Origin of the sequence: Paenarthrobacter sp. NEAU-H11, assembly GCF_050573415.1 — a bacterium.
Taxonomy (GTDB): Bacteria; Actinomycetota; Actinomycetes; order Actinomycetales; family Micrococcaceae; genus Arthrobacter.
In genome coordinates this window covers 57,672-113,400 of the sequence record NZ_JBNZGA010000005.1, presented here as the reverse complement: position 1 = coordinate 113,400, position 55,729 = coordinate 57,672, and the positions used below count along the sequence as shown (strand labels likewise).

At 66.0% G+C, this 55,729-nt stretch carries 53 protein-coding genes and 1 tRNA gene (2 of these 54 only partly in view); 25 read left to right on the top strand and 29 right to left on the bottom strand.

The window, feature by feature from the left end; genetic code table 11:
- Window positions 1–714, bottom strand: partial view of an acyl-CoA dehydrogenase family protein gene (locus ACQ3DC_RS08480; protein WP_430751994.1) — the 5' portion only. 447 nt of this gene lie to the left of the window's left edge; 714 of the gene's 1,161 nt are visible here — the first part of the coding sequence; the start codon lies at window positions 712–714; its stop codon lies beyond the left edge, outside the window.
- 11 nt (window positions 715–725) lie between these two features.
- Window positions 726–2,030, bottom strand: coding sequence for a M20/M25/M40 family metallo-hydrolase (locus tag ACQ3DC_RS08475; RefSeq protein ID WP_157242322.1), 1,305 nt, complete (start codon window positions 2,028–2,030; stop codon window positions 726–728).
- A gap of 168 nt (window positions 2,031–2,198) precedes the next feature.
- Here ACQ3DC_RS08475 and ACQ3DC_RS08470 point away from each other — a divergent pair.
- Both ACQ3DC_RS08470 and ACQ3DC_RS08465 read left to right on the top strand, forming a co-directional pair.
- A tRNA-Leu gene (locus tag ACQ3DC_RS08470) sits at window positions 2,199–2,281 on the top strand.
- A gap of 100 nt (window positions 2,282–2,381) precedes the next feature.
- Entirely contained in the window at window positions 2,382–2,702 is a 321-nt protein-coding gene (locus ACQ3DC_RS08465) for a hypothetical protein (protein ID WP_321213547.1), read from the top strand.
- A gap of 73 nt (window positions 2,703–2,775) precedes the next feature.
- Here ACQ3DC_RS08465 and ACQ3DC_RS08460 read toward each other — a convergent pair whose 3' ends face one another.
- Window positions 2,776–3,300 (bottom strand): HNH endonuclease family protein, encoded by a 525-nt coding sequence (locus tag ACQ3DC_RS08460; RefSeq protein WP_323057159.1) that lies wholly within the window; start codon window positions 3,298–3,300, stop codon window positions 2,776–2,778.
- A gap of 358 nt (window positions 3,301–3,658) precedes the next feature.
- Between ACQ3DC_RS08460 and ACQ3DC_RS08455 the strand changes: the two genes are divergently transcribed.
- A complete protein-coding gene (locus ACQ3DC_RS08455; RefSeq protein WP_430751993.1) occupies window positions 3,659–4,315 on the top strand; it encodes an SGNH/GDSL hydrolase family protein in 657 nt (218 codons plus the stop codon).
- A 338-nt stretch (window positions 4,316–4,653) separates the two neighbouring features.
- Here ACQ3DC_RS08455 and ACQ3DC_RS08450 read toward each other — a convergent pair whose 3' ends face one another.
- Entirely contained in the window at window positions 4,654–5,625 is a 972-nt protein-coding gene (locus tag ACQ3DC_RS08450) for a glycosyltransferase family 9 protein (RefSeq protein WP_430751992.1), read from the bottom strand.
- Window positions 5,622–6,767, bottom strand: coding sequence for a glycosyltransferase family 9 protein (locus ACQ3DC_RS08445; protein WP_430751991.1), 1,146 nt, complete (start codon window positions 6,765–6,767; stop codon window positions 5,622–5,624). Before ACQ3DC_RS08445 ends, ACQ3DC_RS08450 begins: the two co-directional genes overlap by 4 nt.
- Window positions 6,768–6,974: 207 nt before the next feature.
- On the opposite strand from ACQ3DC_RS08445, the gene ACQ3DC_RS08440 reads away from it, so the two are divergent.
- The 5 genes from ACQ3DC_RS08440 (at window position 6,975) to ACQ3DC_RS08420 (ending at window position 11,633) form a co-directional block, all read left to right on the top strand.
- Window positions 6,975–7,277 carry a DUF4193 domain-containing protein gene (locus ACQ3DC_RS08440; RefSeq protein ID WP_066275770.1) on the top strand — a complete coding sequence of 101 codons (303 nt, stop codon included), beginning with the start codon at window positions 6,975–6,977 and terminating at the stop codon, window positions 7,275–7,277.
- A gap of 159 nt (window positions 7,278–7,436) precedes the next feature.
- Window positions 7,437–8,189: a M50 family metallopeptidase gene (locus ACQ3DC_RS08435; protein WP_430751990.1), complete on the top strand. Its 753-nt coding sequence runs from the start codon at window positions 7,437–7,439 to the stop codon at window positions 8,187–8,189.
- Window positions 8,186–9,298: a glutathione S-transferase family protein gene (locus ACQ3DC_RS08430; protein WP_430751989.1), complete on the top strand. Its 1,113-nt coding sequence runs from the start codon at window positions 8,186–8,188 to the stop codon at window positions 9,296–9,298. The genes ACQ3DC_RS08435 and ACQ3DC_RS08430 overlap by 4 nt, the downstream gene beginning before the upstream one ends.
- Window positions 9,299–9,323: 25 nt before the next feature.
- A complete protein-coding gene (locus ACQ3DC_RS08425) occupies window positions 9,324–10,433 on the top strand; it encodes a serine hydrolase domain-containing protein (protein WP_421093076.1) in 1,110 nt (369 codons plus the stop codon).
- A gap of 147 nt (window positions 10,434–10,580) precedes the next feature.
- Window positions 10,581–11,633 carry an FUSC family protein gene (locus ACQ3DC_RS08420; protein ID WP_421093107.1) on the top strand — a complete coding sequence of 351 codons (1,053 nt, stop codon included), beginning with the start codon at window positions 10,581–10,583 and terminating at the stop codon, window positions 11,631–11,633.
- Here the strand turns inward: ACQ3DC_RS08420 and ACQ3DC_RS08415 are convergent.
- The 3 genes from ACQ3DC_RS08415 to ACQ3DC_RS08405 are packed head-to-tail and all read right to left on the bottom strand — an operon-like array spanning window position 11,630 to window position 15,249.
- Window positions 11,630–12,541: a MaoC/PaaZ C-terminal domain-containing protein gene (locus ACQ3DC_RS08415; RefSeq protein WP_157242329.1), complete on the bottom strand. Its 912-nt coding sequence runs from the start codon at window positions 12,539–12,541 to the stop codon at window positions 11,630–11,632. The genes ACQ3DC_RS08420 and ACQ3DC_RS08415 overlap by 4 nt on opposite strands.
- Window positions 12,538–13,878 carry a 3-oxoacyl-ACP reductase gene (locus tag ACQ3DC_RS08410; protein WP_430751988.1) on the bottom strand — a complete coding sequence of 447 codons (1,341 nt, stop codon included), beginning with the start codon at window positions 13,876–13,878 and terminating at the stop codon, window positions 12,538–12,540. Before ACQ3DC_RS08410 ends, ACQ3DC_RS08415 begins: the two co-directional genes overlap by 4 nt.
- 9 nt (window positions 13,879–13,887) lie before the next feature.
- On the bottom strand, window positions 13,888–15,249 hold the full coding sequence (locus ACQ3DC_RS08405) for an acetyl-CoA C-acetyltransferase (RefSeq protein ID WP_430751987.1): 1,362 nt from the start codon (window positions 15,247–15,249) through the stop codon (window positions 13,888–13,890).
- Between the two features lie 60 nt (window positions 15,250–15,309).
- On the opposite strand from ACQ3DC_RS08405, the gene ACQ3DC_RS08400 reads away from it, so the two are divergent.
- A complete protein-coding gene (locus ACQ3DC_RS08400) occupies window positions 15,310–15,996 on the top strand; it encodes a TetR/AcrR family transcriptional regulator (RefSeq protein WP_370460734.1) in 687 nt (228 codons plus the stop codon).
- 54 nt (window positions 15,997–16,050) lie between these two features.
- Complete coding sequence (locus tag ACQ3DC_RS08395; protein WP_430751986.1) at window positions 16,051–18,168, top strand: acyl-CoA dehydrogenase; 2,118 nt, start codon at window positions 16,051–16,053, stop codon at window positions 18,166–18,168.
- A 78-nt stretch (window positions 18,169–18,246) separates the two neighbouring features.
- Here ACQ3DC_RS08395 and glgA read toward each other — a convergent pair whose 3' ends face one another.
- Window positions 18,247–19,452 carry a glycogen synthase gene (gene glgA / locus ACQ3DC_RS08390; RefSeq protein WP_430751985.1) on the bottom strand — a complete coding sequence of 402 codons (1,206 nt, stop codon included), beginning with the start codon at window positions 19,450–19,452 and terminating at the stop codon, window positions 18,247–18,249.
- A 102-nt stretch (window positions 19,453–19,554) separates the two neighbouring features.
- Here glgA and glgC point away from each other — a divergent pair, with 102 nt between their 5' ends.
- The 3 genes from glgC to ACQ3DC_RS08375 all read left to right on the top strand — a co-directional run bounded on the left by glgC (window position 19,555) and on the right by ACQ3DC_RS08375 (window position 22,970).
- Window positions 19,555–20,964: a glucose-1-phosphate adenylyltransferase gene (gene glgC, locus ACQ3DC_RS08385; RefSeq protein WP_430751984.1), complete on the top strand. Its 1,410-nt coding sequence runs from the start codon at window positions 19,555–19,557 to the stop codon at window positions 20,962–20,964.
- 71 nt (window positions 20,965–21,035) lie between these two features.
- Complete coding sequence (locus ACQ3DC_RS08380; protein ID WP_321213533.1) at window positions 21,036–22,487, top strand: SDR family NAD(P)-dependent oxidoreductase; 1,452 nt, start codon at window positions 21,036–21,038, stop codon at window positions 22,485–22,487.
- A 15-nt stretch (window positions 22,488–22,502) separates the two neighbouring features.
- Entirely contained in the window at window positions 22,503–22,970 is a 468-nt protein-coding gene (locus ACQ3DC_RS08375; protein WP_157242334.1) for a pyridoxamine 5'-phosphate oxidase family protein, read from the top strand.
- Window positions 22,971–22,985: 15 nt separating this feature from the next.
- Here the strand turns inward: ACQ3DC_RS08375 and ACQ3DC_RS08370 are convergent, their stop codons facing one another.
- The 3 genes from ACQ3DC_RS08370 to ACQ3DC_RS08360 are packed head-to-tail and all read right to left on the bottom strand — an operon-like array spanning window position 22,986 to window position 26,377.
- Window positions 22,986–23,837, bottom strand: a complete 852-nt coding sequence (locus tag ACQ3DC_RS08370) for a transglutaminase family protein (protein ID WP_157242335.1) — start codon at window positions 23,835–23,837, stop codon at window positions 22,986–22,988.
- On the bottom strand, window positions 23,834–24,760 hold the full coding sequence (locus ACQ3DC_RS08365) for an alpha-E domain-containing protein (protein ID WP_013600945.1): 927 nt from the start codon (window positions 24,758–24,760) through the stop codon (window positions 23,834–23,836). Before ACQ3DC_RS08365 ends, ACQ3DC_RS08370 begins: the two co-directional genes overlap by 4 nt.
- 60 nt (window positions 24,761–24,820) lie before the next feature.
- On the bottom strand, window positions 24,821–26,377 hold the full coding sequence (locus ACQ3DC_RS08360) for a circularly permuted type 2 ATP-grasp protein (protein WP_157242336.1): 1,557 nt from the start codon (window positions 26,375–26,377) through the stop codon (window positions 24,821–24,823).
- A 113-nt stretch (window positions 26,378–26,490) separates the two neighbouring features.
- Here ACQ3DC_RS08360 and ACQ3DC_RS08355 point away from each other — a divergent pair, with 113 nt between their 5' ends.
- Together ACQ3DC_RS08355 and pepN are read left to right on the top strand one after the other, a co-directional pair.
- Window positions 26,491–27,546, top strand: a complete 1,056-nt coding sequence (locus ACQ3DC_RS08355; RefSeq protein WP_430751983.1) for a YeiH family protein — start codon at window positions 26,491–26,493, stop codon at window positions 27,544–27,546.
- 33 nt (window positions 27,547–27,579) lie between these two features.
- Window positions 27,580–30,219: an aminopeptidase N gene (gene pepN, locus ACQ3DC_RS08350; protein WP_430751982.1), complete on the top strand. Its 2,640-nt coding sequence runs from the start codon at window positions 27,580–27,582 to the stop codon at window positions 30,217–30,219.
- A 102-nt stretch (window positions 30,220–30,321) separates the two neighbouring features.
- Here the strand turns inward: pepN and ACQ3DC_RS08345 are convergent, their stop codons facing one another.
- From ACQ3DC_RS08345 to map, 6 genes are all read right to left on the bottom strand, one after another.
- A complete protein-coding gene (locus tag ACQ3DC_RS08345; protein WP_430751981.1) occupies window positions 30,322–31,413 on the bottom strand; it encodes a lipoate--protein ligase family protein in 1,092 nt (363 codons plus the stop codon).
- A gap of 110 nt (window positions 31,414–31,523) precedes the next feature.
- Entirely contained in the window at window positions 31,524–31,781 is a 258-nt protein-coding gene (locus tag ACQ3DC_RS08340) for a type B 50S ribosomal protein L31 (protein WP_066275740.1), read from the bottom strand.
- A gap of 99 nt (window positions 31,782–31,880) precedes the next feature.
- On the bottom strand, window positions 31,881–32,732 hold the full coding sequence (locus ACQ3DC_RS08335) for a TrmH family RNA methyltransferase (protein ID WP_430751980.1): 852 nt from the start codon (window positions 32,730–32,732) through the stop codon (window positions 31,881–31,883).
- Between the two features lie 7 nt (window positions 32,733–32,739).
- Complete coding sequence (locus ACQ3DC_RS08330) at window positions 32,740–33,525, bottom strand: sulfite exporter TauE/SafE family protein (RefSeq protein ID WP_157242338.1); 786 nt, start codon at window positions 33,523–33,525, stop codon at window positions 32,740–32,742.
- Window positions 33,526–33,542: 17 nt separating this feature from the next.
- Window positions 33,543–34,328 carry an ABC transporter ATP-binding protein gene (locus ACQ3DC_RS08325; RefSeq protein ID WP_157242339.1) on the bottom strand — a complete coding sequence of 262 codons (786 nt, stop codon included), beginning with the start codon at window positions 34,326–34,328 and terminating at the stop codon, window positions 33,543–33,545.
- A gap of 90 nt (window positions 34,329–34,418) precedes the next feature.
- Window positions 34,419–35,189 carry a type I methionyl aminopeptidase gene (gene map / locus ACQ3DC_RS08320; RefSeq protein ID WP_430751979.1) on the bottom strand — a complete coding sequence of 257 codons (771 nt, stop codon included), beginning with the start codon at window positions 35,187–35,189 and terminating at the stop codon, window positions 34,419–34,421.
- A 102-nt stretch (window positions 35,190–35,291) separates the two neighbouring features.
- On the opposite strand from map, the gene serB reads away from it, so the two are divergent.
- Complete coding sequence (serB, locus tag ACQ3DC_RS08315) at window positions 35,292–36,185, top strand: phosphoserine phosphatase SerB (protein ID WP_157242341.1); 894 nt, start codon at window positions 35,292–35,294, stop codon at window positions 36,183–36,185.
- Window positions 36,186–36,255: 70 nt separating this feature from the next.
- Here serB and ACQ3DC_RS08310 read toward each other — a convergent pair whose 3' ends face one another.
- Window positions 36,256–37,020 (bottom strand): SDR family oxidoreductase, encoded by a 765-nt coding sequence (locus ACQ3DC_RS08310; protein WP_157242342.1) that lies wholly within the window; start codon window positions 37,018–37,020, stop codon window positions 36,256–36,258.
- Window positions 37,021–37,146: 126 nt separating this feature from the next.
- Window positions 37,147–37,872 (bottom strand): beta-ketoacyl-ACP reductase, encoded by a 726-nt coding sequence (locus tag ACQ3DC_RS08305; RefSeq protein ID WP_157242343.1) that lies wholly within the window; start codon window positions 37,870–37,872, stop codon window positions 37,147–37,149.
- 153 nt (window positions 37,873–38,025) lie between these two features.
- Between ACQ3DC_RS08305 and ACQ3DC_RS08300 the strand changes: the two genes are divergently transcribed.
- From ACQ3DC_RS08300 to ACQ3DC_RS08285, 4 genes are read left to right on the top strand one after another with little or no spacing between them, the layout of a single operon-like run.
- Complete coding sequence (locus tag ACQ3DC_RS08300; RefSeq protein WP_321216201.1) at window positions 38,026–38,460, top strand: DUF3099 domain-containing protein; 435 nt, start codon at window positions 38,026–38,028, stop codon at window positions 38,458–38,460.
- Window positions 38,457–38,726, top strand: coding sequence for a hypothetical protein (locus tag ACQ3DC_RS08295; RefSeq protein ID WP_323057174.1), 270 nt, complete (start codon window positions 38,457–38,459; stop codon window positions 38,724–38,726). Before ACQ3DC_RS08300 ends, ACQ3DC_RS08295 begins: the two co-directional genes overlap by 4 nt.
- On the top strand, window positions 38,727–39,602 hold the full coding sequence (locus ACQ3DC_RS08290) for an SURF1 family cytochrome oxidase biogenesis protein (RefSeq protein ID WP_157242345.1): 876 nt from the start codon (window positions 38,727–38,729) through the stop codon (window positions 39,600–39,602). It abuts the gene before it with no gap.
- Between the two features lie 3 nt (window positions 39,603–39,605).
- On the top strand, window positions 39,606–40,082 hold the full coding sequence (locus ACQ3DC_RS08285) for a YbaK/EbsC family protein (protein WP_321216199.1): 477 nt from the start codon (window positions 39,606–39,608) through the stop codon (window positions 40,080–40,082).
- Between the two features lie 159 nt (window positions 40,083–40,241).
- On the opposite strand, the gene ACQ3DC_RS08280 is transcribed toward ACQ3DC_RS08285, so the two are convergent.
- Both ACQ3DC_RS08280 and ACQ3DC_RS08275 read right to left on the bottom strand, forming a co-directional pair.
- Window positions 40,242–41,840, bottom strand: a complete 1,599-nt coding sequence (locus ACQ3DC_RS08280) for an ABC-F family ATP-binding cassette domain-containing protein (protein ID WP_321216198.1) — start codon at window positions 41,838–41,840, stop codon at window positions 40,242–40,244.
- Window positions 41,841–42,077: 237 nt separating this feature from the next.
- Entirely contained in the window at window positions 42,078–43,247 is a 1,170-nt protein-coding gene (locus ACQ3DC_RS08275; protein WP_430752052.1) for a DUF7594 domain-containing protein, read from the bottom strand.
- 419 nt (window positions 43,248–43,666) lie between these two features.
- Here ACQ3DC_RS08275 and ACQ3DC_RS08270 point away from each other — a divergent pair, with 419 nt between their 5' ends.
- The 4 genes from ACQ3DC_RS08270 to ACQ3DC_RS08255 all read left to right on the top strand — a co-directional run bounded on the left by ACQ3DC_RS08270 (window position 43,667) and on the right by ACQ3DC_RS08255 (window position 48,659).
- Window positions 43,667–46,450 carry a phytase gene (locus tag ACQ3DC_RS08270; RefSeq protein ID WP_430751978.1) on the top strand — a complete coding sequence of 928 codons (2,784 nt, stop codon included), beginning with the start codon at window positions 43,667–43,669 and terminating at the stop codon, window positions 46,448–46,450.
- A gap of 201 nt (window positions 46,451–46,651) precedes the next feature.
- Window positions 46,652–47,296 carry a biotin transporter BioY gene (locus ACQ3DC_RS08265; RefSeq protein WP_321216195.1) on the top strand — a complete coding sequence of 215 codons (645 nt, stop codon included), beginning with the start codon at window positions 46,652–46,654 and terminating at the stop codon, window positions 47,294–47,296.
- 11 nt (window positions 47,297–47,307) lie between these two features.
- A complete protein-coding gene (locus tag ACQ3DC_RS08260; RefSeq protein WP_421093093.1) occupies window positions 47,308–48,039 on the top strand; it encodes an energy-coupling factor ABC transporter ATP-binding protein in 732 nt (243 codons plus the stop codon).
- Window positions 48,036–48,659 carry an energy-coupling factor transporter transmembrane component T family protein gene (locus ACQ3DC_RS08255; RefSeq protein WP_430751977.1) on the top strand — a complete coding sequence of 208 codons (624 nt, stop codon included), beginning with the start codon at window positions 48,036–48,038 and terminating at the stop codon, window positions 48,657–48,659. The genes ACQ3DC_RS08260 and ACQ3DC_RS08255 overlap by 4 nt, the downstream gene beginning before the upstream one ends.
- Before the next feature lie 14 nt (window positions 48,660–48,673).
- Here ACQ3DC_RS08255 and ACQ3DC_RS08250 read toward each other — a convergent pair whose 3' ends face one another.
- Together ACQ3DC_RS08250 and ACQ3DC_RS08245 are read right to left on the bottom strand one after the other, a co-directional pair.
- Complete coding sequence (locus ACQ3DC_RS08250) at window positions 48,674–49,852, bottom strand: thiolase family protein (protein WP_430751976.1); 1,179 nt, start codon at window positions 49,850–49,852, stop codon at window positions 48,674–48,676.
- Window positions 49,842–51,248, bottom strand: coding sequence for a class I adenylate-forming enzyme family protein (locus ACQ3DC_RS08245; protein ID WP_430751975.1), 1,407 nt, complete (start codon window positions 51,246–51,248; stop codon window positions 49,842–49,844). Before ACQ3DC_RS08245 ends, ACQ3DC_RS08250 begins: the two co-directional genes overlap by 11 nt.
- 59 nt (window positions 51,249–51,307) lie before the next feature.
- Here ACQ3DC_RS08245 and ypfJ point away from each other — a divergent pair, with 59 nt between their 5' ends.
- Complete coding sequence (gene ypfJ, locus ACQ3DC_RS08240; RefSeq protein WP_157242354.1) at window positions 51,308–52,186, top strand: KPN_02809 family neutral zinc metallopeptidase; 879 nt, start codon at window positions 51,308–51,310, stop codon at window positions 52,184–52,186.
- A 168-nt stretch (window positions 52,187–52,354) separates the two neighbouring features.
- Here ypfJ and ACQ3DC_RS08235 read toward each other — a convergent pair whose 3' ends face one another.
- From ACQ3DC_RS08235 to sufB, 5 genes are all read right to left on the bottom strand, one after another.
- Window positions 52,355–52,687, bottom strand: a complete 333-nt coding sequence (locus ACQ3DC_RS08235) for a metal-sulfur cluster assembly factor (protein ID WP_157242355.1) — start codon at window positions 52,685–52,687, stop codon at window positions 52,355–52,357.
- Between the two features lie 15 nt (window positions 52,688–52,702).
- Window positions 52,703–53,497: a Fe-S cluster assembly ATPase SufC gene (sufC, locus tag ACQ3DC_RS08230; protein ID WP_104997919.1), complete on the bottom strand. Its 795-nt coding sequence runs from the start codon at window positions 53,495–53,497 to the stop codon at window positions 52,703–52,705.
- Between the two features lie 79 nt (window positions 53,498–53,576).
- Window positions 53,577–53,936 carry a non-heme iron oxygenase ferredoxin subunit gene (locus tag ACQ3DC_RS08225; protein WP_321216190.1) on the bottom strand — a complete coding sequence of 120 codons (360 nt, stop codon included), beginning with the start codon at window positions 53,934–53,936 and terminating at the stop codon, window positions 53,577–53,579.
- 23 nt (window positions 53,937–53,959) lie between these two features.
- Window positions 53,960–55,243, bottom strand: a complete 1,284-nt coding sequence (sufD, locus tag ACQ3DC_RS08220; RefSeq protein ID WP_430751974.1) for a Fe-S cluster assembly protein SufD — start codon at window positions 55,241–55,243, stop codon at window positions 53,960–53,962.
- A 2-nt stretch (window positions 55,244–55,245) separates the two neighbouring features.
- Window positions 55,246–55,729, bottom strand: the 3' portion of a protein-coding gene (sufB, locus tag ACQ3DC_RS08215; RefSeq protein ID WP_104997916.1) for a Fe-S cluster assembly protein SufB. Its footprint extends 980 nt past the window's final position; the window shows 484 of its 1,464 coding nt (coding positions 981–1,464); its start codon lies beyond the right edge, outside the window; its stop codon occupies window positions 55,246–55,248.

Here is a 55,729-nt window from a genome sequence, read left to right as displayed (position 1 = left end):
GAAACAGGCAAAGATCGCGAAAACCAGGGGATCGCGGCTGGGGCCGACGGGGATCCTGCGGAAGATGCGCTCCGGCGGAACGCCGGCGCCGTCCAGGACGGTGGTGCAGGACTGGCTGGCCCGCATCCCAAGCGCGTCCCAGTCGTCGAGGATGCGGTAGCCGGGCGTTTGGCGCGTGATGAAGCCGTGGACCAGCTCCCCCTCGCCGTCCCGGCCGGAAGGGTCCTTCCCGAAGATTCCCAGCCTCGTCCACGCCGGTGAGAGGCTGGTGAAGATCTTGGTTCCCGTGAAGGAGTAGCCGCCGTCCGGCAGCGGCGCGGCCGTGGTCCGGGAGTCGAACAGGACCGAGTCGTTGCCGGCTTCCGAGTTGCCGAACGCGAAGATCTCGCCGTTGGCCGCTTCCTTGCGCACAAAGTCCAGGGATCCGTCGCCGCGGGCGCCGAGGACATGCGCGACGCCGGTCCACACCAGGTGCATGTTGACGGCCAGCGCGGTGGCCGGGGCGGCCGTTGCCAGCCTCCGCTGGCACTGCGCCGCCGCCTCAAGGCCAAGCCCTGCCCCGCCGTCGGACCCTGGAACGAACAGCTTCAGGTAGCCGGCCGCCGCGAGGTCCTTAAGGTCCTCATGGAAGAAGGCGTTGTCCCTGTCATACCCGGCGGCGCGGCCGCGGATCTGCTCCAGCAGCTCCTCCGGCAGGATCTCTTCCGGCGTCATGGCAGCCTGGCTCAGTAGTTGGTGAGGAGGGTGTTGAGCACCCTGGCGCCGAACTTGAGGGAGTCGGCAGGTACGCGCTCGTCCACGCCGTGGAACATGCCGGTGAAGTCCAAGTCATCCGGCAGCATCAGGGGCGCAAAGCCGTAGCCTGTGATGCCGAGCCGGCTCAGCGACTTGTTGTCCGTGCCGCCGGAGAGAGTGTAGGGCAGCACCTTGGCGCCCGGGTCTTCGGAGTGCAGGGCATCGATCATGGAATCCACCAGGTTCCCGGCGAAAGGGACCTCAAGGGAAACGTCCTTGTGCACGTAACTGACGTCAACGCCGGCGCCCGCGAGGTCGCGAACGATCTCCAGGACGTGGTCCTGCTGGCCCGGAAGTGTCCGGCAGTCGATCAGGGCCTCGGCGGATTCGGGGATGACGTTGTGCTTGTAGCCGCCCTTGAGCAGGGTGGGGTTTGTGGTGTTCTGCAAGGTGGCGCCCACAAAGCGGGCCACCGTGCCCAGCTGGCTCAGCAGGATGTCCGGATTGTCGGCATCGAACTCAACGCCGGTGAGTTCGGTCACACCGTCCAGGAACTGCCGGGTGGTGGGGGTGAGCTCGATGGGCCACTTGTACTCGCCGATGCGCGTTACGGCTGCGGCGAGCCGCGTTACGGCGTTGTCGGTGCTGATCTGTGAGCCGTGGCCCGCCCTGCCGTGGGCCACGAGGCGGAGCCAGGAGATGCCCTTCTCCGCTGTCTGCAGCAGGTACGTGCGCTGCCCGCCGATGGTGGCCGAGAAGCCGCCCACCTCGGAGATGGCTTCCGTGGCGCCCTCGAACAGTTCCGGGCGCTTGTCCACGGCGTAGCGGGCTCCGTAGGCGCCGCCGGCTTCCTCATCCGCGAAGAAGGCGAAAATGATGTCGCGTTTCGGCTTTGTGCCGGACCTGGCAAAGCTGCGCAGGACGGAGAGGATCATGGCGTCCATGTCCTTCATGTCGACGGCGCCGCGGCCCCAGATCAGCCCGTCCTTCAGTTCGGCTCCGAACGGGTCTACGGACCACTGGTCCCGCAGCGCAGGCACGACGTCCAGGTGGCCGTGCACCACCAAGGCGCTGGCGGAGGGATCCTCACCGGCCATGCGCGTCACCACATTGGCGCGGCCCGGTGCGGACTCGAAGATTTCCGCCGCAAGGCCCACTTCCTCAATCAGCCCCGCGGCGTATTCAGCCGCAGCCCGCTCGCCCGGCCCCGAACCGTCACCGTAGTTTGACGTGTCTATCCGGATGAGTTCCTGGCAGATCCGGACAACTTCATCCTCGGGCAGGACGTCAGGCATGGAAAGCTCCTCACTGGATTGGCGGGTTGGAACGGTGCTGAATCGTTGCCCTCAGCCTACCCACTGGGGCCGATTCCATGTTTCCCGAAAGTTCGTGTTAGAGTTTTTCTCGCTGCTTCGGAGAAACGCGAAACGCTGAAAGGCGGAAACGTTCACCGAATACCACCTGCGCGGGTGGCGGAATGGCAGACGCGCTAGCTTGAGGTGCTAGTCCTCGAAAGGGGGTGGGGGTTCAAGTCCCCCTCCGCGCACACAGGGAAAACCCCGGATTCCATCCCAGGAATCCGGGGTTTCTGTGTCTCCAGCCATGCCTTCACCACGAACCGCTTTTTGTCGTTCATGATTGGCGGCATGGGGAAGGGATTTTCCGGCCGGGCCACGTTCTTAGCCGCGCTCATCGGAGTGTCGGGAGTCGCTGGCGGGGTCTGGTTACTCTGGGCCAACTTTTGCCTGTGGACCTGCACCATATTCCAGAGCACCGCCTTCGACTGGGGCCTGGCCCTGACGGTGCTCGCCTTGTTGCTGCTGGTGGCTTCCCAGATTTTCGCGGTGGGTGCGATCCGCAGACGCGACGGGAAGCCGTGGGCGGTCGCGGCCCTCTGCCTGGCCGGCGCACCTGTGGCATGTGGGCTGGTGGGGGCTCCGCTGGCCTACTTCGCCCTTGGATTCTGATGGCCTATGCCGGTTGCCTTCAAGGAAGCGGCTCTGACGCTTTCTTCTGTCCGTCCCACCGCTTGGGCAGGACTCAGTGGCGGCAGCCGGCCAGGATCCCGGCGAGGGCGTCGTGCTCGGCCTGGGTGACCCACAGCTGGTACTTGGCCTTGACGGCGGTTTGACGCACTACGTACTCACAGCGGAAGGCCTTGTTTGGCGGCAGCCACGAGGCAGCATCCTTGTCTCCCTTCGCACCGTTGGTGCCGCCGTCCGACGCCATCAGGTTCAGGGGGTCGTTGGCGAACTGCTTCCGCTGTTCCGTTCCAAGCTGCCGGGCCCCCTTCTGCCAGGCGTCGCTTAGCGGAACGAGGTGGTCAATCTGGACGGCGGAGCTGGTCCCGTCGCCACGGACGAAGTTTATGGTGGTTCCGGTGTACTTATCGGCCAGAACGCCTGAGGCCACCACGCAGTCGTGCGTTCCGGGCTTGAACGTCTCAGCTTCAAGGTCGCGGGCGAGGATGTCGTTGCGGGTGTCGCAGCCGTTTCGGTCGACGTCGGCCCACGCCGGACCGAACTCTTCCCGGGTGTATCCCGTCCTCGGTGCGCGGCCCTTCACCGGAATCGTTTCCAGCTGCGAGAGCGCAGCAGCGGCCGCATCCCCCTCGTAAGCCGGATCGGCTCCAGGACCTCCGGGAGGTTCAACAGCGGCTTCCGGACTTCCTGCCAGGACTTCGGCAATTTCGCTTCCTGCCCGTGCTGCCGCTTCACAGCCGGCGAGCGCGCCTGCCAGCAGGAGGCCGGTCAGGACGGCAGATGTGGTGGCGGCGGACCTGTTGATGGTTGTTTCCTTCGAATAATTGGGGTTCCCTCCACGCTACCCGGACTGTCATCCGGCCCAGGGCAGGCTTGGGCATTGTGCCGGTCACACCGCCGTGCCCATGGCAGGGCAGGTGGGAACGGTGCAGTATGAGCTCATGGAGGAACGTCCGACGGCGGTCGCCGGCAATGGCCACATCGTCCTGCTGGGCGATTCCATCTTTGACAACGGCGCCTATGTCGGTGGCGGGCCTGCCGTCATCGCCCAGCTGAGGCAGGAACTTCAGGGATGGCAGTGCACGCTCCTGGCGGTCGACGGCGACGTGCTCCCCGGCGTTTCCCGGCAACTGGCTGCACTGCCGTCCGACGCAACCCATCTGGTGGTAAGTGCGGGCGGCAACGACGCCCTGGGCTATGCGCCACTGCTGCAGGAGCGTGCGCCCTCCGTCGGTGATGCGCTCGCGTTGCTTGGTAAAGCCCGGGAAGGATTTGCAGCGGACTATGAGGAAATGGTGAATCAGGTCGAAGCGGCCGGCCTGCCGTATGCGGTATGCACTATTTATGACACTCCCCCGTCAGCGCCCGGCAGGAATGTCATCGAGGCAGCACTGTGCCTCTTCAACGATGCCATCGCCAGGGCCGCCTTTTCCCGCGGTGCTGCCCTTATCGACCTTCGGCTCATCTGCAGCGAGGACGCGGACTACGCAAACGTGATCGAACCGTCATCACAAGGCGGACGGAAGATCGCCCGGGCCATCGCATCCTTCACGGCGGCAGCGAATCGGGAGGCAGCCTCAATCGTGATCGTGCGCTGAGAGCGGCGGCCGGCCTGCCCCGCGCCTGGGTGTCCGCTGTCAGTGCACCCGCAGCCTGCGGGGCCGGTGGCGCCTGGTCCGTTCCTCCGGCCGGGAGTCGTGCACAGCCGGGCGGTACCTGACCCACCGTTTCCCTGACCGCCTGGCTCTCCGCTCCTGACGCCGGGCCTTCCGTTCCGGGCGGTCTATCCGGGACAGGATCGCGAACGTTCCAATCATCCAGAGGAACGCCACTGCAAGAACCAACGCAATCTCAATGTCAGCGCCCATAACCCATCTTAGGACTTTGCCGCCCCGTGGAGGAGCCCCAAAAGGACCGGTTCACGTGCCCGCCAGCGCTACAGCAGACCCAGCCCGCCGACCGCGGCGAGGACATCCGGCACAGTGACTCCCAGCAGTGCAGGGTCGGGCTGGTCGGCAAAAGTGTCCCCCCGCCGCAGCTCCGCACGGGTCAGGACAACGTGCGGTCCTGGCGGGGGCCCCCAGATCTCGGGCGGGGCTGGTCCAAAAAGCACCACCGACGGCGTGCCATAAGCCGACGCGAGATGTGCAGCGCCGGTGTCAGCTGAGATCACCAGGCGCGCGGCAGCGATGGTTGCAGCGAACTCCCCCAGTCCAAGCCGCCCGGCCAGCACCGCTCCATCCGGGAGGCCCGCACGCCGGCAGACGTCAACCGCCCTGTCCCGTTCCCCGCTGCCCCCGGTGAAGACAACGTTGTGTCCTGCCGCATCCAGCGCTGCCGCAACAGCAGCGAAGCGATCAGCGGGCCAGAGCCGGCTGCCGTAGGCGGCGCCGACATGAAGGACCGTCGCATCGGGAACCGGGCTGGGTACATGCGGTGTGTTCAAGCCCACGTCCAAGGGGTCGGCGTCGATCCCGTGCCATTCCAGGAGCCTTACCCACCGTTCCCGCTCATGCAGTTCTGCACGCCAGGGCGGCCCGTCCCTGTGCCCGCTGCGGTGGCCGATGGTCTGCCGCGCCTTGAGGGCTTCGATGCGCCCTTGGCTTTCCGGGCCGCTGCCGTGCAGGTTCACTGCCACGTCAACGACGCCCGCTTCCAGGGCCAGCGGCTCGTCCAGGCCGTGGGTGGGCAGCAGCTCGTAGCCGCCGACCAGCCCCAGGGCCTGCGAGAGCCAGCCCTGGGCCGCGTACCGCAGCCGGTGTCCGGGGAACGTGCGGCGAAGGGCCTTCAGGGCAGGCACCGCAACCAGCAGGTCCCCGAGCTTCAAGGCCCGCAGGACAAGAAGCTCCGGCTTCCTGTCCACGCGGATGTCCGGGCCCGTCTCCGTGGGAACGTCCGTGCCGCTCATGCGTCCACTTTCGTCAACTCGGTGGCTGCCAGGCTGCGTACATCCTCGTGCACCTCCCGCACCGCAACACCGGCCACCGCCGAGTCATCGTGCGGGCACCGCGGCGCCGTCCAGCCAACCTGGGTGATGTCTATCCCGCAAGTGGGGCAGGCGGTCACCCAGGAGGCGTGGATGCGGTGGAGGCTCCTGCCCAGCGCTCCGGCATTTATGACGTTGCCCGCCCAGAAGATCCCCACCGTCGGAACCCCAAGCGCCTGGGCAAGGTGCCGCGGTCCGCTGTCATTCCCCACCACTACGGCGGCGCGGACCAACAGTGCCACGAGCCCGCCCATGTCAAGGTCCCCGGCGAATGAATGGACGTGGGCGGCGGCTGCCTGCTCCACAACCTGTTCGGCAAGGGCGCGTTCGCTCTCATCCCCGATGACCGCAACACGGAAGCCATCCGCGGCGCATGCTGCCGCAAGTTCAGCGAACCGGCCGGCGGGCCAGCGCCGTCGGGGATCAGTGGCGCCGGGATGCAGCACCACCCAAGGGCCGGCGCCGTCGTCGCGCATTACGGCGGCGGCGGAAGCGCCGCTGTCCGCCGGCGCCAGACGGGCCTCCAGGTCAACGGGGAAAGCGCCGGCCATGCCGGCCACCTCCAGCGCCCTGAGTGGTTCGTGCTGGTAGTAGACATACGGAACCGTCCGCTCGAGACTGGCAGCGTCGGATGTCCGCGTGCCTACCGTGTGCCGGGCCCCCAGCCGAAGCAGGAACGGATTTGAGTACCGGCCACCGCCATGGAGCTGGACGGCCAGGTCGTACCGGCGTCCGCGCATGTCATCAAAGAACGCGTCCAGCTCCGCCGGGTCCTCCTCTCCCGGGCGGACGCCTTCAGCGTGTGGCAGCATGCACACCTCATCCACCGGGCTCTTGGTTGCGGCAAACAGCGCTTGGTGCACGGGAGTTCCCAGCAAGGTAAGGGTTGCGGCGGGGTAGGCTGCCTTGAGCGCGGCCATGGCGGGTATGGCGAAGATCACGTCGCCGAGCCCTCCGCCCCGCAACACTGCGATCCTTGACACGGACTCGAATTTCTCCAGGACAGGACCAACACCGGTACCCACCCGCGCCGAACCACCGAATTCCGCAGTGAGCTGCTCCACGTGCACCCCTTACCAGTAGTGCGGACTGCACCGTTTGCGGCGCCATCCGCTGCCATGCAGCCCTATTTCGCCGCTAACACCGCAGGCTGCCTCCTTTGAACCATTACCCAGGGGACGGTCAATATACTCCGGCTATTGGGGAATACCCGCATGATGCTGTACGTTTCATACGCGACAGGCGAACCAAAGAAAAGAGAAGCACCTAAAGTGGCAACCGATTACGATGAACTGCGCTCCGACGTCAAGGAATCGCAGGACAACTCTCTCGAGCAGCTCCAGTCAGCAAATGCTCCCGACGCACGCAGCGTTGTGCTGGAACTGGATGAGGCTGACGGGCTTGACGGCGCCGGCGTGCCCGGAGGCGAGTTCGTGGCCGAAGAGCTCGTGGTACAGGTCATCCCGCAGGCTGAAGACGAATTCACCTGCTACTCCTGCTTCCTGGTCCGTCACCGGTCCCAGATTGCGCGCCAGAAGGATGGCCACAGCTACTGCACTGAGTGCGAAGGCTAGTTAATACAGCCGACGTGGGGCTGCGGGAACGTCCGCAGTCCCGTCGATCCTGAGGCACGCCCGGCAGTCGGCGTGCCTTTCGGTTTTAAGCCTGCACCCAGCCAGCCCGGGTACCGTGGCGGCTATGGCTCACCACGACCCTGCGGGCGAGAGGCCCTGATGACGACGCCCGGAGACCCCTGGGATACATTACTGGCAGCATTCAGCCGCGCAGATCCTCCCAACGTGACACTGACGGAACTGGCACTGGCGGTGATGACAGCTGCCGCCTTGTCAGTGCCCCGCCGCTCCTGGCGGTACTTCGGCCTGCTGGCCACGGCCACGCACGAGATGGGGCACGCTGTTGCTGCGGTGCTGAGCGGCCAGCGACTGGCCGGGATCCGGCTCCTCCTTGACCACTCAGGCACCACCACCACGTACAGCCGCAGCAGGCTCGCCACCGCCTGGTCATGTTTTTGGGGGTACCCAGTACCGGCACTGGTGGGTGCGGCGTTCGTGTGGTGCGGCTTCAACGGGTGGGGACCGGCGGCAATCTCAGGCGGCGCCGTGTCCCTGGCTGCCTCGCTGGTGTTCCTCCGGAACCTCGCCGGCGTCGTTATCACTTCGGCCGCAATTGCCATCGCCCTGGCCCTGATCCTCTTTGTGCCGGCTGCCTTTGTTGGCCACGTGGCTGTCATCCTGGGCCTGGCACTGCTGGTGGCTGCCGTGCGCGACCTCATCAAGCTCACCCATGTGCACCTGCGCCGCCGGGACCGGCTGGCCAGTTCCGACGCATACCTGCTCTGGCGTGCCACGTCCGTTCCCTCCGGCGTCTGGATCCTTCTGTTCGCGGCCCTGGTGGCCGGCTCGTGGCTGTGGGCCTGGCAGCCGATCTCCACTGTCCTGCCTGCGGAGCATAGGGTGGTCCCATGACCCAGGAAACGGACACCACGCAGCAGGCGGAAAAGGCACATGCCTTGGGAAAGAGCGCAGAACACAGCACCCGCGGCGCCTACGTCACAGGTGGAGCGGAGTTCAACCGCGACACCAACTACATTGAGGACCGCATCACGAGGGACGCAACTCCGGGTCCGAACGGCGAACCGGGCTGGCCGGTGGAAGCTGGACGGTACCGGCTGATCGCGGCGCGTGCCTGCCCCTGGGCCAACAGGACCGTCATCGTCAGGCGCCTGCTTGGCCTCGAAGACGCCATTTCACTGGGACAGCCGGGTCCCACCCACGATGCCCGTTCGTGGACCTTTGACCTCGATCCAGGCGGGACGGACCCCGTCCTCGGTATCGAACGGATCCAGGACGCCTACTTCAAGAGGTTCCCGGACTATCCCCGCGGCATCACCGTTCCCGCGATCGTGGACGTTGCCAGCGGTGCCGTGGTGACCAACAACTTTCCGCAGATCACGCTGGACTTTTCCACCGAGTGGACCGAGTTTCACCGCGCAGGGGCGCCGGACCTGTACCCGGAGCATCTTCGCGAAGAAATCGACCAGGTCAATAAACGCGTCTTCACCGAGGTCAACAACGGTGTTTACCGCTGCGGTTTCGCAGGATCCCAGGAAGCCTACGACTCGGCCTACGCCCGGCTGTGGACAGCCCTGGACTGGCTCGAAGACCGGCTCTCGGGGCAGCGCTACCTGGTGGGTGACACCATCACTGAAGCCGACGTGCGGCTGTTCACCACACTTGCCCGGTTCGATCCCGTCTACCACGGCCACTTCAAGTGCAACCGGCAAAAACTCAGCGAGATGCCAGCCCTGTGGGGCTACGCACGGGACCTGTTCCAGACGCCAGGCTTCGGCGACACCATCGATTTTGTCCAGATCAAGCAGCACTATTACATCGTCCATGAGGACATCAACCCCACGGGCATAGTCCCCGCAGGACCGGATCTGAGGGGCTGGCTGGAGCCCCATGGCCGGGAAGCGCTGGGGGGCCGCCCCTTCGGGGACGGGACACCGCCCGGGCCCGTAAGGGCAGGGGAAGAGGTCATGCCAGGGCACGGGGCGGACGCCGAAGGGCAGTAAGCGTTTTCTGGATAAGCTGGGTGCCATGCATAGACATCACGGCTTCGTAGCGTCCGGTTTCAACAACGTCCTGGAACTGTTCGATACATTCCTGCGCGAGGATCCGCAGTACAGTGCACAGCTGGCCGTCTACAGGGACGGGGTCCCGGTCGTGGAACTGACGGGCGGGCCGGACATGGCGCCGGACACGTTGACGGGGGCGTACTCCTGTTCGAAGGGAGTGGCTGCCATGGTCATTGCTCTACTGGTTCAGGACGGCCTGCTCGACCTCGACCAAACCGTAGCGCACTACTGGCCGGAATTCCGTGTGCATGGCAAGGACCGCCTCCTGGTCCGAGAGGCTTTGTCGCACCAGGCCGGGCTCATGGGCATCGAGGGCGGCTTCGGGCTGGACGAGTTCACCACCCCTGCCGCCGCGGCCCGGCTGGCCAGGGCTGTTCCAACCTGGCAGCCCGGCCGGCAGTTTGGCTACCACGCGCTCACCATCGGGATCATCATGGAAGAGCTGTGCCGGCGCACAGCCGGGGAAACCCTGCAGGAGATCTATGAAGGGCGAATCAGGAGCCCGTACGGTATCGACTTTTTCCTTGGGCTGCCTGAGGAACAGGAGTACCGTTACCGCGACGTCCTCTATGCGGCCGGACCGGTGGAGCCCTGGCTCGATCCGCTCAGCCTCGAGGGCCTGAACAGCAACGCCCCGGTCAGCACCATCATGGAGCTTCCCAATATCCGCCCGGTCCGGGCCGCGGGGATGTCCGCGGCAGGCGGCGTGGGAGCAGCCTCGGGCCTGGCCCGCCTCTACGCGGCAGCCACCACCGGAATCCAGGGCGGCGAACCGTTCCTCACCGCAGCCACCGTCGAGCAGATGTCGCAGGAACAGGTGTGGGGCCTTGACCGGTCCTCAGGCCTGGACAACGCGTTCGCCGTCGTGTTCATGAAGCCGCACCCGTCGCGGAGCTTCGGGAGCCATCGCGCGTTCGGGCATGAGGGCGCCAACGCGGCGCTCGGGTTCGCGGATCCTGCCTACGGCCTGGGCTTCGGTTACATTCCGCGGCGGCAGGAGGACGGAAGAACGCCCGGCCGTGCCCACCGGCTGGCGGCAGAGGTGCGCCGTTCAGCGGCAGATCTGTCCTGAACCGCACCCCGGGCACACTGTGCCCGCCTCCCTGACCAGCACCTTTGTAGGCAGCCGCCGGGGCGCCGTAGGGTGGTACGAATGCGCCAGTCTCAAGCACGCCCGGATACCAGGTGGGCCAGGGGGACCCTTTTTCTCAAACAGGCGGTGTCCGGCCTGTCGTCGGCCTTTGCCGCGCAGCGGCTGCAACTGGCGGCCAAGGCGGCTTTTGCAGCCGGACTGGCCTTCGCCATCGCACCGCATCTGCCCGGAGCTGCTGCGAACTATCCCTACTACGCCCCCCTGGGTGCGCTGGTGGCGATGTACCACAACGTTGCCGGCTCGGTACGGCAGGGCCTCGAGGCCCTTGCCGGACTCGCAGTGGGCATCGGCCTGGCGTATGTGCTGGTTACCGTCACGGATCCGTCGCCGCTCGCCGTCGCGCTGATCATGGGAATAGGCGTCCTGCTTGGGGGCCTGCCGGGAATCGGTTCGGGCAGTGACTGGATTCCGACGGCGGCGCTGCTGGTTTTGCTCGTGGGCGGCAGTAATCCGGACGACTTTTCGTTCGGTTACCTCCTGCAGATGGGCTTTGGAGTCGCCGTTGGGATCGGCGTCAACTTCCTGATCTTTCCGCCGCTGCACCTGAACGCCGCCGCGGCCAGCCTGGATGAGCTCCGCCAAGCCCTTGGCCGCCAGCTCACCGACATGGGGGCGGCCCTAAAGGAAGAATGGCCGCCCAAACACGAGGACTGGTCAAGCCGTTCAGACGAACTGGCGGAGGCGGCCCGCTCAGTCCGGCACCTGGTCAAGGAGGCTGACGCAAGCCGGCGGGCCAATCCGAGGCGCAAACTGCACCCCCGCGACGTCGATCTTGATTACCGGAACCTGCGCGAACTGGAGAGGGTGACCTTCCACATCCAGGACATCACCGACGTGCTTTCGGACGTGATCTGGGAGAGCGAGGCACCCTACAGCGTTCCCCTGCAGGACACCGGTCCGCTAGCCGATGCTTTGTCAGCCACCGGCAACCTTCTCCGCTCGTTCAGCGACGACGACACCTCCGCGCAGGACGGCCATTTCGGGGCGGCAAAGGAGGCGGTGGAAGCCTGCATGGCTGCCACCGCCGGAAGGGATGCGGAGCAGGGAATGGTCCCCGCGTCCGAATCGGTCCTGCTGAGCCTCCACCGCATCCTGCGCGCTGTCCGGACACGCGACTAGAGGGCGCTGACCGAACCGCTGAAGTGGCGGCGCCCCGACCTGGGATTCCATGCCACGAAACTGGAACGCGTCCGCGCGCCGGAGTCCCCTTCTTCGGTATTGATCTCCAGGGCAACCATGCCGGGAAGAAACACCGGGGAGTCGAAATCCACATCCCACGTGAAGGAATCGCCACGGGACGGGCCGACGTCGGCGAGCGCCCTGGCCGCCAGGTACATGCCGTGGGCTATGGACCGCCGCATCCCCAAAGCCCTGGCGGAAAGCACGCTTAGGTGTATGGGATTGAAGTCACCCGATACCGCCGCGTAAGCCCGGCCGGTGTCAACACCAAGCTGCCAGATAGCGGTGGGGTTCGGCGCCTTGAATTCCGCCCGGGCGGAGGCCGGGGACGGTTTGTCGATCCCGGGCAGGAAGACTCCCTTGGCCAGGTAGGTGGACACCCCCCGCCAGGAGGCCTCGGGTGCCCCTGACAACCGCACATCCGCCACCACGTCCACCACCGTCCCCGCACGGTGACCCCGGAGATTTTCCACCCTGGCGGAGACGTCCAGGCTGTCGGTGAAGAGTACCGGGGAACGCTGTTGCACGCTGTTCCGAAGGTGGATCATGCCGAGCAGGGGCAAAGGGAAGTCGTCCCTGTTCAGCACGCTCATGGCCAGCGGAAAGGCGAGTGCGTGGATGAACCCGGCAGGCAGCACGTCGCTGGCCGTCTCGCCGATCAGGTGCTGGTACGCGGTGAGCGTGGCAACGTCCACGCTGACCCCGCGCACTTCATGGCTTTCGGCCGGCAGGACGGATCCATCCTGGCTGCCCAGCAGCCGGCGGCGTGCGGCCTGGGCAGCGGCGTTGACGTAGAGCTTGGACAGCGAGGGCATTTCCCCCAGGATGACCGGCTGGGCGGGCATCATGCCCCCACCATGTTCTGCCCGCAGACCCGGAGCACCTCGCCGTTGATGCCGGCCGCTGCATCACTGGCAAGGAAGGACACGGCTTCGGCAACATCCGATGGCAGGCCGCCCTGCTGCAGGGAGTTCAGCCGCCGGCCGATCTCGCGGAGGGCAAACGGGATTCTGGCGGTCATCTCGGTTTCTATGAACCCCGGGGCCACCGCATTGATGCTGCCGCCGAGCGCGGCCATGTGCGGAGCGGTGGCCCTGACCATTCCCATCACCCCGGCCTTGGACGCCGCATAGTTGGTTTGCCCCCGGTTGCCGGCAATGCCGCTGGTTGAAGCAACTGACACTATGCGCGGCGATTCCCGGAAGTGCTTTGAGGAAAGGAGAGCCTCGTTGATGCGGAGTTGCGCGGCTATGTTGATGCTGATGACCGAGTTCCACCGGGGCTGGTCCATGTTGGCCAGCAGTTTGTCCCGGGTGATCCCGGCGTTGTGGACCATGATGTCCAGGCGTCCGTGGCGCTGCGCGGCGTGCTCAACAATGCGTTGTCCCGCGTCCTCCCTGCTGATGTCCAGTTGGAGCGCGGTCCCCCGCACCTCGTTCGCAACCGCCGCCAGCTGGTCGCCGGCCGCGGGGACGTCCACGAGGACCAGGGTTGCGCCGTCGCGGTGCAGGGTGCGGGCGATGGCCGCTCCGATGCCGCGTGCCGCTCCGGTCACCACCGCTATCTTGCCGGCCAGCGGCTTGTCCGGGTCCCCGGCAAGTTCTCCGGAGGTGCCGGACACGGTCACAAACTGCCCGTCCACGAATGCCGAACGGCCGGAGAGGAAGAATCGGAGGGCTGCCAGGGCGCTGGGGCTGGTCGGCTCGATACCGTCCCTCAGGATGATGCCGTTGCCCGTGGCGCCGCCCCGAAGTTCCTTGGCCAGCGAGCGGAGGAACCCGTCAACCCCCTGCCTGGCAGCGGCAGCTGCAGGCGAATCGGCGTCCGACGCCGGCCGGGAGACCGTGACGACGCGTCCGCCGGCGGCAAGGTCCCGCAGGGAAGCCGCTGCCGGGAGAATCGGCTTCTCGAGGTCCTCGGGGTGCGCCACTTCATCCAGCACCAGGATGATGGCACCGAGTTTTTCGCGCGGTACGGCGTGCCGCCGGACATCAAGGTCCCAGGAAAGCAGTTCCGCGGACAGGGCATCGGCACCCGCCGTGCTTCCCTGGACCAGGATGGGGCCGTTGATCAAGGGCTGCCCGGGCTCGTAGCGGCGAAGGACCGCGGGCTGGGGCAGGCCGAGCTTCTTGGCCACATTCCTGCCCGGGCCCTGGTTAACCAGTTGTGCGTACTTGTCTGTCACCGGAACCTCCTACAGTGATTCGAGAACAGCGACGACGCCCATGCCGCCGGCCGCGCAGACCGAGACCAGTCCGCGCGCGGGCCGGCCGGCGGTGCTGCCCGTGGCATGCAGCTGCTTGGCCAACGAAGCCACGATCCGGCCGCCGGTGGCGGCGAAGGGATGGCCGGCAGCCAGCGAAGACCCGTTTACGTTCAGGCGCGACCGGTCAATGCTGCCGAAGGCGCCCTGCAAGCCAAGGCGGGTACGGCCGAACTCCTCGTCCTCCCAGGCCGCCAGGGTGCCGAGGACCGTGGCTGCGAATGCCTCGTGGATTTCGAAGAAGTCAATGTCCGCCAGTGTGAGGCCCTGGCGGGCCAGCAGCCGGGGCACGGCGAACACGGGGGCCATCAGCAGGCCGTCCTTGCCATGGACAAAGTCCACGGCCGCGGCTTCCGCATCCACCACGGCAGCGAGCTTGGGCAGGTCGCGGGCGTCTGCCCAGGCCTCGGAAGCCAGCAGGACCGTGGACGCCCCGTCGGTGAGTGGGGTGGAGTTGCCGGCAGTCATAGTGGCCGCAGCACCGAGGTTCTTGCCGAAGACCGGCTTCAGGGTAGAGAGCTTTTCGAGCGAGGTGTCTGCACGGAGGTTGCCGTCCCGCACCAGTCCCCGGTAGGGCGTGACGAGGTCATCGAAGAACCCTGACTCGTAGGCGGCGGCGAGGTTCCTGTGGCTGTTGTAGGCCAGATCGTCCTGGGACTCGCGGGAGATCTTCCACTGCGCCGTGGTCAGGGCCTGGTGCTCGCCCATCGAAAGTCCGGTCCGGGGCTCGGCAGTGCCGGGTGCCAGCGGGGCGAGATCCTTCGGCCGCAGCCGCCCGAGTACCTGCAGGCGCTGCGTAAGGGTCTTGGCCCGGTTGAGGTCCAGGATCACCTCGCGGAGGCCCTCGCTGACCACGATCGGAGCATCGGACGCCGAATCCACCCCGCCGGCGATTGCGGAATCGATCTGGCCCAGCTTGATCTTGTTGGCCAGGCCCACCACGGTCTCCAGCCCTGTGGCGCACGCCTGCTGCAGGTCATAGGCAGGGGTCTCGGCGGAGAGAGCGGAACCCAGGACCGCTTCGCGGGTGAGGTTGAAGTCCCGGGAGTGCTTGAGGACGGCGCCTGCGGCCACTTCGCCGATGCGCTCGTCCTGGAGGCCGAAGCGCGCGATCAGGCCGTCAAGGGCGGCGGTCAGCATGTCCAGGTTGGAGGATTTTGCGTAGGATCCGCCGGCGCGGGCAAACGGGATCCGGTTCCCGCCGACGATCACGGCCCGGCGGGTGGCAGGGGTGCCTGCCGTGCGGGTGTTTGGGTCTTCGGGTCCGGTGCTGGACTGTCCGTCAATGGACATGGGTTCTCCTCGGGTCACGTTCGGTTACCGATACCCAGCGTACCTGATACGCTGGGTATCGTGAACATCACCCACACGGACCCCCCGGATGCCTCTGTGCCAGGCAGCCCCGACGGACGTTCTTCGCGCTGGCAGAGCCATCGGGAGGAGCGCCGGAGGGAGCTGATCAAATCGGCACGGCGGGCTGTGCACCTGCTGGGAAGTGACGCCTCCATGGAGGAGATTGCCGCTGCTGCAGGAACCTCAAAGTCCGTGTTCTACCGCTACTTTGGCGATAAGGCCGGGCTCCAGCAGGCAGTGGGTGAAGTGGTCTTAAGCCAGATGCAGCGCAGGATCAAGGAAGCCGCGCAGAGCGCCCATACCCCCCGTGAAGGGCTTCTGGCCATGGTCTCGGCCTACCTGCAAATGGCGGAGACCAGCCCCAACGTCTATACGTTTGTCACCCGGCATGGCAGCGGCGACCCGGAGGGTTCATCGGGAGCTGTCTCCGGGGCGCTGGGGCACTTCTTCGACGCCATTGCGGAGATGATCGCTACGCCCATGCGGTCCCACCTGGGGGACGGCAAGCACGCCGTGATCGGCTACTGGCCGAAGGCCGCGATTGGACTGGTACGGAATGCCGGCGAGCAATGGCTCAGCACGCCGGACTCCCCCGCCAAACCTGACCAGGAAGCAATGGCACGCCAGATCACGGCCTGGCTCTGCGTCGGCATAGCTCCCGAGCTCACCCCGGCCGCGCGGGAATGACCTAACTCCAATGCAAACCACCAAACACTGTCAGCACCAACGAAGGACATTGACATGACTGAAGTAGTGGACCGTCCCACAGGCAAGGGGAAGCGCCCGGAAGCACCGCAAAAAGCGGTCCCCGGCACCGCTGCCCGGCCCCAGCCCGCCGTCGACGTCGAAACGCTGGGCAAGCAGCTGCTCGGCAAGTGGGCGGCCGTCCGGCTGCAGGCCCGGGACCTTGCCGCACGCCCCGAGCTTCACAAGATTGAAGGCCTGACCCACACCGAGCACCGGACCAGGGTGTTCGGACAGCTGAGGTACCTTGTGGACAATGAGGCGGTGCACCGCGCCTTCCCGGCAGCCTTGGGCGGCGCCGACGACCACGGCGGAAACATCGCCGGCTTCGAGGAACTTGTGGTGGCCGATCCCTCGCTGCAGATCAAGGCCGGCGTGCAGTGGGGCCTGTTCGGCTCCGCCGTCATGCACCTTGGCACCGCCGAACACCATGCGAAATGGCTTCCCGGCATCATGAACCTGGATATCCCGGGCTGCTTCGCCATGACCGAGACGGGACACGGCTCCGACGTGGCCAGCATCGCGACCACGGCCACGTACGATCCGTCCACTGAAGAATTCGAGGTGCACACGCCGTTCCGCGCCGCCTGGAAGGACTACATCGGGAACGCGGCCAACGACGGACTGGGCGCCGTGGTGTTCGCCCAGCTTGTCACCCGCGGCGTCAACCACGGCGTACATGCCTTCTACGTGGACCTGCGGGACCCGGAAACCAAGGAGTTCCTGCCCGGCATCGGCGGCGAGGACGACGGCATCAAGGGTGGACTCAACGGAATCGACAACGGGCGGCTGCACTTCACCAACGTCCGGATCCCCCGGACGAACCTCCTGAACCGCTACGGCGACGTAGCCCCGGACGGCACATACACCTCCCCCATCGCCAGCCCGGGCCGGCGGTTCTTCACCATGCTGGGAACCCTTGTCCAGGGCCGGGTGTCGCTGGACGGCGCCGCCGTGGCTGCGTCCAGGGTGGCCCTGACGGCGGCCATCCGATACGCAACCGAGCGCCGCCAGTTCAACGCCTCCTCCCATACGGACGAAGAAGTCCTGCTTGACTACCAGCGCCACCAGCGCCGGCTGTTCACCCGGCTCGCCACTACCTACGCAGCGGGGTTCGCCCATGAGCAGCTCCTGGAGAAGTTCGACGACGTCTTTTCCGGCGCCCACGACACCGACGCCGACCGCCAGGACCTGGAAACACTCGCCGCCGCACTGAAGGCCCTGAGCACTTGGCATGCGCTGGACACCCTGCAGGAATGCCGCGAAGCCTGCGGCGGTGCCGGCTTCCTGATCGAGAACCGCTTTGCGTCGCTGCGGGCCGATCTTGACGTCTACGCCACGTTCGAGGGCGACAACACCGTGCTGCTGCAGCTGGTGGCCAAGCGCCTCCTGGCCGACTACGCCAAGGAGTTCCGGAACGTGGACTTCGGGGTACTGGCCCGCTATGTGGTGGGCCAGGCAACCGGCGCTGCAATCCACCGGACAGGACTGCGGCAGGTGGCCCAGTTCATGGCGGACACCGGCTCGGTGCAGAAAGCCGCCATCGCCCTCCGTGACGAGGAGGGCCAGCGTGCCCTCCTTACGGACAGGGTGCAGACCATGGTGGCGGAAGCGGCAACAGCCCTTAAAGGCAGCAACCGGCTTTCCCAGGAAAAGGGCGCGGCACTGTTCAACCGTCACCAGAACGAACTCATCGATGCCGCCCAGGCGCACGCCGAACTGCTGCAATGGGAGGCCTTCACCGACGCGCTTCGCGAGGTGGAGGACCCAGGCACCAGGACGGTGCTGACGTGGCTGCGTGACCTCTTCGGCCTGTCGCTGATTGAAAAGAACCTGTCCTGGTACCTCATGAACGGCCGCCTTTCCATGCAGCGGGCCAGAACGGTGGGTGAATACATCAACAGGCTGCTGGTGAAGATCCGCCCGCATGCGCTGGACCTCGTGGACGCCTTTGGCTACGGCGGCGACCACGTGCGCGCCGCAATCGCGACCGGTGCGGAGAAGAAGCGGCAGGATGAGGCGCGGGCATACTTCCGCAGCCAGCGGGCAAGCGGCCAGTCCCCGGTGGATGAGAAGGTCCTGCTGGCCAGGACCGCTGCGGCGAAACGGAACTGACGGCCAACGGCCTAATGAACGACGGCGCCGCCCCCTCGTGAGGGGAGCGGCGCCGTCGTAATTAATAGCGAGGGGTCGTTAGCCGTGGGACGGCAACACCGAGCGGTACACGTCCAGGGTGGTCTCGGTGATGGACTCCCAGGAGAAGTGTTTCTCGGCGCGCAGCCGGCCGGCCTGGCCCATGGCGCGTGCCCGCTCCGGATCAGACACAACCTCGGTGAGGGCGGCCGCGAATTCGGTGACGAACTTCTCCGGATCAAGGGGGGTCCCGGTGCCGTCGGTGACCTGCTCAAGGTCCACGAGGAGGCCGGTCTGGCCGTGCTCCACCACCTCCGGGATGCCGCCGGTGGCGCTGGCCACCACTGCGGCGCCGCAGGCCATTGCTTCCAGGTTCACGATGCCGAGGGGTTCGTAGATCGAGGGACAGGCGAACGCGGTGGCGTGGCTGAGGACCTGGATGAGCTCGTGCCGGGGCAACATGCGCTCAATGAGCACCACGCCGGTTCGCTGGCTCTGCAGGTCCTCGATCAGGCGGGCAGTCTCGGCAGCGAGCTCGGGGGTATCCGCTGCGCCCAGGCACAGGACCAGTTGAACATCGGCGGGCAGCTTCGCGGCAGCCCGCAGCAGGTAGGGAACGCCTTTTTGGCGGGTGTTCCTGCCCACGAAAACCACGCTGGGTTTGGCCGGATCAATGCCCAGGGCGCGGACGGCGTCGTCATTCTCGTCGCGCTGCCACAGCTCGACGTCAATGCCGTTGTGGACCACCTTGACCTTCGCGGGATCAACATCCGGGTAGCTGCGCAGGATGTCCTGCCGCATACCCTCGGAAACAGCGATGATGGCTGCCGCAGCCTCATAAGCCGTCTTCTCCACCCAGGAAGAGAGCACGTACCCGCCGCCGAGCTGCTCCGCCTTCCAGGGGCGCAGCGGCTCCAGGCTGTGGGCGCTGAGGACATGCGGGATGCCGTGCAGCAGGGATGCCAGGTGCCCTGCCATGTTGGCGTACCAGGTATGCGAATGGACCAGGTCCGCGCCTTCCACGTCCGGGACGATCCGGAGGTCCACCCCGAGGGTCTGCACCGCGGCGTTGGCCCCGCCAAGGTCCTCAGGCACCTGGTAGGACGTCACGGTGGCGCCATGATAGTCGGTATCGCGGGGAGCGCCAAAAGCACGAACCTGCAGGTCAACATGCTTACTAAGCACCCTGCTCAATTCGGCTACGTGGACTCCGGCGCCACCGTAGATCTCCGGCGGGAACTCTTTAGTCACAATGTCTATTCGCACAAGACCCAAGGTAGTCCTTCACGCTTAACTGTTCTAGTGTGAAGGAGTCCGGGCATGCCGGACTGTCTTGGGGAGATACGAAGGCGTACAGGAGCGACCATTATGCCGTTGAACAAAAGAGTCCTGGCCATTGTCCTCGCAGGGGGCGAGGGAAACAGGCTGATGCCGCTGACGGCTGACCGGGCCAAACCCGCGGTCCCCTTCGCCGGGAGTTACCGCCTGATCGACTTTGCGCTGTCCAACCTGGTGAACTCCCGCTACCTGCAGATCGTGGTGCTGACGCAGTACAAGTCGCACAGCCTGGACCGCCACATCTCCGAGACCTGGCGCATGTCCACCCAGCTGGGCAACTACGTGGCTTCGGTTCCGGCCCAGCAGCGCGTGGGCAAGAGCTGGTTCCTGGGCAGCGCAAACGCCATCTACCAGTCCCTGAACCTGATCCACGACGCCAACCCGGACATTGTTGTGGTGGTCGGCGCGGACCATGTCTACCGCATGGACTTCGCCCAGATGGTGGCCCAGCACGTCCACAGCGGCGCCAAGGCAACAGTGGCCGCTGTTCGGCAGCCACTGCACATGGCCAACCAGTTCGGCGTGATCGAAGTGGACCAGAACGATCCCCAAAAGATTGCCGCGTTCGTGGAAAAGCCTGCCACCACCCCCGGACTGGCCGCGGACCCGTCGCAGTTCCTGGCCTCCATGGGCAACTACGTCTTTGACGCCGATGCCCTGGTAGCGGCGCTGCACGTGGACGCCGAGCGGCTGGACACCAAGCACGACATGGGCGGAGACATCATCCCCTACTTCGTGAACCAGGGCGAGGCCGGCGTGTACGACTTCACGCTCAATGACATTCCCGGCTCCACCGAACGCGACCGCACGTACTGGCGCGACGTCGGCACCATCGACTCCTTCTACGACGCCCACATGGACCTGATCTCCCCGCTCCCGGTCTTCAACCTCTACAACTCGGAATGGCCCATCTACACCCGGCAGAGCATCTCGCCGCCCGCCAAGTTCGTCCGCGGCCAGAACAACACGGTGGGCACGGCCCTGGACTCGATCGTCTCCAGCGGCGTCGTGATCTCCGGCGGCATCGTGGAAGGCTCCGTCCTGTCCAACGACGTCTACGTGGCCACCGGCAGCCGTGTCATCGACTCGGTCCTGATGGACAAAGTGCAGGTGGGCGAGGGCGCGGTGATCAACCGGGCCATCATCGACAAGAACGTCAAGGTACCGGCAGGCGCGGCCATTGGCCTGGACGCGGAGCTGGACCGGGCCCGCGGCTTCAAGGTCACCGACTCGGGCATCACGGTGCTCGCCAAGGGACAGAACGTTCCCGAGCCCGGCGAGGAGGAACGGACGCTCGCTGCCAGGAACCTCCACCTCGTCCCGAACGCCGTGAAGGCGGCTGCAGACTTCCACCCCGGAGTGCGGGAGTCCGTGGACAGGGTCGCCCAGAACCACGCAGCGGCTGCTGCAGACTCTGCGCAGGGGGCGCGGATTTCCTGACATCGTTCAGCGGGCCGGCCCATCCCCCAGGGGGTGCGGCCGGCTTGATCTCAGGCTGTAAAATCGATACGGTGAGCTCCCCCGATCTGACCCCTGAGGAAATCCAGGCCTGCCTCAAGGTCCTGAATACCATCCATGCCTATGACGAGGAGCACCCGGACTATGTTTCGGTGCGGCGCGCCACGGGGAAAATGTTCAAGGCCGTCAAGCGGCACCGCAGGGTCACAAAGCGCGACCTGATCTCCGAGGCGGACCGGGCAGTCATTGCCCGGACGGCAACCGCCGCGCCGGACCGGATCGACGACGAGACCCGCGGGAACAAGCTGGCCACCTCGGCCACCGGCAAGGTTGCCGGGCACCTGATCCGCTCGCGCCCCTGCTACATCTGCAAACGGCACTACACCCAGGTTGACGCCTTCTACCACCAGCTGTGCCCGGAGTGCGCTGCCTTCAGCCACAGCAAGCGGGACGCCCGGACCGACCTGACCGGCCGCCGCGCCCTGCTGACCGGGGGGCGGGCCAAAATCGGGATGTACATCGCGCTTCGACTGCTCCGCGACGGTGCCCACACCACCATCACCACCCGCTTCCCCAAGGACGCCGCCCGCAGGTTCGCCGCCATGGAGGACAGCGGCGAATGGCTGCACCGGCTCCGGATCGTGGGCATCGACCTCCGCGACCCCGCCCAGGTCATGGCCCTCACGGACTCGCTCAATGAGGCAGGCCCGCTGGACATCATCATCAACAACGCGGCGCAGACGGTCCGCCGTTCCGGCAATGCCTACAAGCCGTTGGTGGACGCCGAGGATGAACCGCTTCCGGCCGCGCTGGAGCAGGCCAACGGCGGTCCGGAACTGGTGACGTTCGGCCACGCCCATGACAAGCACCCCTTGGCGCTTGCCAGCAGCGTGACAGAACACCCGGTCCTGGCCGGGGACGCCATCACGTCGCTGGCGCTGTCCACCGGATCGGCCTCGCTGGAGCGCATTGCGTCAGGAACGGCCATCGACGCGGGCGGGCTGGTACCGGACCTGGCCACCATCAACAGCTGGACCCAGGTGGTGGACGAGGTGGATCCGCTCGAGATGCTCGAGGTGCAGCTCTGCAACGTAACCGCGCCCTTCCTGCTGGTGAGCCGGCTGCGGGGAGCCATGAAGCGATCCACCGCCCGCCGGAAGTACATCGTCAACGTCTCGGCGATGGAAGGCCAGTTCTCCCGCGCCTACAAGGGTCCGGGCCACCCGCACACCAACATGGCCAAGGCGGCGCTCAACATGATGACGCGCACCAGCGCCCAGGAGATGCTGGACAGTGACGGCATCCTGATGACCGCCGTGGACACCGGCTGGATTACCGACGAGCGTCCCCACTACACCAAGGTCAGGCTCATGGAGGAAGGCTTCCACGCGCCCCTGGACCTCGTTGATGGTGCCGCCCGCGTCTACGATCCCATCGTTATGGGGGAGAACGGCGAGGACCAGTACGGCGTGTTCCTCAAGGACTACAAACCCAGCCCTTGGTGAGGGTAAGCTCGCCGCATGAGTGCCGAACCCGTATCTGAAGTGCAGAATCTTGAACACCATGAGTGCTGGGCCGTGCTCCGCACCGTGTCCGTCGGCCGGCTGGCGGTGCTGGTGGCGGGACGCCCGGACATCTTCCCCATCAATTACACGGTTGACCGGGGCACCCTGGTGTTCCGCACCAGCGAGGGCACCAAGCTTTCCGGCGCTTCGGAGGACGCCCCGGTGGCGCTGGAGGCGGACGGGGTGGACCCCAATACGGGACTGGCCTGGAGCGTGGTGGTGAAGGGCACGGCCGCCGTCGTCACCGGCACGGAGCAGGTCCTGGAAACCACCCAGCTCTTCCTCTTTCCCTGGCAGGCAGGGAAAAAGGACATCTTCGTCCGGATCACGCCGGACTCCATCACCGGCCGCCGCTTCAAGGTGACGGAACCCATGACCTGGTGGACCCAGCTCAGCGGCGCTGTGAGGACCGCGCAGGAGTAAAAGCCCGCGGGCCCGTCAGGCGAGCTGGGTGATTTCCACGCTGACGCTCAGGGCTGAACCGCCCCCGCCGGAAAGAATGCCCTTCAGCGGCGGCACGTCGCGGTAGTCCCTGCCCCGGGCCACCGTCACGTGGAAGTCGCCGGCCGGCTTGTGGTTGGTGGGGTCCCAGCTGCGCCAGTCGCCGTCCCACCACTCCAGCCATGCATGGGATTGGCCGGCCACGGTTTCGCCGATTCCGGCGCTGGAACGGGGGTGCAGGTAACCGGAGACGTAACGCGCCGGGATGCCGCAGCTGCGCAGCGCACCGATGGCCAGGTGGGCAAGGTCCTGGCACACGCCCTGGCGCTGCCCCCAGGCCTCTTCCGCGTTGGTGGTGACCGCGGTGGAACCGGACATGTAGGTCATTTCGCCGCGCATCCACTCGAACACTGCCATGGCGGCCTCGTGCGGGTTCTTCCCGGCCACGACTCCCGGGATGATGCCCAGGACTTCGTCTCCTGGCCCGCTCAGCCTGGACTGCGGAAGCCAGTCGCTGAAGGTGTTGAGCGTCTCGGGCGAGGCCAGGACGTCCCAGCCGGCAATGTCCGACTCCGACGGGATCTTCTCGGCCCGGTGGACCTCCACCGTGATGTTGGAAACAACTTCAAGGTGATCGTGCGGCATCTGCATGTCGAAGGCAGTAACCCGGGTGCCCCAGTAGTCCCGGTAGGTGCTCACGGCAGCCTGCGACGGCGAAACCTTGACCACGGACTCCAGCACCACCTGCTGGGAATCCGTCAGCGGCGTCATGCGGGCCTCGTTGTAGGACAGCGTGACCCTCTTGTTGTACTTGTAGGCCGTCTTGTGGACGATGCTCAGCCGGGTCATGAAACTTCTCCCACCCAGGCCAGTTCATCCGCCTGATTGAAGTACTTACGGGAAATGGCGTCCGAGGCCTGTGAGACGGCTTTCTGCACCCGCTCCATGTGTTCGGGCAACTCGGACATGAGATCGTCCGTCCGGTGGAACTCGAGGAACGTCCGCGCCTGCCCCACAATCCGCCGCGCATCATTGATGAAACCCACCCGCTGGGCGGAAGGATCAAGTTTTGCCAGGCACTCGTCGGCGTCCCGCAGGGCATAGACGATGGACCGCGGGAAGAGCCGGTCCAGCAGCAGGAACTCGGCAGCGTGCTGGTCTCCAAAGGCGGCACGCCGGGTACGCAGGAAGGACTCGTACGCCCCGGCGCACCGCAGCATGTTGACCCATGACATGCCGGCGGACAGCACGTCCCGGGTGGAGAGCATGCGGGCCGTCATGTCCGCCCGTTCCAGGGAGCGGCCCAGCACCAGGAAGAGCCAGCTTTCGTCGTGGCTGACGGTGGTGTCCGCCAGGCCGCTGACCATGGCCGTCCGTTCAAGGGTCCAGTTGCAGAACCGGTACGTGCCCACAACGTCCTTCCGGTGCTGGCTCAGCCCGTAATACGTGGTGTTCAGGCTCTCCCAGAGACCGGAAGAGACAGTCTCCCGGGCGCGCCGGGCGTTCTCCCGCGCCGCCCCGAGGGAACCGGCAATGGAGGTGGCGCTGGTTTTGTCATAGGCAAGCGCGTGGAGCAGTTCGGGCAGCCCGAAATCCTCGCTCTGCGGCCTGGCTCCCATGACCGCCAGGAGCTCCTGCGCCACGCTCTTGCGTTCCTCCATGGGGAGGTGGTTCAGGCGCTCCAGGTGGACGTCAAGGATCCGGGCGGTGCCGTCCGCCCGCTCCACATAGCGGCCGATCCAGAAAAGGGACTCGGCAATACGGCTAAGCATTCGCGGCTACCTCCTGCGTGCCCGAAACTGGAAAAGAAACTGTCCGGCCTACGGCCCGGCTCACTGCTGCTGCTCCGACTGGCGGTCCCGCCAGTTGCTCTCCACCGGCCACACGGAAACGCGCTCCCGGACGGAGATGGAAGGCCGCGGCACGGTCTCCACCGGCACCTGGGGGGAATCGGCCAGGACCCAGGTGTCCTTGGATCCGCCGCCCTGGCTGGAGTTCACGATCAGCGAGCCCTCCTTGAGTGCCACGCGGGTCAGGCCGCCCGGGAGCACCCAGACGTTCTCGCCGTCGTTCACCGCGAAGGGGCGCAGGTCCACGTGGCGGGGGCCGAACTTGTCCCCGCTCAGCGTCGGGACCGTGGAGAGCTGCAGCACCGGCTGGGCGATCCAGCCGCGGGGGTCCGCGATGATCCGCTGGCGGAGGGCGTCCAGTTCGTCCTTGGAGGCATCCGGCCCGATAACCAGGCCCTTGCCGCCGGAACCGTCCACGGGCTTGACCACCAGTTCGGCCAGGTTGTCCAGGGTGTACTCGCGGGATTCCTTCTCCTCCAGGCGGTATGTGTCCACGTTTGCGATGATGGGTTCCTCGCTGAGGTAGTAGCGGATGAGGTCAGGGACGTAACTGTAGACCAGTTTGTCGTCCGCGACGCCGTTGCCCACGGCGTTGGCAATGGTGACCCCGCCGGCCCTGGCCGCGTTGACCAGCCCGGGGCACCCGAGCATGGAGTCGGCGCGGAACTGCAGGGGGTCAAGGAAATCGTCGTCGATCCGCTTGTAGATGACATCCACGCGCTGCTCGCCCGCCGTGGTGCGCATGTATACGCGGTTGCCGCGGCAGATGAGGTCGCGGCCCTCCACCAGCTCAACGCCCATCAGTCCGGCCAGCAGGGTGTGCTCGAAGTAGGCGCTGTTGAACACGCCGGGGGTCAGGACGACGACGGTGGGATCGTCCACGCCGGACGGCGCGGTCTTCCGCAGGGCAGAGAGCAGGCGCCGGGGGTACTCCTCGACCGGCCGGATGAGCTGCTGGCCGAACGCCTCCGGCAGGCCCTTGGCCATGGCCCGGCGGTTCTCCAGGACGTAGCTCACGCCGGAGGGAACGCGGACATTGTCTTCCAGCACGCGGAACGTTCCGGCGGCATCACGGACAACGTCGATGCCCGAGATGTGGACCCGCACGCCGCCGGCCGGTTCGAAGCCATGGACCTGCCGGTGGAAGTGCGCGCTGGTGGTGACCAGCTGCCGCGGGATCACGCCGTCTGCCACAACGGTCATCTTGTCGTACACGTCGTTGAGGAACGCCTCGAGGGCGCGTACCCGCTGGGCTACCCCGCGCTCCAGTACATCCCACTCACCGGCCGGAATGACACGGGGAACGATATCCAGCGGGAACGGGCGCTCCTCCCCCGCGAAATCGAACGTCACGCCGCGGTCCAGGAACGTGCGCGCCATTGAGTCGGCGCGCGCACTGACATCGGCCAGGGAGAGCTTGCGAAGGGCGTCCGCCACCTGCCCGTACGAGTCACGGGCCTGTTGCCCGGGGGCGAACATCTCGTCATAGGCTCCGGACCGGCCGGCGGCCACGGAGTAATCCTGGAATAGGTCTGACATGTCCAATAGCCAACCATCTTTTTGTTTCGAATTCATTACTGCCATCCATTGTGGCGTGTTGGCGGAGGTCCCCCTATTCGTGGATTCCGCCCCTTTTCCGGCACAGTAGGTGAGTGCCCGTCAGCAGATCCTTCCGCAACCCCGGTCCGGACCTGCCCGGACGGCCGGAGAGGCTCCTCCCGGGCCTGGCTTCAGCGGCAGTTGCGCTGGCCGCCGCGTTCCTGGTCCATTGGCTGGTGCCCGCGCTGCCGGCCATGACACTGGCAGTGGCCCTGGGCGTCCTTGCCGCGAACCTGCCGGCGGCCGGAGCATGGACAGCCGGCAGGGCCCGGCCCGGACTGGACTTCGCCGGGAAACATCTTATGCGCGGCGGAATCGTCCTGCTCGGGCTGAAGGTCAGCATCACCGACGTGCTGGGACTGGGCTGGCTGTCCCTGGTCCTGATCATTGGCGTCGTGGCGGCGAGCTTCGGCGGGACATACGCCATCTCCCGGCTCTTCCGGCTCCCGCCGGTGACGTCGCTCCTGGTGGCCACCGGGTTCTCAATCTGCGGTGCTTCGGCCATCGGCGCCATGGCGGCCGTCCGCCGGATCCGGCATGTGGACACCGTCCTGCCGGTGGCCCTCGTGACGCTCTGCGGAACCCTTGCCATCGGCGTCCTTCCCCTGCTGGTTCATCCCCTCCGGCTCAGCGCGCCGGTCTTCGGCGCCTGGACAGGCGCATCGGTGCACGACGTCGGCCAGGTGGTGGCCACGGCGCAAACGGCGGGGACTGCGGCGCTGGGCATCGCCGTCGTGGTTAAGCTCACCCGGGTGCTCCTGCTGGCGCCGGTCTCAGCAATAGCCGGCGCGCACCACCGTATCGCCCCCGGGCGGGCAGTTCCCGGGGACGGCGGGAACGCCAAACTGCCGCCGGTGGTGCCGCTTTTCGTCCTGGGTTTCGTCGCCATGGTGGGGCTCCGTTCCACCGGCTGGCTGGCCCCGGAATGGCTGGAGGCAGGTGGCGCACTGCAGGACATCCTGCTCGGCGCCGCGCTGTTCGGGCTGGGGTCCGCTGTCCGGATGCGCACGCTCCTGCACACCGGCGGGCGGGCACTTCTGGCGGCCCTCGCCTCATGGTTCCTGATTGCCGTCCTGGGACTGGCGGCTGCCCTGCTGATCGCCGCATGATTCCGGTCACCCATCCCGTGATTAGATAGCTGGGTGTCACATGAGAATCTGCAGCGCGACGAAGCCGCTGAACGCTCAGTCCTGATCAGCACCACCAGCTACGACGTTTCGCTGGACGTCCGGCAGGCTGCGGACCCGGACGCCGCCGGCTATCCAACCCGCAGCATCATCACCTTCACCGCCGCCGAGTCCGGGGCAGCAACGTTCCTGGACTTCATCGGGGAGGTCCACAGCGTTGTCCTGAACGGCAGGGAACTCCGCGTTGAGGACGTGGCGGACGGCGCCAGGATCAGGCTGGACAACCTGCAGCCCCACAACCAGGTGGCAGTGGCCGGGACTGCCCTGTACAGCCGCTCCGGCGAAGGCATGCACCGGTTCGTTGATCCTGCCGACGGGCAGTGCTACCTCTACACGCAGTACGAGCCCGCGGACGCACGCCGGGTCTTCGCCAACTTCGAGCAGCCCGACCTCAAAGCCACGTACACCTTCCACGTGACGGCCCCCGCCGGCTGGCACGTCGCCTCCAACGGGGCAGAGGTTGACCGGACCGTCCTTCCCGACGACCCCGCCTCGGCACGCTGGGACTTCGCGGCCACGGAACCGATGTCCACGTACATCACCACCGTGCTGGCCGGCCCCTACTTCAAGGCGCAGGACCGCTGGCAGGCAACGCTCGACGACGGGACCTCCCTGGACGTGCCGCTCGCCCTCTACTGCCGCGCCTCCATGGCGCACTCCTTCGACACGGACAAACTCTTCCGGCTCACCAAAGACGGCCTGGACTTCTTCAACCGGCTCTACGACTACCCCTACCCCTGGGGCAAGTACGACCAGGCCTTCGTGCCGGAGTACAACCTCGGCGCCATGGAGAACCCGGGCCTGGTCACGTTCACCGAAAGCTACGTCTTCACCTCGCGCGCCACCGACTCCCAGTACCAGGGGCGGGCCAACACCCTGATGCACGAGATGGCGCACATGTGGTTCGGCGACCTGGTGACCATGCAGTGGTGGGATGACCTGTGGCTCAAGGAATCCTTTGCCGACTACATGGGAACCCTGGGCGTGGACCAGGCCACTGACTGGGACACCGCCTGGGTGAACTTCGCCAACAAGCGCAAGGCGTGGGCCTACCTCCAGGACCAGCTGCCCACCACGCACCCGATCGTGGCGGACATCCCGGACCTCGAGGCCGCCAAGCAGAACTTCGACGGCATCACCTACGCCAAGGGCGCCTCGGTGCTGAAGCAGCTGGTGGCCTACGTAGGGTTCGAGGCGTTCATTGAGGGCTCCCGTGCCTACTTCCGTAAGCACGCCTACGGCAACACAACGCTTGACGACCTGCTGGCCGCGTTGAGTGCCTCCTCCGGGCGGGACTTGGCCGGCTGGGCGCAGCAGTGGCTGCAAACCTCGGGCATCTCCACGCTGTCCCTGGACATCGCAGCAGATGCAGCGGGCGACGACGGCCGGCTGGGCACAGCGGCCATCGTCCAGGAAGCGGTGGACCCGGTCACCGGACGCGAGGAGCTGCGCCCGCACCGGCTCCGCGTCGGCTCCTACAACTTCGACGCCCACGGGGCCCTGGTGCGGACCGGGACGTTCGAGACGGACGTGGCGGGCGCGCGGACCGAACTCCCCCAGCTGTCCGGCCGGCCGCGGCCCGCGCTCCTGCTCGTTAATGACGAGGACCTCACGTACGCCAAAGTCCGGCTCGATCCGGCGTCCGAAGCCACGGTCCTTTCCTCCCTGGACCGGCTCGCCGACCCCATGGCCCGGGCGCTGTGCTGGACGGCGCTCTGGAATTCAGCCCGCGACGGGGAAAGCCCGGCATCACGGTACGTCGAGGCTGTCGCAGCGTTCGCACCTGCCGAAACCGGCATCGGCGTACTGCTGAATGTCCTTGAGAACGCCGGCACCGCCGTCGAACGCTACACGCCCGCCTCCGTCCGGAGCGCCGTACGGTCCTCCTTCCTGGCTGCCGCAGCCGGCGAACTGGACGCAGCCAGGCCCGGCTCGGACCAGCAGCTGGCATGGGCGAGGACCCTGGCCACCCTCAGCCGGCATGATGACGCCATGGCGTCCCGGCTGCGCGGCCTCCTGGACGGCACCGCCGAGGTGGCCGGGCTGGCAGTGGACGCCGAACTACGCTGGCACTTCTGGCATGCCCTGGCAGCACATGGCCAGGCCACGGTGGAAGAACTGGACGCCGAACTCGCCCGGGACACCACGGCCTCCGGACGCGCCGGACATGCCACAGCGATCGCCGCCCGTCCTGGTACGGACGTGAAGGCAGCGGCCTGGACGGCGGCGGTGCACGGGCATGAGCTCTCCAACCAGCTCCTGAGCGCCACCATCAGCGGTTTCATGACGTCCCCCGCGGAGCTGCTGGAGCCTTATGTTGAACCTTATTTCGAGTGCCTGCGCAGCGTATGGGAGAGCCGCAGCATCGAGATCGCCGGCCGGATCGTCCGGGGCCTCTATCCCCTGGCGCAGGACGTGGCGGAGGGCTCGGCACCGGCGGAGCATCCGGTCATCCTGCGCACTGACAAGTGGCTGGCGGACAACGGAGACGCTCCCCGCGCCCTGCGGCGCATCATCGTGGAGCAGCGCAGCCACCTGCTGCGGGCGCTCAACGCACAGGCCGCCGTCGTGAATTCACCATCGATTGCTCCCTAAGTGCCGTTTCGAACCCCCAAAACGACAGTAGGTGGGCCCATGCCGGCAGGGTTCCCTGGCCGAACTTGTGAGGTTAGGGGCCGGCAGGGACAATGGATGGGCTTACGGGACGCGGTGCAGCCAGTCTGCCGTGCCGAACTTGCTGCCGACGCGTTCACGGGCCGCGCCAAGTTCGGCTTCGGTCAGCTGTGAGGGAATTGCGCCGTACCTGCCGGTGAATACCTCGCTCATTGCGGCAATGATGGCGGTGCGTGCCAGGCCGGTCTGGCGCCGGAGCGGGTCCACCCGCTTCTTGGCGCTGCGGGTGCCCTTGTCCGAGAGCTTCTCCTTGCCAATCCGCAGCACTTCGACCATTTTGTCGGCGTCGATGTCGTAGCTCATGGTCACGTGGTGCAGCATGCCGCCGTTGGCGAGGCGTTTCTGCGCTGCCCCGCCGATTTTTCCCTGGTCCGTGGCGATGTCGTTCAGCGGTACGTAGAAGGCGTTGATACCGAGATTCTCCAGTGCCGCCATGACCCAGGCATCCAGGAAGGGATAGGAGTCGGCGAAACTAATGCCGTCAACGAGGGTCTGCGGCAGGTAGAGGGAGTAGGTGATGCAGTTGCCTGCCTCCATGAACATTGCTCCCCCGCCGCTGATGCGCCGGACCACCGTGATGCCGTGCTTCTCCACGCCGGCCGGGTCCACCTCGTTGCGGACCGACTGGAAGCTGCCGATGACCACGGACGGCTCCTGCCAGTCCCAGAAGCGGAGCGTCGGGTTGCGCCGGCCCGCGCCGATTTCCTCTGTGAGGACCTCGTCGAGGGCAACATTGATTTCTGTCGGCAGGACGGTGGGTGCGATGACGTTCCACTGGTGGTCCGCCCACGAGGTCGCCTTCGCGAGGGCACGGCGGACGGTGACCGCGACGGCGTCCGCGGAGAAGCCGAACAGGGCTGCCCCGGCCGGCAGCGAAGCCGAGACGGCGGCGGCAAGCTCGGCCGCCGTCGTCGTGTCAGGCAGTCCGGTCAAGCCACGGTTGATGTCCAGGAGTGCCTCGTCCGGCTCCAGGAAGAAATCGCCGCTGACGCTCACATTGGCGAGCCGGCCGCCAATGACGTCCAGGTCAACCACCACGAGCTTGCCGCCGGGTACCTTATATTCACCGTGCAGGCGGGCGGCGGAAGGATGCTCTGGAACAGGTGTGCCGGTCATGCTTCCATCCTGCCCCAGAAGCGGCGCACCCAAGTAATACGGTGCCGGAACGCAGAAAGCCCGCACCGGTTGCCGGTGCGGGCTTTCCCAAAGAACTTTGCGGAAGTATGTTACTTCTTGCCGCCGAAGCCCTTGAAGCGGGCGTTGAAGCGCTCGACGCGGCCTGCGGAGTCCATGATGCGCTGCTTGCCCGTGTAGAACGGGTGGGACTCAGAGGAGATTTCGACGTCGATGACCGGGTAGGTGTTGCCGTCTTCCCACTCGATGGTCTTCGAGGAGGAAACGGTGGACTTGGTCAGGAACTTCGTGCCGGAAGCCAGGTCGTTGAAAACAACAGCTTCGTACTTCGGGTGGATATCAGACTTCATAATGGGACCTTTGTTCGCACAACTGGATTTTGCCAGCTGCCAGGCATGAATGGGATGGCCGCGTTCTGTGCGGTGAAGCGCAGGGCAGCCAGCTATCAATCATAGCGGATAACCATGGTGCCCGCGAACGGGGTGCCCGGCGTGGTCCCGGGGGCGCAGCTCCCAGAACGCCACCGCCGATGCGGCCGCAACATTCAGGGAATCCACGCCGTTGCGCATGGGTATCTTGACGGCGAGGTCGACGGCGGCGAGGGTCTCAGGGCTCATTCCGGCACCTTCGGTGCCAAGCACCAGGGCGAGTTTTTCCGGGTTCCGGGCAGCCACCGCGTCCACGTCCTCCGCGTCCTTGGTGAGCTCCAGCGCCGCGACCGTGAAGCCGTGGTCCTTGAGCAGGAGGAGGTCCTGCGGCCAGCCGGTCAGCCGGGCCCACGGCACCTGGAAGACCGTGCCCATGCTCACCCGGACGCTCCGCCGGTACAGCGGATCGCCGCAGCGGGGTGAGACCAGGACGGCGTCGATGTCCAAGGCGGCTGCCGACCGGAAGATGGCGCCCACGTTGGTGTGGTCCACGATGTCCTCGAGGACGGCCACCCTGCGTGCACCGGCCAGCAGCTCCGGCAGCGGGACCGGAGCCGGGCGATGCATCGCCGCCATGGCCCCGCGATGCAGGTGGAAACCGGTGATCTCCTCCAGCAGGGCGGCGCTGCCAATGAAGGCGGGGACCTCCGGGTGGGCGGCCAGGACGTCCTGGAGGTCGTCCAGCCACTTCTCCGCCAGGAAAAAGGACCGCGGCTGGTGTCCGGCGGCCAGCGCCCGGCGCAGCACGCGGGAAGACTCGGCAATGTACATGCCTTCAGCCGGCTCCCGGAGCTTGCGCAGGTGCACGTCAGTGAGCTGCGTGTAGTCGGAGACCCGGGGGTCCGCGGCCGATTCAAGATAGTGGATTGTCACCGGGTGATTATTTCAGCAGATTGGCGATCATGAATCCGAGGGCCACCAGGCCCAGGACAAGGATCACGGCCCGCAGCACCGTGGGTGGGAGCCGGCGGCCCACTTTGGCCCCTATGAGACCGCCGATGCTGGAGCTCACGGCAATCAGCAGCACCACAAGCCAGTTGATCCGGTCGAACGCGAACAGCACGTAGGACACCGCGGCCACCAGGTTCACGCCCAGGACCAGGATGTTCTTCATGGCGTTGGCGTTCTGGATGGTGCCCGTCAGGAAGACGCCCAGGATGCCCACCAGCAGGATTCCCTGGGCCGCAACGAAGTAGCCGCCGTACACGCCGGCGAGGTAGACCAGCACCACCAGGAGGATGCCGTGCCCCTTGTCCCGTACGGCGTGTTCCGGGTTCGCCTCCCGGGTTCGCACCCAGGCCTGCAGGCGGGGCTGGAAGACCACCATCAGGAGGGCCAGGACAATGAGGACGGGCGCTACGTAGTGGAATACCTCTTCGGGGAGGTGCAAGAGAAGCCAGGCGCCGGAGATGCCGCCCAGGAGCGAGGCCGGCAGGAGCCTCATCAGCTGCCGTCCGCGGCCCTTCAGCTCGCGCCGGTAACCGAACGCTCCAGCCGCCGTGCCGAAGACAAGGCCCATGGCATTGCTCATGGAGGCCACCACAGGGGCGACCCCGAGGGCGATGAGCACGGGGAACGTCACCAGGGTGCCGGAGCCCACGACGGCGTTGATGGTGCCGGCCCAGAGGCCGGCGATGGTCACAAAGATGCTGCTGAGAAGATCCAAGGTGCTGCAGTGCCGCCTTAGCGGCGGGCGACGGCGGTGTACCGGCCGGCGTTGACGCTCACGTCCAGGTCCAGCCCGAAAGTCTTGCTGAGGTTTTCGGCGGTCAGGACATCCGTGATCACACCCGCGGCGACCACGCCGCCGTCACGCAGCAGCATGGCGTGCGTGAAGCCCGGCGGGACTTCCTCCAGGTGGTGCGTCACCAGGACCATGGCCGGCGCGGCCTCGTCCTGTGCGAGTTCCCCAAGCTTGTGGACGAGTTCCTCGCGGCCACCAAGGTCAAGGCCGGCCGCCGGTTCATCAAGCAGCAGCAGCTCGGGATCGGTCATGAGGGCACGGGCGATCTGGACACGCTTGCGCTCCCCCTCCGACAGGGTGGCGAAGGTCCTGTTGAGGAGCGGGCCCATCCCCCAGTCGTTGAGCAGTCGGAAAGCCCGCCGCTCGTCGTCGCGCTCGTAGCCCTCGCGCCAGCGGCCGGTGACACCGTAGGCGGCGGTGACCACGACGTTGAGGACCTTCTCCTGTTCAGGAATCTGGGTGGCCAGCGCGGCGGAGGAAAGCCCGATCCGGGGGCGGAGCTCGAAGACGTCCGTGCGCCCGAGGATTTCGTCAAGGATGCCGGCCTTACCGCTGCTGGGGTGGAGCCGGGCTGCAGCGATCTGCAGGAGCGTCGTCTTGCCGGCGCCGTTGGGTCCGAGGATCACCCAGCGTTCGCCTTCATTGACCTCCCAATCGACTTTGTCCAGCAGGGTCTTTTTGCCGCGGACAACGCTGACGGAAGCCAATTCCAGAACATCACTCATAGGAGTAGACACTAGGACAAAAAAGAGGCCGACTGATAACCGGCGCAGGTAACAGCGAAACCCTGGATGGGCAGCTTCCCCGCATGCCCGTCATGCCAGTTGAGTGAGGACCAGCGGACCGGATCCGGTGACGGCTATGGTGTGCTCCGAGTGCGCGGTCCGGCGGCCGTTGGAACTGCGCAGCGTCCACCCGTCCGGATCGGTAACGAGCTTGCTGGTGCCGTCCATGACCCAAGGTTCTATGGCCAACAGCAGTCCCGGGCGAAGCACGTATCCGCGGCCGGGTTTACCGGTATTAGGGATGTGCGGGTCCTGATGCATGGTGCTCCCGACGCCGTGCCCGCCGAACTGGGTATTGACCTGGAACTGTGCCGCTTCAAGCACCGAGCCGATGGCGTGGGAGATGTCTCCGATCCTGGCTCCCGGCTGCGCTGCGCCGATGCCGGCCAGGAGGGCCTTCTCGGTGGTTTCGATCATGTGCCGGTCTTCGGGCGCGGACGAATTCCCTACGACGAAGCTGATTGCCGAGTCCGTCACCCATCCGTTGACACTCGCGGCGAAATCGAGCGTCAGCAGGTCCCCGTCGATCAGCACGTAGTCATGGGGCAGCCCGTGCAGGACGGCGTCGTTCACGGACGTGCAGATGACTTTCCCAAAGGGGCCGCGCCCAAATGAGGGGGCGTAGTCGACGTAGCAGGAGCGCGCGCCCGCGGCCTGGATCATGGAGGCAGCCCAGTCGTTTATTTCCAGGAGGTTCGTTCCCGGCCCGACTCTCTCCCTCAACGCCGCCAAGGTCTTCGCCACGAACTGGCCCGAAACACGGGCCTCGTCAACCTCGCCGGGCGTGAGCAGCTCAATCATGGGTTCCTCCAGGTGCGACCGTTTTTGCTGTCCGCTTGCCACCTTTCAGCAGCCGTGAAATGAATTCAAGGGACCCCTCCCCCGCTGGCTAAGATTGCAGGCATGACTTCGAACGTGACTGCGGTCAGCTACGGCCTGAATGTAACCACAACCGGGCTGGAGCAGCTCCGTTCCATTTTCACCGCGCACGGCGCCGCCATTCTGTCAGAGGCAAGCCTTGGCGACGAGCGGTACCAGGTCCACGTCGCGGACCTGGCGCTCCCGGATGCGACGGCCGCCGGACTTGCCGCCCTCCGCCATGCCCTGGCCGGGGCCTCCATCGGCGGGTTGGACACCGCCCTGGTCCCTGCCGGCCTGCGGTCAGCCGAACGCAAACTCCTGATCATGGACGTGGACTCCACCCTGATCCAGCAGGAGGTCATCGAACTCCTGGCCGCCTACGCCGGGAAACGCGAAGAAGTGGCCGCTGTCACCGAAGCCGCAATGCGCGGGGAACTGGATTTCGCCCAAAGCCTCCACGCACGGGTGGCAGTCCTCGCGGGGCTTCCGGCCGACGTCGTCCACTCCGTCCGCCAGGAAGTGAAGCTGAGCCTGGGAGCCGGGGAACTGGTTTCCGCCTTCAAGGCTGCCGGCCACGTGGTTGCAGTTGTGTCGGGCGGCTTCAACCAGATCCTGGAGCCGATCGCCGATGAGCTGGGCCTGGACTACTGGCAGGCGAACGAGCTGGAGATTGTCGACGGCGCGCTGACGGGCAAGGTGCTCGGCGCCGTGGTGGACCGGGCAGCCAAGGAAAAATACCTGCGTGAATGGGCAGCAGCGGAGGGCATCGCGCTGGAGCACACGGTGGCCGTGGGTGACGGCGCCAATGACCTGGACATGCTCGGTGCGGCCGGCATTGGCATCGCTTTCAACGCCAAACCCGCCGTTCGCGCCGTGGCTGACGCCGCCGTCAACATGCCGTACCTCGACGCCGTCCGGTACGTCGCCGGCGTCTGAGCGGCGCCTCCCCTTAAACGCCGGATGGCACGTCGCGCCGCAACGTGCCATCCGGCGTTTTGGCTGGGGCCTAGCTCGTGGCCTGGCCGGCGCCCTTGCCGAAGTAGTCTGCCCCGCCGGCGTATTCGGTGTGGCCGGATTCGACGTCGGCGGTGACCATGCTGGCCACCACTTCGGCAAACTCCTCCACGGAGTACAGCTTTCCGGCTTCAGCGCGGCGGGCCTCGATGGCACCAGGCGTGGAGCGGTCCAGGAGCGTTGCGGTGACGGTGCCCTCGATCATGTCGCCGGACACAACCACCAGGGTGATGCCTTTCTCGGCGAGGCCGGGAATGAGTTCGCGCAGGGCGTCCTCCCCGGCGCGCTTGCTGCGGGCAACGGGCTCGTAGGCTTCCATCGTGGGCACGGTGTTGATGAAGTGGGCCTGGTGGCTGGTCACGAACACCACGCGGGAGCCTTCCTGCATCAGGGGCACGGCGGCGTTGAGCATGTTGATTTGGGCGTCGCGGTTCAGCTTGAGCGCGTAGTCCTCGCCCATGCCGGTTTCCATGCCGCCGGAAGCGTTCAGCACCAGGATGTCCAGGGACCCGAAGTTCTCCATGGCGGCGCTGGCCAGGGCCTGCACGCCCTCCTGGCTGGTGAGGTCGGCGCCCACGGCCACGGCGCGGCCGCCGGCGGCCTCGATGCCCTGCACCACCTTGTTGGCGCGCGGTGCCTTCTGGCGGTAGTTCACCACGACGGCGGCGCCCTCGCGGGCAAGGTTCTTGGCTACCTCCGCGCCAATTCCGCGCGAGGATCCGGTCACGATGGCAGTCTTGTTATCCAGCAGTCCCATGCGGGCTCCTTTGTCTGAAACGTCTAAATTGCTGATGGCCTGCAGTCCATCATGCCAGCGCCCCCGGCCAATTCCCTTGTGTGACCTACACAAAGAAGCGCCGGGCTGCTAGTTCGCCGGCGCCGGTCAGTGCCCCATGCCCAGGCCGCCGTCGACGGGGATGACAGCTCCGGAGATGTAGGCGGCCTCGTCGCTGGAGATCCAGCGGACCACGTTGGCTACCTCGGAGGCCTCGGCAAAGCGGCCCGCCGGGATGCTGGAAAGGTAGTCCTTCCGGGTGGCGTCGGGGAGTTCGGCAGTCATGTCCGTGTTGATGAAGCCCGGGGCGACGACGTTGGCCGTGATCCCCCGCGATCCAAGCTCACGCGTCAGGGAACGGGCGATGCCCACAAGGCCTGCCTTTGACGCCGAGTAGTTGATCTGGCCGGGAGCCCCATACAGGCCGGACACGGAGGAGATCAGGACAACGCGGCCCTTGCGCAGCCGGATCATGCCCTTGGAGGCGCGCTTGATGACGCGGAACGCGCCGGTGAGGTTGGTGTCGATGACGGACGTGAAGTCGTCCTCGCTCATGCGCAGCAGCAGGGTGTCCTTGGTGATGCCCGCGTTGGCCACCAGGACCTCCACGGGACCGTGCGCCGCTTCCACTTCCTTGAAGGCGGCGTCCACCGAGGCCTCGTCCGTGACGTCGGCCTTGACCCCAAGGATCCCCTCCGGGAGTTTCGATTCGCTGCGGTAGGTGACGGCAACCTTGTCGCCGTTGGCCAGGAACGCCTCGGCGATGGCCAGGCCGATGCCGCGGTTGCCGCCGGTGATGAGGACGCTGCGGGGGGCGGTGGCTGCTTCAGTCATGGAGGGGCTCCGGTATTCTGCGGCGCGCTGGGGCCGCGGTAGGTAGGGGTAATTTGACTGACTTCGATCTTAGCGTCCGGCCCGGCCCGGGTTTGGGTGCCACTGCCGATGGTGAGAGAATTGAGCTAAGCCTTTGGAGCGTGATGAATCACCGTGACCCTTGAAAACCATGCGGGACAATCCGCGACTGGAGAACCCGGCCGGTTCTCCGGCGATGCGGAAGTCCATAGCATCACGGATGCTGCGGCGGCCCATTCCGAGGATATGCGCCAGCGCATGATCAAGTACGCGCTGGCCATGGGTATCCGCATGGTGTGCCTGATCCTGATCTTCGTGGTGGACGGCTGGTTCAAGATTATCGCGGTGGCCGGAGCCGTGTTCCTGCCGTGGATTGCGGTGGTCATAGCGAACGGCAGCGACAAGGCGGAGGGGCACAGTGACCTGCTGCTGGACTCCGCGCCGCTGGCGGAACTCGAGAGTCCCCCCGCACGCTCGGCCAATGACGAACACGGCAACGAGGTCCTTCAGGGCGAACTCATCAATGACGACGACGAAACAACAACCGGGCAGGAGCGGAGGGCATCATGAGTATTTTCGACTTCGCGGCGGGAACCGATCCCACGCTCGCGGAATCCGCTGCCATCTGCTCACGCAAGGCCTGCCGCTCCGAGGCCTCCTGGCAGCTCCTGTGGAACAACCCTAAAATCCACACCCCCGAGCGGCGCAAGACCTGGCTCGCCTGTGCGGACCACCGGGAATGGCTGGAAGACTACCTCCAGACGAGGGGGCTGTGGAAGGAAACCCTGCCGCTTGAGGACTACCGGATCTTTGGTGCCCCGGAGCAGGACAGCTGAATGTACCGTTTCCTCTTTTCCAGCAAGTGGCTGGGTTATCTCCTGCTGGCCGCAATCTTCGCCACCGCCTGCGTGTTCCTGGGCCGCTGGCAGATGGACCGCCGCGCCGAGACCCTCGCCGAGATCAACCGGGTGGTGACCAATTACTCTGCGGCGCCCATTCCGTTCGAGGACGCCAAAGGACAATTCAGCCGGCTGGATTCCGCCTTGGAGTGGACGCAGGTGGAGCTGCGGGGCACCTATCTTGTTGACGGCCAGCGCGTGGTTCGGAACCGTCCGCTCAATGGCCAGCCTGGCTACGAAGTGGTGGTCCCGTTCCGGCTGACCACGGGTGAAACCGTCGTGATCGACCGTGGGTGGCTGCCCATCGGCAACAGGAATCCCGGCAGCCCCGACTCCGTGCCGGCGCCCCCTCCAGGTGAGGTGACCGCCGTCGTCCGCTTGAAGCATCCCGAGCCTGAACTCAAGCGCGGCGCCCCCGACGGCCAGCTGGCGTCCATCGACCTTCCCGCCTACTCCGCCCAGCTTGGGTACCCGCTGCTGACCGGAGCCTACGGGCAGCTCGCCTCCGAGACTCCCCCGGCCGCCGAGATGCCCATGGCGTTCCCCAAGCCTTCCACAGAGGAAGGCACGCACCTTTCCTACTCGCTGCAGTGGTTCGCGTTCGGCGTCCTGATGTTTGTCGGTTTCGGTTACGCCGCCCGCCAGCAGGCGCGCAACGCGGCCATTGACGCAGAGGACGACGATGCGTTTGCGGACGGCACGCCCCGCGCGGCGGCCGGGGCACCACGCCGTCGTCCGTCACCTCCCAGGAAGCGGAAGAAGGCGACATCCGAGGAAGAGGAAGACGCACTCCTCGACGCCCAGGGGTACTGACGGATGACGGAGCACGACGGCGGCCCGGTGGTCCTGGTGCGCGCGGCCCTGGTGGCTGCCGGAGTTGGGGACACCGTGCGGACTTTTCCGGCGGGCGTTCCGACGGCGTCCGCGGCAGCTGAGGCGCTCGGCTGCGACCTCGCAGCGATCACGAACAGCCTGATCTTCGACCTCAATGGGGAGCCCCTGCTGATCCTTGCCAGTGGGGCGGCACGGGTGGACACAAGGCTGGTGGCCGGGCAGCTGGGTGAAGGCAGAATCCGCCGCGCCTCCCCCGAGTTCGTCCTGCAGCATACCGGCCAGGCGGTAGGCGGAGTGGCCCCGGTGGGCCACCCGGAAAAGATCAGGGCCCTCTTGGACAGCTCCCTCAAGAAACAGGAACTCCTCTGGGCCGGAGCAGGAGACCACAACTCAATGTTCAGCATCACGTATGCAGAGCTGCGAAGAATCACCGAAGCCAGGGAACTGAAGGTGCGCTGACACAAAAGGTGTCCGGGGCACAAGCGCAGCGGCGTGGGCGATTTATGTAGCGTGCGTCAAAGGCAACGAAGGAGCCAGCACGCGGGAAATCGCCCACGCCGCGAAGCGGACGCAACCCACCGGCGTCGCGCAGCGAACGCAAGCCGCACCGCGGCGGGACTAAGCCAGCGTAATCAGGTCCAAATAGTCTTCATTCCAGTGATCCTCGATACCGTCCGGCAGCAGGACGACGCGCTCAGGGTTGAGGGCCTCGACAGCCCCCTCGTCGTGGCTGACCAGGACGACGGCTCCGCTGTAGTTCTTGAGGGCCCCGAGGATTTCGGCACGGCTGGCGGGGTCGAGGTTGTTGGTGGGCTCGTCGAGGAGGAGCACGTTGGCACTGGAGGCCACGATGGTGGCCAGGGCGAGGCGCGTCTTCTCGCCGCCGGAGAGGACGCCGGCAGGCTTGTCGACGTCGTCGCCGGAGAACAGGAACGAGCCCAGGATGCCGCGCACCTCCGCGTCCTTCATGTCCGGTGCAGCGGAGCGCATGTTCTCCAGGACGGTGCGCTCGACGTCGAGGGTCTCGTGCTCCTGCGCGTAGTAGCCCACCTTCAGGCCGTGCCCGGCAATCACGTCACCGGTGTCGGGCTTGTCCACGCCCGCGAGCATCCGCAGCAGGGTAGTTTTGCCGGCACCGTTGAGTCCCAGGATGACCACTTTGGAGCCGCGGTCGATGGCCAGGTCCACGTCAGTGAAGATCTCCAGGGAACCGTAGGACTTGCTGAGGCCCTCGGCGGTAAGCGGGGTCCGGCCGCACGGCGAGGGATCCGGGAAGCGCAGCGCTGCCACCCGGTCCTGCTCGCGGACAGCCTCCAGGCCGCTCAACAGGCGCTCGGCGCGCTTGGCCATGTTCTGGGCGGCAACGGCCTTGGTGGCCTTTGCCCGCATCTTGTTAGCCTGGTCGAACAGCACCTGGGCCTTCTTCTCGGCATTGGCCCGCTCGCGCTTGCGCGCACGTTCGTCGGTTTCGCGCTGCGTGAGGTAGCGCTTCCAGTCCATGTTGTAGAAGTCGATCTGCGCACGGTTGGCATCCAGCAGGAACACCTTATTAACGGTGGCTTCGAGGAGTTCAGTGTCGTGGCTGATCACGATGAGCCCGCCCTGGTGGTTTTTCAGGAAGTCACGGAGCCACGCGATGGAGTCGGCATCGAGGTGGTTGGTGGGCTCGTCGAGGAGCATGGTCTCCGCATCCGAGTACAGGATGCGCGCCAGTTCCACGCGGCGCCGCTGGCCACCGGAAAGGGTCTTGAGCGGCTGGTTCAGCAGCCGGTCCGGCAGGGCGAGGTTGGAGCAGATAGCTGCGGCCTCGGCTTCAGCGGCGTAACCGCCGGCCGCCAGGAACTCGGACTCGAGCCGGTCGTAGCGGTTCATTGCCTTGCGCTGCACGGCAGCATCCTCGCTGGCCATCTCTTCGTGCGCCAAGCGGAGCTTGCCGACGGCGATGTCCAGGCCCCGGACGGACAGGATCCGGTCCCGCGCGAGCTGCTCCATGTCCGGCGTGCGCGGATCCTGGGGAAGGTAGCCGATTTCACCGGTGCGGGTAACTTTGCCGGCTGCCGGAAGCCCTTCGCCCGCGAGCACGCGGGTGAGCGTCGTCTTCCCGGCACCGTTCCGGCCCACCAGCCCGATCTTGTCTCCCTTGTCGATGCGGAAGCTCACCTGATCCATCAGGAGCCGGGCGCCGGCACGCAGTTCGAGGTCCTGGACAGTAATCACAGCAGGTAAAGCCTTTCACAGCAGGGATAAGCCGCAGCCCCAAGTATCTGTGATGGGCGTGGGCGGCAATGGCCGGAGAACGGCCCATCCAAGTCTACCGTTCAACGCGCCGGGGAGGGCTACTTCGAGACGGGTCTCACGGACTGGAGTACCCGGACCATGGCTGTCACGTTCGAAGGCACGACGGGAACCGCTATGTCCACTAGGAATTGTCCGGCGCTGCTAGCGCTTGGATGTTCACCCTGCCGCGTACACGCGGACCCAGTCAACCCGCATCTCGCCGGCTCCGTCGGCACTGCTGTCAGGGAACCAGTCCAGTTGTAAGGTCTGATGCATCGGACCGGGAGGCTGATGTGCAGGGTCGGTGTCTTCGAACCACTTTATGCCATCGACATAGCCGACGATCCCGCGCGACGACCAGTCGACCGCGTAGTTGTGAAACTGCGTCACATCCAGGGGCTTGGACGCCGCGGTCTGTAAGTTCGAGCATCCATAGTGGTGGAAGAACTGGATGACGTTCCAGTCGCCGGTCGTCTCTGCATAGTCAATCTCGCCGTCACACGGCCAATTTTCACTGTCGGGCCACAGGATGGACACCAGGTGGTATTCGTTATCACCGGACCCGGCCGCCCGGACTTCCCACCGCCCGTACTTCTGGTTAGCAAATTTGGCGCCCATCCCGGCAGTCGTGCCATCCGGAGTTCCGGTCATGACCATTGTGGACCCGTTCACGGTTACCTGCTGTGGACTCCGGAGACCGTTTCCTGCGTGGCCGGCACTGTTGTAGACATTCCACTTCGCGGCATCGGGCGCGCCGGAATAATTGAACTCGTCCCCGGCCACGCTCGCGCCCCACCCCTGGACTACGGCCGCCTCGGTGGAGGTCACCGTGTCAGGCGCTGTCGTCACCACAAGTTTTGGGCGCAGGGCGGAGTTCGACGATTCCCTGGACTTAAACCCGATCCACTTCTGCGCGTTGCTTTCCAGCTTGAAGTTTTGCTCGCCGCCCTTCGGATTGACGCCCTTCGTTACATCCCATTCAACCCAGGAGCCGCTCGCGAATCCGCCGGCCTTCCCGAGCCATGTCCCGCGTGCCGGTGCGTTATTCCACGTGACGCCCCTCTCGGTCCAGCCGCCAGATGTAGTAAAGGCGTCAACGAACTGTGTGGAATTTGCAGATGCCTCGGAATACGCCCGAAGTTTGGCTGATACGACATGTTCTCCTGCGGGCACCAGCACGGAGAATCGTAGGAGCGAGTTCCGCCAGATATACGCCCGGCCTTCCGTAGATAAACGGATGCTGGTCCCAAAGTTCGAATTCGCTTTGTCGGCCTGCACGTAAGTATCCATGACTAACGAGGTTGTCGCTGCGGCGCTTGCGGATGTCGGAGTGATAATTGCGAACATAATCAGAATGGACGAAGCAACCGCTGCGCATTTACGCCGGAAGTCAATGCCACGCCGGTTCTGCTGAGTTTGCAGCGCTTGAACGCTCGTAGCCTTCATGGTCGTCGCTGTTTCTACTAGGGATTTGATGTACCGGCTGCCCGCGCGAGTGTCGACCCCAGAAACAACGACGGCTAAATGCGAGTTATCTCAAAGCGTAAGCCTGGAACAATAACGGAGCAATCGATCCCCTATACCCAAGTTTTTGGGACTGACAAAACACCTATACCTAATGGGTGAAATGGGTGATCGCCCTTATTCTTGCCTGGTCCGGCCGCGCGTAGGCTTCCCCTACGACGCTGAATGCTGCTGGGGGCCTGGGGCGTCCGTATCGGACATCCGGTGCATTTATGCAGCACCGGCCAACGGATAGGAAGTCCATGGCTCACACGGTTGCTGCTCGACGCACGCGGGCCGCTGGCGGATCCTTGCGCCACGCTCCCACGCTGTTCCGGATCCTGCTTGTTGCGGTTTTAGCCGCCGCCCTCGCAGGCCTCAACGTACTCATCGCCCCGCAGGCGCATGCGGCGGACGTCCTCGTGGTTCCGTCGGGAGAGACAACACCCGTTCCGAGCTCCAGTGACGCGGCAGACGACACCGCGATCTGGATACACCCCACGGATCCGTCGCAGAGCGTGGTGATCGGCACAGACAAGTTAAGTACTGGAGGAGTGGGGGTCTACGACCTGTCCGGGCGCCAGCTGCATTTCTACCTGCACGGCAGCATGAACAACGTCGATCTCCGGTACAACTTTCCGTTGGGCAGTGAGCGCGTCGCCCTCGTCGGCGTGACGGAGAGGAATGTGGAGTCGACCGGCGTTCGGTTCTACAAGGTGAACGTCGCGGACCGGTCCCTGACAGAGGTGGGGCGCATCAGCACTCCAGGCAGGCCCCGCGGCTTTGGAATGTATCACTCCCCGGCGTCGGGGAAGTACTACGCCTTTGTGCATGACTTCAATACGAATGTGATTACCCAGTTCGAGTTGGATGGCGCCAACGGATCGGTTCGCGGGACAGCGGTGCGTTCTTTCGACAATGGCGACAGCTCCGAGGGTATTTCCGCAGATGATGAGCTGCAACGTTTATACGTGTCCGAGGAGAAAGTCGGCCTCTGGCGCTACGGAGCTGAGCCGGGGGACGGCTCAACCCGGTCGCTCGTGGACCGCACGGTGGCGACCGGCGGACGAATAGTGGAGAACGTCAAAAACTCCGCCATTTACTATGGCCGGCAGGGGACCGGGTATCTGATTGTGTCGAGCCAGGGCGGATCCAACTTCGTTGTCTACAACCGCGGTGACAACGCCTTCGTCGGCTCCTTCAAGATCGTCGCTGGAGGCGGCGTCGACGGTGTCAATGGTCAAGACGGGATTGATGTCACCAATTTCCCACTTGGACCCTCCTATCCCGCTGGTCTTTTCACGAGCCAGGACCACAACAACACGGATGCGGGCAACGGTAACAGCGGTAACCAAAACCACAAGCTTGTCTCCTGGCAGCAGATTGCCGATGCGTTCAGCCCCCGCCTGCTTGTGGACACTACTTTTGACCCGCGGCAAATAGGAGCAGAGGGCGGAGGCGGCGATCCCGTACCGGACACCACCCCGCCCGATACATCGATTACAGGTGGTCCGTCAGGGACCAGTGGCAGCACTTCGGCCGAGTTCACCTTCACTGCCACGGAGCCCGGGACCTTCGAGTGTGCCTTGGATGGAGGTGCCTTCGAGGGATGTGCCTCGCCGAAGAGATACGCTGATCTCGCGGTTGGCTCGCACGTCTTCACGGTGCGGGCGACCGACGCGGCCGGCAACGCGGACCCGACTCCCGCGGAGCGAACGTGGCTGATCGACACCACGGCGCCGCAAACGGAGATCTTGACCACCACAGCGGACGCTTATGTTTCAAGCGGGGCGGCGACGGCGAATTACGGGACGGCGCCGAAGCTCTCTGTGGACAACAGCCCGGTGGAGAATGCCTACCTTAAGTTTGATATGTCGGCACTCGCAGGAAGAACGATCGTGAGCGCGAAGCTCCAGATTCGGGCAACGACCAGCGGCTCAGTGGGAACCCAGAACGTCAGGCTGGTTACGGACGACACCTGGACTGAGAGCGGCCTCACGTACAGCACGAGGCCGGCCCTGGGCACCAGCGTCCTGGGCACCGCCGGACCCGTCTCGTCGAACACCAATTATGAAGTGCCACTGACTGCGTCAGCTCTGCAGGGCGAGCTCGGCGGAATCCTCTCGCTTGGCATCAACACCACCAGCAATGACGGGGCTGACTTCGGCTCAAGAGAGACAACCACCCCACCCAGGCTGGTGCTCCAGCTGGGATCGGGCACGGGGACCCCGCCCGGAGATACCACCGCACCTACGGTGACCTCGGTGACTCCTGCAGAAAATGCAGCAGACGCAGCGGTCACCGGCAATGTCACGGCTACGTTTTCGGAGGCAATGGACTCGACGACGGTCAACAACACGACGTTCACGCTGGCCGAGGGAACTTCAACCACTCCTGTGAATGCGGTCGTGACCCTCAGCGACAACACCGCCACGCTGGATCCCACCGCCAATTTGAATCCTGGTACGCAGTACACCGCGAGGGTCACCGGGGCGAAAGATTCCTCCGGAAATGCAGTCATTGCCAAGACGTGGACTTTCACCACAGCCGCGGCTACGACGCCCCCGGAGACGGTGACGGTGACGTTGACGGCCACAGCGGACGCTTATGTTTCCAGCGGGGCGGCGACGGCGAATTACGGGACGGCGCCGAAGCTCGCCGTGGACAACAGTCCGGTGGAGAATGCCTACCTGAAGTTTGATGTGTCGGCGCTCGCAGGAAAGACGATCGTTAGCGCGAAGCTCCAACTGCGGGCGACGACCAGCGGCTCAGTGGGTATGCAGAACGTCAGGCTGGTTACGGACGACACCTGGACTGAGAGCGGCCTCACGTACAGCACAAGGCCGGCCCTGGGCAGCAGTGTGCTGGGCAGTCTCGGACCCGTCGCGTCGAACACCAGCTATGAAGTGACGCTGAGTGCGTCAGCTTTGCAGGGCGAGCTCGGCGGCATCCTCTCGCTTGGCATCAACGCCACCAGCAGCGACGGGGCCGACTTCGGCTCAAGGGAGACAAGCACCCCGCCAAAGCTGGTGCTTCAGCTGCAATAACCGTAGGAGCTCACAGCTCACAGAACCCATCGCGGCCCCCAGGAACCAGAACCGTTACTGGCATGAACGGTGGGCCAGTTGTGCCCAGACCTCATCCGCCGGGGCCTGCTTTAGTAGGGCCCCTACAAAATACCCCCTGCCCTGCCCCGGTAACGTCGGGACTACACCAGATCCCGCTTGTACTACCCCGACAGGACCACCATGAGCAACACCGACACTGCCGTCAGCAATACCGGCAAGACCAAGCGCCACCGCTGGAACGCCACCGACCTGGGCCTGATTGCCGTCTTCGCCGCCCTCGTGGCCGGCGCGGCCCTCGTTCCCGGCCTTGCCGTGAACGGCTTCGGCGTCCCCATCACCTTCCAGACCCTTGCCGTGATGCTCACCGGCCTGGTGCTCGGCCCCGGAAGGGGCTTCGCCGCCGTCGGCCTGTACACCCTGCTGGGCCTCGCCGGCCTTCCGATCTTCAGCCAGGGCCGCAGCGGACTGGGCATCCTCGCCGGTCCGTCCGCCGGCTACATCATCGCCTTCCCCATCGCAGCTTTGGTCGTAGGCTGGCTCGCCACCTTGGTGATCCGCCGCACCACCAAAGTCCGTGCCCTCTGGCTCTTCCTGGCCGCCATGGCCACCAGCGTGCTGGTGGTGCACTCGCTCGGCGTCGCCGGCATTGCCCTGAACACCAAGGCAACCCTGGCGCAGGCATTCGTAAGCGACCTGGTCTTCTACCCCGGAGACATCGTCAAGAACATCCTCGCCGCCATCATCGCCGTCGCCCTCCACCGCGCATTCCCGGACATCCTGGTCCGCCGCGTCCGCCGCAGCACCGTCCAGACCACCGAAGCCTAGGAACAACCGCCATGCCTTCCGTGACCTTTGACAAGGCAACAGTCGCCGTCGAAACGGACCACTCCCCTGAGCCCAAGGTCCTCCTCGCCGACGTCAACCTCGAACTCACGGAACGGCGCGTGGGCGTCATCGGCGCCAACGGCTCCGGGAAGTCCACGCTGCTGCGGCTGGTCAACGGCCTCATCCAGCCGACAGCGGGCAGCGTTGCGGTCGACGGCGAGGACACAGTACGTGCCGTCCGGAAAGTCCGGCGGAACGTCGGCTTCGTCTTCACCGATCCCCTCTCCCAGCTGGTGATGCCCACCGGCCGGGAGGACGTGGAGCTTTCGCTGCGCCGCTCGGTGAAGAACGGCACCGAGCGGCGCAGTCAGGCCGAAGCGGCCCTCGAGCGGATGGGACTGCTGCATCTGGCGGACCAGAGCATCTACGAACTCTCCGGCGGCGAGCGGCAGCTGATGGCCCTCGCGGCCGTCCTGGCGGTGAACCCCCAGGTCCTTGTGCTCGACGAACCCTCCACCCTCCTGGACCTTCGCAACCGGGAGCTTCTCCGCAGGACCCTGGCGGGGCTGGACCAGCAGGTCATCATGTCCACCCACGACCTTGACCTTGCACTGGAGATGGACCGCGTACTGGTCATCGACCAGGGAAAAGTCGCGTTCGACGGTGCCCCGGCGGAAGCGGTGGCAGCGTACCGCGCCCTGTGCATGGAAGGCCTCCGTGCCACGGAGCCGGGCGTCCGATGAGGGGGCACGGCTTCCTCCTGGCCAACTACGTGCCGGGGAATTCACTGCTCCACCGGTCACCGCCCGCGCTGAAGTTCCTCCTGGTGTTCGGCTGCGGCCTGGCCTCGTTCATCATCCAGGACTGGCTCATCTCGGCGGCGGTACTTGGCGGACTCTGCGGCCTCTTCCTGCTCACCGGTGCGGGCCTGAAACGGCTCTGGGGAGCAATCCGCCCGCTCGCCGCCGTCCTGCTGGTCATCGGGCTGTTCCAGTGGTGGCAGCTGGGAGCCCCGACTGCGGCCAGGATCGTCCTGAACATCGTCATCTGCGTTGTGGCGGCCTCGCTGCTCACAGCCACTACGCCGGTGCAGCAGCTCCTGGATGGAGTAGTCAGGGCAGCCACGCCCTTCAGGAGGTTTGGTGCCGATCCCGAGCGGTTCGCCCTCACCATCGGCATCATGCTGCGCAGCATCCCCTACATCGCCGGCACCTTTGCCGACGTCCGGGATTCCGCCCGTGCCCGGGGCCTGGAACGAAATCCGAGGGCCCTGATCCTGCCCGTCTTCATCACCTCGGTGGCTTTCGCCCGCCAGACGGGCGAGGCGCTTGCCGCCCGCGGCCTGGGCGAAGCGGAGGACTGAAGCCCGGGAACTTCCTAGAGGCGCTCGTACTGCAGCAACGCTGCCGTACCCATGCCTCCGGCGCTGCTGATCATGGCCAGTGCCAGGCTTCCCGGCGCCGTGTTCCTGCGCGCCTGGGCGAGAAGCCGCGTCACCAGGACAGCGCCGGACGCACCGTACGCATGGCCCAAGGCCAGCGCCCCGCCGTCGAGGTTTACCCGCTCACCGTCAATCCCCAGCAGGTCCAGGCAGGCAAGCGTCTGTGAGGCGAAGGCTTCGTTGAACTCCACCAGGTCCAGCTCTCCGGCGCCCACCTGCGCGGCACCGAGCACGTTATTCGCCGCGGCGGCGGCACCGACGCCCAGCACCTCGGGGTCCACTCCTGCCGTCCCGCCGCCCAGCACCAGCAGCGCGTCCGCCGCGCCCAGTTCCCGCGCCCGCTGAAGGGATGTCAGGACGACGGCGGAGGCGGCGTCCGCGTCGAAGCATGAGTTCCCCGCGGTGACAGTTCCTCCCTCCACGAAGGCGGCCGGGAACCGGGACATCACCGCGGCGTTCAACCCCCGCCGTGGACCATCGTCAGCAGCAACAGTCCCGGCGGCGGTGTCCAGCGGAACCAGCTCGCCGTCGAAATACCCTGCTTGAGAGGCGCCAAGCGCCAGCCGGTGGCTCCGGAGCGCGAAGGCGTCCTGCCGCTCCCGGCTGACACTGAACTTCTGCGCCACGGTTTCCGCGGCCACGCCCATGTCCGGGTCCCCGAAGGCCGCCGGCACAAACTGGGCCCGCCGGTAAAACTCCGGGCTGCCGTCGTCGTTCCTGTACGCGCGCAATGGCGCCGTACTGGTGCTCTCCACTCCTCCGGCAAGGAACAGCGGACCACCGCCCGCTGCCACCAGCCGTGACGCGAGGACGATCGCGTCCAGCCCCGAACCGCACTGGCGGTCCACGGAGATGCCGGGAACACTGACGGGCATTCCGGCCTCAAGCAGGGCCAGGCGCGCCACATTTCCGCCGCCGCCCACGGCGTTGCCGATCACTACGTCGGCGACGGCACCGGGCTCAACCCCGGCGCCGGCCAGAAGGCCGCGCAGGACAGGCGCCAGCAACTCGTGGGCGCGCAGTTTCCGGAGGGCGCCGTTGGTGCGGCTAACCGGCGTCCGCAGGGCCGCGATGATGACGGGTTGCCGGTCCGGAGGGAGCTGGTCAGCCGCCAAGGCTGCGTACCCTCGGGTCCCGGGACTCTATCCAGTCCAGCAGCAGGCTCCTGCTGACCTTGCCGCGGTCCGTGGCGGGCAATTCTGCCAGCAGGTAGTACTGGAGCGGCCGCTTGTCCCGTGCCAGCAGCTCTTCGAGTCCGGCCCGGAGCTGCGTTGCCGTGACTGCCCCATGGGAGGGGACGACGCCGGCCACCACCCTTTGGCCGCGAAGGTCGTCGGGCATTCCGGCAGCCACGGCGGCGGAGACCCCGGGCACCGCTGACAGTGCCAGTTCAACCTCGTGCGGATAGACGTTCCTGCCGGCCGTGAGGATCATGTCCGCGCGGCGGCCCAGGATGTGCAGTTCCCCCTCGGCGAGATACCCTTGGTCCCCCACTGTGAACCAGCCGCCGAAGGACTTCAGGGCCCGGCCGTCGTCGCCCCAGAGGTAGCCGTTGCTGACCATCGGGCTCCGGACGCAGATGTTCCCGGCGTCACCGTCCGGGAGGGGCATGCCGGCGTCATCGAGGATCCGGACGTCCACGCCCGGGAAGGGCCGGCCAATTCCGGTGCCGCCGTGCACGGCAGGCTGGCGGGCCGGCAGCCCGGCCCCGGACACAAAGCTCAGCTCCGAGGCGCCGTAGTACTCGAAGATGGTGGCGTTCGGGGCCCAGCGGCGCGCGGCTTCCAGCGTCCGCGCGTCCAGCTTCGAGCCTGCACAGATGATGGTGCGGACCCCGGAAGCGTCCACGCATCCGGTCAGGCCGCGCTCGCTGAGCATCCTTAGCATGGTGGGCACCAGCACCAGCCTGGTGACGCGGTCATGCGCGATGGCGGTATGGACGTCCCCGACGTCGAAGGATTCGAGGGTCTGGAACTCGGACCCCGCATAAAGGCACTCTGCCAGGGCGTAGAGGTTGAGGCTCGCGGCGAGCGGCCCCGGCGCCAGCGTCACATCATCCTGGCGGAGCCCAAAGAACTCGATCGAGGCGTCGAAGGATTCCTGCCAGGACCGCCGGGAGCGCGTGAAGGCTTTGGGAACCGAGGTGGTGCCGGACGTCAGTCCGATGAGGAAGGTGCCCTCCGGCACGCCGTCCGCCAGCTCATCGTCCGGGGACACCGGTGCCGGAAGTGCGGATGCTTCGACGCGCCGCCTGATGTCCTCCTGCAGCTGGGCGGGCCACGCCGGGTCGAGGACGGCGCACTGGCGCCCGCCCGCCACCGCCGCGGCGAATTTGGTGGCGAAGTCAACCGAATTGGCCTCACAGAGGGCCGTGACGGACTTGGCGTGGGCTACCAGCGCGGCGGCGGAATCCCGGAACTCCAACCAGGAAAGGCGCCGTCCTGCAATCACGACGGCGGTGTCGTGCGGCCGTTCATCGGCCCAGCGCTGGATTCGGTTGAGGAAAGGCATCGCATCAACTTTACCGGCCGGCACGGATTGAGCCGCGGGCCCGCGGGTATTGTGACTTTATGAGTTTCAATGACAATGTGCAGCTGGACCCCTCGCAGGTCCAGGACCGGCGCGGCATGGGCCGCGGAGTCAAAGTGGGCGGCGGCATCGGCGGCGGGCTCATCCTGCTCATTGCCGCGCTGCTGGGCGTCAATCCCCAGCTGTTGGAGGGCCTGGCCGGTGCGGGCCAGGCACCGCAGAGCCAGGGCACGGCTCCTGCCTGCCAGACCGGGGCGGATGCGGACGCCCGCGTGGACTGCCGCATCACCGGCACAGTCAACAGCCTGAACGCTTTCTGGCCTGCTTATCTGCAGCAGTACAACGTGCAGTACCCGCAGCCGGAGACCGTGATCTTCGACCAGGCTGTCAGCACCGGCTGCGGCACGGCCTCCAGCGCGGTGGGACCGTTCTACTGCCCCACCGATACCACCGCCTACTTCGATCCCGGGTTCTTCCAGGAACTCGTGGACCGGTTCGGTTCCTCAGGCGGGCCGCTGGCGCAGGAGTATGTGGTGGCCCACGAGTTCGGACACCACATCCAGAACGTGCTGGGGAGCCTCGACCAAGCCCAGCAGGATCCGCAGGGGCCGGAGTCCGGTGCAGTCCGGGTTGAACTGCAGGCTGACTGCTACGCCGGACTCTGGGCAAAACACGCATCCACCCAGCCGGGCCCCGACGGCCAGCCGTTCCTGGAAGCCCTCACGCAGCAGGACCTGAACGATGCACTGTCCGCCGCGTCTGCGGTTGGCGACGACCGGATCCAGGAGGCGGCCACCGGCCGTGTCACGCCCGAGGCCTGGACCCACGGATCCAGCGAGCAGCGCCAGCGCTGGTTCTACCGCGGCTACGAGACCGGGGACATCAACCAGTGCGACACGTTCTCGGCACCCTCGCTCTAACTCCGCCGAGCGCTCTGCAGCTCTAGCCCCATCGGTTGCTCCGCAAATGTCGTTTAGAGCGGTGAAAACGACAAGTATGGAGCAATGGATGTGGGAGGTGAGGGTACGACGACGGCGGGTCACCTTTCCTGGGAAAGATGACCCGCCGTCGTCGTACTTGTGAAGCTCTCAGATGTTGAAGCCGAGTGCCCGCATCTGGTCCTTGCCGTCGTCCGTGATCCGCTCAGGACCCCATGGCGGCATCCAGACCCAGTTCAGGCGCCAGTCGTCAACAACGCCGTCCAGGGCCTTGCCCACCTGTTCCTCCAGGACGTCGGTGAGCGGGCAGGCCGCGGTGGTCAGGGTCATGTCGATCAGCAGCGCGCCGTCGTCATCGGAGTACTTCAAGCCGTACAGCAGGCCCAGGTCAACGATGTTGACGCCGAGTTCGGGGTCGATGACATCCTTCAGCGCCTCCTCGACGTCCTCAAGGCTCGTGCGTGCCGTGTTGATTTCGGTCATGGCAAGTGTCCTTTACTAGGCCTGTGCTGCGGCGGAGGCCGCGATGGTGGCCGCGCCGGCGCCCTTGGCGTAGCGGTCGTAGCCTTCTTCTTCCAGGCGGTCGGCCAGCTCCGGGCCGCCTTCCTCGACAACCTGGCCGTCCACGAACACGTGCACGAAGTCAGGCTTGATGTAGCGCAGGATGCGCGTGTAGTGCGTGATGAGCAGCGTGCCCATCTTGCCCTCGGCGTGGGCGCGGTTGACGCCCTCGGAGACGACCTTCAGCGCGTCGACGTCCAGGCCGGAGTCGGTCTCGTCCAGGACGGCGAACTTCGGCTTGAAGAGTTCCAGCTGCAGGATTTCCACACGCTTCTTTTCGCCGCCGGAGAAGCCTTCGTTCACGTTGCGCTGGGCGAAGTCGGCGTCGATCCGCAGCTTCTCCATGGCAGCCTTGACGTCCTTGGTCCAGGTGCGGAGCTTGGGCGCTTCGCCGTCGATGGCAGTCTTTGCGGTGCGCAGGAAGTTGGTCATGCTGACACCGGGGACCTCCACCGGGTACTGCATGGCCAGGAAGACGCCTGCACGGGCGCGCTCGTCAACACTCATCGCCAGGACGTCTTCGCCGTCGAGGGTGATGGAGCCGCTGGTGACGTTGTAGCGCGGGTGGCCCGCGATGGTGGAGGCCAGCGTGGACTTGCCGGAGCCGTTGGGGCCCATGATGGCGTGGGTCTCGCCGGTCCGGATGGTCAGGCTGACGCCCTTCAGGATTTCCTTGGTTCCCTGCTCCGTCTCAATGCTGACGTGCAGGTCCTTGATCTCAAGAGTAGACATGTGTCTTGTTCTCCTCTGCACCGTGCCTGCCGGCCGCGGTGCGCTCTCTGTCTGGAAGTTGATTCGTAATTCTGTGGTGCTAGCTGAAGTTCGGAGCTTCGGCGCCGTTGAGGACAGTGGTGACGTCCACGTAGACCTCGTCCCCGCGGATGTCGACGGCGAAGACCGGGACGGGATCGTAGGCCGGCAGCTGCAGCGGCTGCCCGCTGCGCAGATCGAACTGGGACCCGTGGCCCCAGCACTCGATGGCGCAGCCCTCGACCTCGCCCTCGGACAGCGAAATGTCCGCGTGCGAGCAGGTGTCGCCGATGGCGTGGATCTCCCCCATGGAGTCCTTGACGATGGCCACAGGGTAGTCGTCGATCAGGATCCGCAGCGCCTGCTTCAGCTGGATTTCATCCACCTTGCAGACAAGCTCGCCCTTTGGCTGGTCAGTCATCTGTAAACCGTGCTCCGTGCTTCCTAGTTGTCCGTGAGGGCGAGCTCGTGCTCAACAGCCTCGGTCAGCCGCTCCTCGATGGAGGTGACCTTGATCTGCTGGATGATCTCGTTCAGGAAGCCGCGGACCACCAGGCGGCGGGCAACGTCCTCGGGGATGCCGCGTGCCATCAGGTAGAACAGGTGCTCGTCATCCATGCGGCCGGTGGCGCTGGCGTGGCCGGCACCCTCGATCAGGCCGGTCTCGATTTCGAGGTTGGGCACGGAGTCGGCGCGGGCACCGTCCGTCAGCAGCAGGTTGCGGTTGGCCTCGTAGGTATCGGTGCCTTCGGCTTCCTTGCGGATCAGGACGTCGCCCACCCAGACTGCGTGGGCGTTCCGGCCCTGCAGCGCGCCCTTGTACAGCACGTTGGACTTGCAGTTGGCCACGGCGTGGTCAACGAAGAGGCGCTGCTCCAGGTGCTGGCCGGCGTCGGCGAAGTACAGGCCGAACATCTCGGCTTCGCCGCCGGGGGCGGTGAAGCGGGCCGACGGCGTGACGCGGACGAGGTCGCCGCCGAGGCTCACCATGACGTGCTTGAGCTTGGCGTCGCGGCCGATCTTCGCCTGCTGGGAGGAGGCGTGGACGGCGTCGTCGTTCCATTCCTGGAGCGTGATCACGGTCAGGTTCGCGCCGTCTTCCACGACGATCTCGACGTTTTCCGAAACAACGGCGGAGCCCCTGTGGTTCAGGACAACCACCGCTTTGGAGAACTTCTCTGCGACTATCACGAGGTGCTGGGCGGCGGCTTCGAGGGACGTGCCTTCGATGTCCACGTTGATCTCCGACGTGGCTTCGAACTCGGACGGGATGGTTACCACCGTCGCGCCGGCGAAGTTCTCCCAGGCGTTGGCGGACACGCGGTCCTCGGGGATGCCGGCCGTACCGATGCGCTGGTCGTCACGGCCGACGCTCTCAACGATGACCTGCTCCGGACCGGTGACAACCACTGCGGGCGCCGCGCCGGAAAGGACCTCGGTGTGAAGGCCGCGGAGGCGCTTGAGCGGGGTGAACCGCCAGTCTTCCTCCATGCCGGTCAGCGGCTTGAAATCGGCAAGCCTGTAGGACGTCAGGCGGCCGGCGCGCGAGCTGTCCGGGACACCGACGCCGCCGCCGTGGGAGTGGCGCTTGGCCGGAGCGCCGGCAAGCGGTGCCTTGTTGCCGGCATTGATGGGAGAAAGGCTCTCGCCTTCCTCCGTGAAGCCGTCAATGAACGGCTGGGCTGAGGGCGCGCCGATGCGTGCCTTTTCAGTAGTGATTTCAGTCATCGTTATCCGACGGACCCTTCCATCTGCAGTTCAATCAGGCGGTTCAGCTCAAGTGCGTACTCCATGGGGAGCTCGCGGGCAATCGGCTCGATGAAGCCGCGGACGATCATCGCCATGGCTTCGTCTTCGCGCATGCCGCGGGACATGAGGTAGAAGAGCTGCTCTTCGCTGACCCGGGAAACAGTTGCCTCGTGGCCCATCACAACATCGTCCTCGCGGATGTCGATGTACGGGTAGGTGTCCGAACGGCTGATGGTGTCCACCAGCAGCGCGTCGCAGCGGACGGTGTTTGCGGAGTGCTTGGCGCCTTCGCGGACCTGGACCAGGCCGCGGTAGGCTGCGCGTCCGCCGCCGCGGGCCACGGACTTGGAGATGATGGAGCTCTTGGTGTTCGGCGCGATGTGGACCATCTTGGAGCCGGTGTCCTGGTGCTGGCCTTCGCCGGCGAACGCGATGGACAGGGTTTCGCCCTTGGCGTGCTCACCT

Excerpts from the sequence above, each read along its gene's own strand:
- ACQ3DC_RS08370 (WP_157242335.1), bottom strand. The coding sequence starts at position 23,837 with ATGACCCGGCTGAGCATCGTCCACAAGACGGCCTACAAGTACAACAAG.
- ACQ3DC_RS08325 (WP_157242339.1), bottom strand. The coding sequence starts at position 34,328 with ATGAGTGATGTTCTGGAATTGGCTTCCGTCAGCGTTGTCCGCGGCAAA.
- serB (WP_157242341.1), top strand. The coding sequence starts at position 35,292 with ATGACTTCGAACGTGACTGCGGTCAGCTACGGCCTGAATGTAACCACA.
- glgC (WP_430751984.1), top strand. The coding sequence starts at position 19,555 with ATGCCGTTGAACAAAAGAGTCCTGGCCATTGTCCTCGCAGGGGGCGAG.
- ACQ3DC_RS08340 (WP_066275740.1), bottom strand. The coding sequence starts at position 31,781 with ATGAAGTCTGATATCCACCCGAAGTACGAAGCTGTTGTTTTCAACGAC.
- ACQ3DC_RS08265 (WP_321216195.1), top strand. The coding sequence starts at position 46,652 with ATGAGCAACACCGACACTGCCGTCAGCAATACCGGCAAGACCAAGCGC.
- ACQ3DC_RS08375 (WP_157242334.1), top strand. The coding sequence starts at position 22,503 with ATGAGTGCCGAACCCGTATCTGAAGTGCAGAATCTTGAACACCATGAG.
- ACQ3DC_RS08235 (WP_157242355.1), bottom strand. The coding sequence starts at position 52,687 with ATGACCGAAATCAACACGGCACGCACGAGCCTTGAGGACGTCGAGGAG.
- ACQ3DC_RS08430 (WP_430751989.1), top strand. The coding sequence starts at position 8,186 with ATGACCCAGGAAACGGACACCACGCAGCAGGCGGAAAAGGCACATGCC.
- ACQ3DC_RS08255 (WP_430751977.1), top strand. The coding sequence starts at position 48,036 with ATGAGGGGGCACGGCTTCCTCCTGGCCAACTACGTGCCGGGGAATTCA.
- ACQ3DC_RS08415 (WP_157242329.1), bottom strand. The coding sequence starts at position 12,541 with ATGATGCCCGCCCAGCCGGTCATCCTGGGGGAAATGCCCTCGCTGTCC.
- ypfJ (WP_157242354.1), top strand. The coding sequence starts at position 51,308 with ATGAGTTTCAATGACAATGTGCAGCTGGACCCCTCGCAGGTCCAGGAC.
- ACQ3DC_RS08435 (WP_430751990.1), top strand. The coding sequence starts at position 7,437 with ATGACGACGCCCGGAGACCCCTGGGATACATTACTGGCAGCATTCAGC.
- ACQ3DC_RS08395 (WP_430751986.1), top strand. The coding sequence starts at position 16,051 with ATGACTGAAGTAGTGGACCGTCCCACAGGCAAGGGGAAGCGCCCGGAA.
- map (WP_430751979.1), bottom strand. The coding sequence starts at position 35,189 with ATGATTGAGCTGCTCACGCCCGGCGAGGTTGACGAGGCCCGTGTTTCG.
- ACQ3DC_RS08465 (WP_321213547.1), top strand. The coding sequence starts at position 2,382 with ATGGGGAAGGGATTTTCCGGCCGGGCCACGTTCTTAGCCGCGCTCATC.
- sufC (WP_104997919.1), bottom strand. The coding sequence starts at position 53,497 with ATGTCTACTCTTGAGATCAAGGACCTGCACGTCAGCATTGAGACGGAG.
- ACQ3DC_RS08345 (WP_430751981.1), bottom strand. The coding sequence starts at position 31,413 with ATGACCGGCACACCTGTTCCAGAGCATCCTTCCGCCGCCCGCCTGCAC.
- ACQ3DC_RS08365 (WP_013600945.1), bottom strand. The coding sequence starts at position 24,760 with ATGCTTAGCCGTATTGCCGAGTCCCTTTTCTGGATCGGCCGCTATGTG.
- ACQ3DC_RS08260 (WP_421093093.1), top strand. The coding sequence starts at position 47,308 with ATGCCTTCCGTGACCTTTGACAAGGCAACAGTCGCCGTCGAAACGGAC.
- ACQ3DC_RS08425 (WP_421093076.1), top strand. The coding sequence starts at position 9,324 with ATGCATAGACATCACGGCTTCGTAGCGTCCGGTTTCAACAACGTCCTG.
- ACQ3DC_RS08310 (WP_157242342.1), bottom strand. The coding sequence starts at position 37,020 with ATGGGACTGCTGGATAACAAGACTGCCATCGTGACCGGATCCTCGCGC.
- ACQ3DC_RS08360 (WP_157242336.1), bottom strand. The coding sequence starts at position 26,377 with ATGTCAGACCTATTCCAGGATTACTCCGTGGCCGCCGGCCGGTCCGGA.
- ACQ3DC_RS08475 (WP_157242322.1), bottom strand. The coding sequence starts at position 2,030 with ATGCCTGACGTCCTGCCCGAGGATGAAGTTGTCCGGATCTGCCAGGAA.
- ACQ3DC_RS08450 (WP_430751992.1), bottom strand. The coding sequence starts at position 5,625 with ATGAGCGGCACGGACGTTCCCACGGAGACGGGCCCGGACATCCGCGTG.
- ACQ3DC_RS08405 (WP_430751987.1), bottom strand. The coding sequence starts at position 15,249 with ATGTCCATTGACGGACAGTCCAGCACCGGACCCGAAGACCCAAACACC.
- ACQ3DC_RS08225 (WP_321216190.1), bottom strand. The coding sequence starts at position 53,936 with ATGACTGACCAGCCAAAGGGCGAGCTTGTCTGCAAGGTGGATGAAATC.
- ACQ3DC_RS08275 (WP_430752052.1), bottom strand. The coding sequence starts at position 43,247 with ATGTTCGCAATTATCACTCCGACATCCGCAAGCGCCGCAGCGACAACC.
- ACQ3DC_RS08305 (WP_157242343.1), bottom strand. The coding sequence starts at position 37,872 with ATGACTGAAGCAGCCACCGCCCCCCGCAGCGTCCTCATCACCGGCGGC.
- sufD (WP_430751974.1), bottom strand. The coding sequence starts at position 55,243 with ATGACTGAAATCACTACTGAAAAGGCACGCATCGGCGCGCCCTCAGCC.
- ACQ3DC_RS08455 (WP_430751993.1), top strand. The coding sequence starts at position 3,659 with ATGGAGGAACGTCCGACGGCGGTCGCCGGCAATGGCCACATCGTCCTG.
- ACQ3DC_RS08270 (WP_430751978.1), top strand. The coding sequence starts at position 43,667 with ATGGCTCACACGGTTGCTGCTCGACGCACGCGGGCCGCTGGCGGATCC.
- ACQ3DC_RS08295 (WP_323057174.1), top strand. The coding sequence starts at position 38,457 with ATGAGTATTTTCGACTTCGCGGCGGGAACCGATCCCACGCTCGCGGAA.
- ACQ3DC_RS08290 (WP_157242345.1), top strand. The coding sequence starts at position 38,727 with ATGTACCGTTTCCTCTTTTCCAGCAAGTGGCTGGGTTATCTCCTGCTG.
- ACQ3DC_RS08285 (WP_321216199.1), top strand. The coding sequence starts at position 39,606 with ATGACGGAGCACGACGGCGGCCCGGTGGTCCTGGTGCGCGCGGCCCTG.
- ACQ3DC_RS08245 (WP_430751975.1), bottom strand. The coding sequence starts at position 51,248 with ATGCCTTTCCTCAACCGAATCCAGCGCTGGGCCGATGAACGGCCGCAC.